Origin of the sequence: Clostridium sp. L2-50, from assembly GCF_000154245.1 — a bacterium.
Lineage (GTDB): Bacteria > Bacillota > Clostridia > Lachnospirales > Lachnospiraceae > Coprococcus.
Map to the genome: position 1 here is coordinate 1 of NZ_DS480328.1, position 57,671 is coordinate 57,671.

Genomic DNA, 57,671 nt, shown 5'->3' on the forward strand with positions numbered 1-57,671 from the left:
GTAAGTTGTGATCTTTGTTCGTTCGGTGTTCCGTACCGCGAACAGTTGATATAATACTAAATCAGACGTCAGATGTCAACACTTTTTTTGACATTTTTTGTGTTTTTTCATAATAAGTAATTTTGAGTTCTCTTATTCTCTTCTATCTGCCCGGCAAATTCTTTATCAAAGGCTGAATTCTCTTATATATAACATGTACAGTTTCATTTGGATATAATTTCATCAGATTATTATTCACAGCTTGCTTTGTTTTCGATTCCACTATAACCTGTATTATTTTCTCTTTCTGTTCAACATACTTTTTTTCTTTAAAATGTTGTCCAAAGAAGGAGCGCACCTGTGCTTCCCTTTTCTCATTATCAACAGTCTGTTTCAACTTTGTTTGTCCAGTATTGTTCTTCACCTGTTTTTCAACAGGATCCTCATTTCTTTTCGCTATATCTGCAATCTTTTTTATTTTAATTTTTCTGTTTTTCAATCCTTCTATCGCTTTATCAAAATCACTATCTTTTGAAACAATATAATATTCCGCATTTTTATTCTCACGTATAAAATTTCCTATATCAAATAATATCTGACAATCCACAGCATTTTTTATTGGTATCTGGATCTTTATATATTCAAATTCAGCCTGTGATACTTGTATCCGCCTATGCAATCCAAATGTAAGAGTTTCAGCCGCATCACTATAATATACACGGACACAGTCTTTGTCTGATAATTTTACAATTCCGTTCATCCCATCTCTGTTAACATTTTCATAATCTACAAAAAAATATCTTTTATAAATTTCTTTCTTATCTGAATCATCTCCCATATATGATTTCTCCTTCTTAAATATTTACTTCTTTACCTTTTCATATATTTTAATCCGAAATCAGTACCCGTTATTTTTTAGTTTAGCACAGTTCATTTTATCATGTAAATATTCTCCTGCTTATCGACCCACTCTTGCTAACTAATGGTTTCCTATCATAAAAAATAGTTCAGATAAAGTGCATTTATTTGTTCAATTACTGCACTTTATCTGAACTTATTACCTCTTAATTATCCATCCTGTAATTAGTTATTCTGGGTCAGATCTTCTGTCTTTGCTTCCAGCGTTGCTTTTACAGTCTTCTTAACATATTCACCTTTTTCATTTCTGTAGAATTCGATCTCGATCTCATCGCCAACCTTTCCACTTGCTATTTGGCTTTGAAGATCTGTACTGTCTGAAATATCATTTCCATCAATACCTACAATGATATCACCTGTAAGGAGTCCGCATTTCTCTGCCGGAGATCCTTCACTTACCGAATATACATATACTCCTTCCGGCATATTCAGTCCTTCTGCATATTCAGATGTGATATTTTTAACGGTTACACCAAGATATGTTGATCCTGATTTGGTTGTACTCTTGCCTGCAAGAATATCGTTGATGATATCCTGTATATCGGATATAGGAAGTGCGTAGCCCATTCCTTCTACTGTGCTGTCTACATATTTCGCTGTGTTCATACCGATCAGTTCGCCCTTCATATTTACAAGAGCACCACCACTGTTACCAGGGTTGATAGCTGCATCAGTCTGAAGAACCTTTACAGTTCCGTCATCTACACTAACTTCACGGTCAAGAGCACTGATATATCCTACTGTTACCGACTGTCCATATCCAAGTGCGTTACCAATGGCGATACATGGATCTCCGACTCTTAAGTTCTCGGATGAACCGATCGTGATCTCTTTGATCTGACTTAATGTGTCGTCCTTGATCTTCTTTAACGGAACGGTTACAACCGCTACATCATTTGATTCGTCATAGCCTTTTACTTCTGCACCGGCTGATTCACCATCTATAAATCCTGCTGATAATTCTTTTGCGTTCTTTACTACATGATAGTTCGTCAGGATATAAAGGTTTGTTTCATCTTTTCCGATTATGATACCTGAGCCTGCTCCTGACTGCTCCTGCTCATAGGTATCAAACCAGTACTGATATGTTGTTACATATGTTCCTGTTATGGATACAATGGATGGCATTACAGTTGCACTTACATCTGCTACATTGCCGTCACCGGTGCTTCCGGAGGCATTTGCATCGAGCAAAGCGGAGCTTGTAGTTGTATCTGATCCGATCTGAACCGTCTGCTTTTCTTTCTTTAAGAACTTATCGCTGCCATACCGGACACCCTGGAAGACACAGCCTGCAACCAGTCCGAAGACAACTGCCGCAGCTATAGTCGTTGCCACCTTCTTTCCTGTACTTCTTCCACCGTTTGTTTTCTTCATTTCTTTCTTAGCTTTTTTATCTGCTTTCTTCTTTGCTGAGCGTACCATTTTTTCTGATTTTTTCTTTTCCTTCTCAGCAGCTTTCTGCATCGCTTTATTAACATTTTCGGAATAACCTGTCACATTCTGCGTGGAAGCACCTGTACCCTGTGCTGTATTTCCTGAAGGATTCGTATAAGCTGATGTATAGCCGGTCTGGCTGTTATATCCTGCATGCTGATTACTGGAGTAAAATGCACCGCCAAAATACATATTCTGTCCCGGAGTTCCATGATACATGCTGTTCTGTGAGTTCTGCCGGTTATATGCATTTGTATTCTGTCCTGAACCGGTCTGTCCATATGCATTGCTGCTTCCATAGGTCTGTCTATAGGAGCTGTTCTCATTCTGCATATTCATCTGTTCAGTCGTCTGTTCGGAAGCTGTCTGTGTCTGTTCCTGTGTCTGACCTTCTGAGTCGAACTGACAATCCTGTTCTTCTCTAAAATTCTCATCCATAATCAATCATCCTTTCTTTCTATGTAACAGCAGCTTTCTTTTGTTTACTGCTCTCTTTCTTATTTACAGGTTATACTATAATCTGTAATTGTGTAAGAAGTGTGTTTTCCATGTAGAAGAAATGTGTTTTTCGTGTATAAAAAATTTGAACAACTTACATCTATTTATGCTTGACTTCATATGGAAATTGAAATACAGTTTTTAATGACAGATTACAGAATGATTTTTATGGTATACAATATTTTTACATATATTATATAGAAATTGAGGTTTTAACTTATGTTCCGAGTATGGGGTAAAATAATGAAGGATAACCACCTGGTAAAGGATACGGTTGTCTGTATAGATGATGCATCTTTGACACGAACAAAAAAGGTATATAAAGCATTAGAGGAAATGTGCTATGAATTTGATCTGGCAAAGCCGATCTGGCTGAAGAAAAATCAAAATGATTTTATTCTCCACGCAAGAACACGTTTCGATCATGATAATTTCGTAGAAGCGATCGAATTCGACTATCTGGATTTTCAGATTATTGAAGAGGATTATTAATATGTTTACTGTAAATGATATCGGGAAAAATTATAAAAAGAAAATGGTACTAAATCATATCTCCCTGCAAGTTGCACCCGGTGAATGTATCGGACTTCTGGGAATCAACGGTTCCGGAAAATCAACGCTGCTTGGTATTCTGTCCGGCGGACTCCGACAGGATCATGGCACTTATTCTTTTGACGAACCGGATAAAACGGTCAGCTTTCTTCCACAGGAAAATCCACTGATTCCGGAGCTGTCCGGTCTGGATAATCTGAAGCTCTGGTACTCCGGCAGATCTACCGAGCTAAACAGCACCTACAGCCTCTCTATCTTAAAAAGACTCGGTGTAGATGTTTTTCTCCATCAGAAGGTAAGTACAATGTCCGGTGGTATGAAGAAACGTCTGAGCCTTGCTATCTGTATGCTGGAGCAGCCGGATCTTTTATTACTGGACGAACCACTTGCTGCGTTAGATCTCCTCTGTAAAAAAGGAATTCTGGACTATCTGAAGGAATATACCGGAAATGGTGGCAGCATTATCGTTGCAACACATGAAGAAGATGCGCTCTCCATCTGTAATCGCATCTATATCTTAAAGGATGGTTTACTACAGGAAGCAAAAGGTACCGATTATGCGACCATGCTTCGTGCCTGATTCAGATTGGATGTGAATGTTCTTATGTTTTTTCGATTATTTCTAACAGACCTTAAAAGAATAAAACAGCGTTTTCTTCCGCTTGTCCTGATCACTCTCATTCTGGCAGTCGGACTCTCTGTCGTCGTTCTGCTGTCAAACCGGTTATTATATAATGAACAGACCATCGAACCGGTCAATGTCGGGTTGGTTGCCGATGCTTCTTCTCCTTATGTCAAGATGGCATATTCTATGGTAAGTGAAATGGACAGCTACCGGACTACCTGCCGTTTCATCGAGATAGCTTCCGAAGATCACGGCAGACAGATGCTTGAAAACGACGAAATCAAGGCGTTGATCATCATTCCCGATAATATCATCAACAGCATTATATACGGAGAGGACAATCCGATCACGGTCATTTATAATCAGGATGGTACTTTAGATACTTACACTCTAAATGAGGTATTCAAATCCACCTCATCAATGCTTGCTACTGCACAGGCTGCAACTACGATCATTTATCAGGGGGCATATCAAATGAGGCTTCCGGATACCGCACTAGAACAAATCGCAACGGATGCCGATAATCTCTACATGGATTATGTCTTATCCAGAACAGAGCTTTATATCAGAGAAGACTTACAGCTTACCGGAGCTTATACCCCTTATCAGTATTATATAGTATCCGGGCTGCTGCTTCTGCTGTTCTTCAGCGGAATCGTCTTTTTATCTTTTATAAAAGGGAATTCTGATACATTACGTCTTCGTCTGAAGCTTCACGGAATCACCGGAGCGCATATTATAATCAGTCAATATCTGACACTTACGATCACATTATTTATGATCTATACGATACTGTTCTTTAGCTGTATGACCGGAGGTACGATCGGTCATTTTACCCCTTTGCAGTTTCATATATCGGGATTCTTTGCCGGAATACCCGCGATCCTGTTTATCGGATTCGTTATCCTGCTGATCGGGTATCTGCCAACCGGATATTCCGGGGCATGCCTGCTGTTATTTTTGACAGCTTTCTTACTGGCTTATATCGGAGGCGGTATTGTTCCGGTCAGACTTCTGCCTGACTTCATCCAGAATTTTGCTGAACATACCCCGTATTATCAACTGTTAAACCACTTATGTAATGGTTTTTACCATTAATCGATGAAAGGACAACTGCTTATGCTGTTACGTCAATACAGAATCCTGTTAAAACGGACTTCAAAAAAATTCATCAATCTTCTGTTGCTGCTGATCATTCCGTTCACGGCATTCTATATAAAAAATCTGCCGGTGGAAGAAAAAAGCACGGTATTCATCTGTGGATATTATATGGAAGAATCAAACAGTTACCTGGCACAGGTGGAGCAGGAGCTCTCCGGACATCAGGACTGCTTTACTTTCGAGAAATGCAGTTCTATGGAGGAATTAAAGGATCAGGTTGCATCCGGGCGATATGACTGTGGATTTGCGTTTGACAATGGGTTTTCTGACGCATTTATACATGATATCAAGAACTGCCACATCCGCTTATACACTTCCCCATCTTCGATGTTCCAGGCAATTTTTTCCGAAACATTATTTGACCGGCTGTTGGATGCTTTCTCGCCGGCTATTGCCGTCAACTATCTGGAATCGAATTCTGCCACAAAAGACTTTTATCGGAGTCCTTTCCAGTCATATCTGGAAGATCAATACAGAAATTATATGAACAGTGATTCTGTCTTCCGGTTATCTGTCAATAATACAGGAGCCTATCACGGAACAACCGACCGCGTAGATCTGTTCCCGGTTCATGAATTTACCGGTTTTCTTCTGTTCTTATCTTCTCTGGTCGGTTTGCTGGTCTATCTGAAGGATCAGGATGAACACATCTATGACAGAGTATCCAAACGGAAAAGACTGCGTTTCTGTCTGACCGGTATTCTTGCTAATATAACACCGGTATGGCTGGTCAGTGTAGTTACGCTCTACTTATATGAGCAGCCGGAAGCCATCCTGCCATTTCTGTTAAAGATGTTCGGATATATACTGCTGTGTCTGCTGTTCACTTTTATCTGTCTGCTTATCTTCCGACATTATAAGCCGTTTGTATCGGCTCTTCCGGTTCTTGTAATCTGCACTTTGATCTTCTCGCCGATCTTCCTGCATCTGGAGGATTATGCGCCGATCCTGCGGTATCTGTCCTACCTCTTTCCGCCGACCTTTTTTTAGGGGAAACAAAAATAAGCTTGCCTGTAACGTTATATGATTAACTATGATGTTGTATCGTTTCTATTCGTCTCGCACAGCATATTTGTCAGCAGTCGCCCAAACTCACCCTTTCGGGTTCAAACATGGGCTTGGTGCTGACAGCCAGTGCAAGGCTCATAACGAAACTTATACAAATGTCATAGTTAATCATATAGCGTCACAGGCAAGCTTATTTTATATTTGCTTTAAATTAATTGGCGCAAAAAGAATGAGCTCTGTTTATACGAATTTCTCGCCTTTTTCGTCTATGACAGCGCGGGCTGCTGTTGCTTCCGTAATCTTTTTTTCGATCATTGTTACATCGGCGACAGGAACTGCTGTATGGAAAGTTACATCTGCACCATATTCTGTATTCTCTATACTAATCTCATTTGTTGATAAGAGATACTGTACTTTGCCGGAATCATTATAGGAGCAGGTGATATCCATAAGCTTCATGCGCTGCACCTGGTGAATGCCGGCGTCTGCAAGGGCAAGCTTAGCAGCTTCTGTATATGCCCGGACAAGTCCTCCGGTTCCAAGCAGAGTACCACCGAAATATCTTGTAACCACAATGCAGATATCTGTTACCTGATTTCCCGATATCACTTCTAATATCGGCTTTCCTGCGGTTCCCTGCGGTTCTCCATCATCTGAAAAACGATAGAGGGTATTCTCTTTTCCAATCGCAAATGCATGACAGTTGTGTCGTGCATCATAATGTTTCTTCTTGACACTTTCGACAAATGCATACGCTTCTTCTTCCGAAGAAACCGGCTGTGCATAACCGATAAATCTGGATTTCTTCTCAACGATCTCATCGGTGCCCGGTGTCAGTATTGTATTATAAGAATCTACCATGATTGTTCCTGTCTATTTCCTGTCAGTATTTGTCGATAATAATTTGCTCAGCTCATTCATAAATGTATTCACATCTTTGAATTCTCTGTATACAGAAGCAAATCTTACATAAGCTACCTGATCCAGATCCTTGATCTTATCCATAACGATCTCACCGATCGTCGTACTCTCTACTTCTTTTGCTTCCAGATTAAAGATCTCGTTCTCGATATCATCGATGCATTTGGATATCTGTTCCGCTGATACCGGTCTTTTATGGCAGGATCTTATGATACCGGATTCAATCTTCTTCCTGTCATAGGTTTCTCTGTTCTTATCCTTTTTGATTACGATAAGCGGGATCGTCTCAACCTTTTCATACGTTGTGAAACGTCTGCCACAGGCATCGCACTGTCTTCTTCTTCGGATCGAACAGCCGTCATCCGCCGGTCTGGAATCTATAACTCTTGTATCATCAACATAACAAAATGGACATCTCATGTTTTTGCCTCCGTAAATCAGGGAACATCATTTTATCCCCTCTATTCTTTCTGCTACTAACTTTTACATATTCGGGGAGGAATGTCAACTAAAATAATATCCGGCCCGATCTTTACTACATTACAGAAATCAATGCGATACTCCTCGCAAGATCCAAAGCACCAGAAAATTTTTCCCTGCTCAGGAACAATTATCGTCTCAATTCTTCCGGAGCAGGGATCAAATTCAATATCTGCAACAAAGCCAAGTCGCTGGCAGTCCTTGCAGTTTATTACTTCTTTTTCTTTTAATTCACAAAACCTCATCTATATTCCCTTTTCAACAAAATCCACCTTCCGTATCATAATATGAAACAGAGAATATATTTAGACATATAAATTATCGGTTGCACCGATCTGCCTATGAATCAGTCACAGCAGTCAGGCTCTGAATCCGCTCACATTGATCAGCTTATGATCTTGACCGGACACTTTCTGGCACATGCGCCACAATGGGTACACTTATCATAATCAATATGTGCGAGGTTCTGATCTACCGATACCGCATCAAATTCACAGGATCTGACGCAGAGTGAACAGCCAATACAACCCGCTGAACAAACTGCCTTTACTTCTTTTCCTTTTTCCTTTGAATTACATCTGACACGATGAGGGGCATCATACGGAACCAGCTCGATCAGATGTCTTGGACAGACATCTACACACTTTCCGCACGCTTTACATTTTTCCTCATTTACAACTGCAATGCCATCTATAATATCAATCGCACCGAATTCACAAACAGCCTTGCAGGAACCATATCCTGTACAGCCATATGTACAGCCCTTTGGTCCGTTATTCGGACTGTTCTGTGCAAGAACACAGGTCTTTGGTCCAACGTAATCATAAACATCCTTTGCCTTCTCACAGTCACCTGCGCATTTGACAAAGGCTACATACTTGGTGCTTGCTGTATTCTCTACGCCGAGTGCTGCACTGATTGCCTCTGCAACGGCGGTTCCTCCAACCGGACATGCAGATGGCGGCATCTCACCCTTTGCAATGGCTGCTGCAAGACCATCACAGCCGGGATATCCGCATCCACCACAGTTATTTCCGGGAAGAAGTTCCCGCACCATAACTGCCTTCTCATCTACCGGAACTTTAAACTTTTCACCAGCTACACCAAGCAGAACACCAATGATAATACCAACGCCTGCTACAACTGCAACTGCGATCAGAATTGTTGTAATATCCATAACGATCCCTCCTTATATCAATCCGGCAAAGCCAAAGAACGCTATTGCCATCAGACCTGATGTGATCAGAACGATCGGAGTACCCTTAAACGCTTCCGGAATATCACTGTATTCCAGTTTCTCACGGATACCTGCAAGGATCGTAATTGAGATCGCAAAACCTACTGCTGAACCAAAGCCATTTACAATACTCTCAAAAATCGTATATTCATTCTGCACATTCGAAAGTGCGATACCAAGAACTGCACAGTTTGTTGTGATCAATGGAAGGTATACTCCGAGTGACTCGTATAAAGACTTCATATTCTTCTTTAAGAACATCTCTACAAACTGTACCAATGCCGCTATTACAAGAATGAACACAATCGTATTCAGATAATCCAATCCCAACGGAGAAAGGATTCCATAATAAACAATACTCGTTACTGCTGAAGCGATCGTCATAACAAATATAACGGCTCCGCCCATACCGGTCGCTGTGTTTACACTCTTTGATACACCAAGGAAAGGACACAGTCCAAGGAACTGGCTTAATATTACATTATTTACGAGGGCTGCTCCAACTGCCAATAATAAAATATGCATTATTTTCTACCTCCCCTTTTCTTATTCTTTTTATCTGCAGATTTTTCATCAAATTCCTGATATTTGTTTACCTGATCTGCACTTGCAACATCCGGTCTTACAAGCTTTGATGTGTCCACCGTATCGGATTCTTCCGATACGGCTTCCGCCTTCTCTGACTCTGAAACCGGATTGTCTGTCTCTGAGAGTACAACTGCATGTGGTACTCTGTTCAGATTTACCGGGATGTGGATTCTCGGTCTGTCAGACATCTCTTTCGCCACCTGAACCGGAGTCTGCTGTACAGTTGACGCTGTTTTCTCCTGAACCGGCTGCTGCGCTGGTTGTGCTGCCTGTATCTGTGGCTCCTGTGATACCGGAACTGTCATCTCAGGCTCTGATGAAGCTGCCATCTGCGGCTGCATTGTACTCTGAGTAGCAGTCTGCTGTACGACCGGTGCCGACTGCATCTCCTGAACCGGTTGCTGCGCTGATGGTACCGACTGCACTGGTTGTGCCTGCTGTGCCTGCTGTCCTTCTTCCCGCTCTACCGGCTTCTTTGCTATCTTATCCGGGATCACAACCTTTTTCGACTGTGGTACCGGTGCTGTCGGCGTCTGTGCGACGGATGCCTTGCCGGCATTTGTCTGTGCATTAGCCTGAGTATCCTGCATTGCAGCCTTTCTTCCGGCACACATGATGTTTGCACATCCCATGCAGGCTTCCGGCTTACAGCTTACAGGGATCTCATCTCCATTTGCAAGTGCCTTTGCTGCCTTCTTCGCATTTCTCTTGTTGATCGTTGCGATGATAAAAGCAAGTACAAAGAATGCTCCCGGTGCAAGTACAAAGATTGTGATCGGCGTATATGCTGCAAGCACATCTCCGATTGCTTTTCCTGCTCCTGATGTCTTCTGAAGGAGATTGCCTTCTCCGATAATCTGAAATCCAAATACACAACCTTTTCCGATCAGCTCACGGAACATGCCGATCAGAGTAAGACCGATCGTAAATCCAAGTCCCATTCCAAGTCCATCAAAAATTGACGGAAGGACTTTATTCTTAGAAGCATAACTCTCTGCACGTCCAAGAATAATACAGTTTACTACGATCAGTGGAATATAGATTCCAAGACTGTCATTTAAGGACGGCAGATATGCCTGCATTAAAAACTGAATAACCGTTACAAAGGAAGCAATGATAACAATATAAGATGGTATTCTGACCTTTTCCGGTATCACCTTACGAAGTAGTGAGATAAACGCATTGCTTAATACCAGAATACAGGTCGTAGAAAGTCCCATACCTGCCCCGTTGATCGCTGATGATGTAACCGCAAGTGTCGGACACATACCAAGCATCTGTACAAAGGTTGGATTTTCTTTCACGATACCATTGTATAAACGTTCTGTACATTTACCCATTAGTTTGCTCCTCCTTTCAGATAATCTGCATAGGAAAGTCCTGCATTTACTGCATTTGTAACTGCATTTGTCGTGATCGTCGCACCACTTAATGCATCGATCTCCTCATCCGATGCTGCACCGGATTTTGTATATTTAAACTGTGCTACATTTTTTCCTGCAAACTGTGATTTAAACTCATCTGTATCTGCCTGCATACCAAGGCCTGCTGTCTCACTTAATGACAGGAAGGAGATACCGTTTGTAGTTCCATCCTCTGCCACACCAAGGGCAAGCTGAAGATCTCCGCCATATGCCTCATGGGATGTAATAACAAATACATAACCAAGTGCATTTCCGTCTTTATCACAGGCAATTACTGCCTCATCTATATCTGCCTTATAGCCTTTATCCGAAAGCCATGTAGCTGCAGTCTCACTGTCGAAGCCATCTACCGTCCGGAAGTTATCCGCCTCTGTAAATACTTCCCGGTATGCGTCCTCCTTTGCCTGCTGTTCTGCCTGCTCGATCGGCTTCTTTGTGATCTGCTGTACATATGCGAGCACACCGCCGGCAACAAGTGTAATGACAAGGATCGCTACCGTTGCGATCACGATAGACTTCTTATCCATCTTCTTACCGTCTGCTACCGAGCCGCCTTCTTCCTTCTGAAGCTCAGCACCCTTACCAAATGACTTCGGTTGTGTAAACCGTTCGATCAACGGAACAAGAAGGTTCGAAATAATGATCGCATAGGATACACCTTCTGCCGATCCGCCATAGATTCGGAACAGGAAGGTCAGGAGTCCAAGGATAATACCAAATACAACCTTGCCCTTCTTCGTAATAGGTGAGGTCACATAATCGGTCGCCATAAAGAAAGCACCTAACATCAGACCACCACCGCAAAGGTGCGCTGCCAGATATAATGGCTCAAAGCCCATACCGGAAGCAAGGGAATACAGGAATATAAATACAGAAAATGTTCCGATATAAACGAATGGGATGATCGGGCTGATCACCTTACGAATAATCAGATATAAACCACCGACCAACAGACAGATTGCAGATGTCTCACCGATCGTACCTGCGATTCTTCCGATAAACATATCTAATACATCTACTGTTCCGCCACTCTTTAATATCGCAAGTGGGGTCGCTGTTGTGACTCCATCATATGTAAATGTAGTCATCTTTCCCGCAAATGATATTAACAGGAAACATCTGGCTCCAAGTGCCGGATTCATAAAGTTCTGACCCAGACCACCAAATAACTGCTTCACTATAATAATAGCAAATGCGCTTCCGAGTATCGCCATCCATACCGGAACCTCCGGTGAAAGATTCAATGCCAGAAGCAGGCCTGTTACGACTGCACTGAAATCTTTTACAGTACTATTCCTGTGCAGGAGCATTTCCACACCCCATTCAAAAAAGATACAGGATGCTATACAGGTTAAGATCAGCACAAATGCTTTTGTTCCAAAATTATATACACCAAACACACTCGCCGGCAGTAACGCAATGATTACGTCCAGCATCAGGGATGATGTCGTTTTCCGATCTCTGACGTGCGGAGATGCGGAAATCTTCAATGTTGTTTCTTCCATGTCTCCACCTCCTACCTCTTCTTACTTGCCAGAATGTTCTTTCTAGTTCCTGCTATTGTCTGTGTCAGATGTCTCTTGGCAGGACATACATAAGAACAACAGCCACACTCACAGCATTCCATACCATCATGTTTTAAGAATGCATCTATATTGCCATGCTCTGCATATTTTGCAAGATCTGACGGAATAATTCTTCCCGGACAGACATCCACGCATCTTCCGCAACGGATACATGCAGATGGCTCCCAGTCCTGAACCTCATCATGTGTCATACAAAGAAGTGCCGACAGTCCTTTTACTGCCGGAACATCGAGTGAGAACATCGCTTTACCCATCATAGGTCCACCCGCAATGATCTTCTCCGGCAGCTTGCCATCCTTAAAACCGCCTGCTGCTTCTATGATCTCCCGACAGCTTGTACCATTATGAACCAGCAGATTACATGGATTAACGATAGCATCACCTGTAACCGTTACGATTCTGGTGTACAGTGGCTTACCCTCGATCACCGCTTCATAGATGGAAACGATCGTATCTGTATTATGTACGATACAGCCCGCATCTGCCGGAAGCATCTTGGAATTCACATATCTTCCTGTCGTTGCATAAATCAACTGACGTTCCGCGCCCTGTGGATATTTGGTTTTTAAGACCTTTACCTCGATCTTATCGTTATCAGCCAGATGCTCGGAGATCTTTGCGATCGCTTCCGGCTTATTGTCTTCGATCGCGATAATTCCCTTTGCTTTATCAAACAGATTTACACAGATCTGAAGTCCAAGGATCAGCTTTTCTGTCTCCTCTAACATTCTTCTGTAATCAGATGTCAGATACGGTTCACACTCCGCACCGTTTACAATGATATATTCGATATCATCTTCATTTTTCGGCGACAACTTTACATGAGATGGGAAACCTGCACCACCCATTCCGACGATACCTGCCTCCTTGATCATATCCTTGATGTCTTCTCTGTAGAGTGTAGAGAGATCTCTCACATTCTCAGAGAAATCAATCGTTTCAAATAAACCGTCATTCTCTATTACGATTGAATTTACTTTATTACCGCCATTTGTCATCCTCGGTTCGATCATTTTTACCGTTCCTGAGATTGAAGAATGGATATTTGCCGAAACAAATCCTCCCGCCTCTGCAATCTTCTGTCCTACCAGTACACGGTCGCCACGCTTTACGATCGGAACAGCCGGTGCACCTATATGCTGACTGAGCGGATAAACACACTCTCCCTTTGGAAGATATTCTCTGACAGGCTTGTCTTTTGTTAGATCTTTGCCTTCATATGGATGAATACCACCCGAAAAAGTTAATAAACCCATCTGCATACCTCTTTCTCTCGTTATTCTTATCAATTCATTCTCTGTTATCGAGAAAAACTAATCATATAATAATACTTCACAGGGTCAAAAACAACCCTAAAACTTGCCAATCTGACCGCCAACCGCCCGTATGACAAATGCTGCCGCAAGACCGATCAGAACTCCCGCGATCGTTCCGGAGACCAGTAAAAACGGAGCATATATCAGGATATTTTGATTCTTTATCACCAGATATGCAACGATAAGCTGACCGACATTATGTCCGACACCTCCAAGAATACTCGTTCCCGTTGTTGAAAAGAATCCGAGTTTAACGGAGATCCACATAAACAGCATACTGACTGCTGCTCCGGCAAGACTGTATATCATAACGGTAAAATTGCCAAATAATAAAGACGACAGGAAGATACGGAGCGCGGATACCAAAACCGCATCCGCAAGTCCAAGCTTGCACAGCACTACAATAGTTACAATATTGGCAAGTCCGATCTTGATTCCCGGTACCGCGATATCGATTCGGATAAAGGATTCGATATATGAAAACACCATTGCAACCGCAATAAACATTCCAAGCTGTGCTATCATTCCTGCGCTGTTGTGCGTCTTTTTCTGTCTCTTTCTATTTGTAGATTTTTTTTGGGAAGTTTTTTGTTTCTGGCCCATCTTTTCTTTCTATTATCCCTTTCCTGCTATACTATGAACGGATCTTATCGATTATCATATTCTGATTCCTGTCCAACATCACCTTCCACCTGAATCACCAGCTTATGCGGCAGGCAGACAATATTCTCTCCGGTCTTCGATATCTTCCCCATACGAATACATACCTGATCCGGACAGTCTGCATCTGTTACATACGCCATGCCATTCTCTATCACCAGCGTATTCGTTCCTTTTGCGGTCTGAATCTCTTTCGTGGTATCTGTATCCAGATCATATCTGCCGATTTCTTTCTGATCTACATATATAACAACCTGACTGCCTTTTTTCTGACCCAGCCGGATAACTCCATAACCAACAATTCCTAAAAGGATCATCATAAGTGCCAGAATGATATCTCTTTTTTTTATCATTTTACTTTATAGTCTCCATTTGTTATCGTGAACTGTTTTCCTGCCTGCTCTGTCATATGTATATTCTTATCCTCATCAATCAGAATCGCATCTGCGTCAAAGCTTTTTACAAGCTTAAGTGCCTGATCCACAGGAAGCAGAATACACATCGTTGATAAGGCATCACTTAATGCTCCGCTTTCACAGATCACTGTCGCTGATATCGTTCCGGTGTCTGCCGGGTATCCGGTCTTTGGATTTAAGATATGATGATACCGTTTTCCATCCTGAATAAAATACTTCTCATAATCTCCGGATGTTGATATATAGACCGGATGCTTGTCTGACCGGACTTCTATGGTTCCCATCATATCATTTTCAGTTCCTCTCGGATCTCGAATACCGATCCGGAAACCGGAACCATCCGGCTTTGTGCCGTAGCATAAGACGCTGCCGCCGACTGCCACACAAGCGCCTTCCACCTGATTTTCTTCAAGGTTTTCTGCCACCCGGTCACAGGCAATACCTTTTCCCATCGCACCGAAATCAAGGCTTAAGCCTGCTTCATCAAACAGCACATACCATGTTCCATTCTCTGAAAGATCACTTACCTGTGTCAGCTCTTTCCCCTGTTCATCTACGATATGCACTTTCGAATCGTCAACTGCCGAACAGGCTTCTTCTATCTTCTGAGTCTCCGGTACTTGCTTCTTTCCGTCTTCGATACCCCAGCAGGATGCTAACGGTCGGATCGTGAGTGCCAGCAGATCATCCCCCGCTTCGCTTACCTTCCTTTCCTGTAAGACCGCATATGCAAGGTCATAGCTTATCTCATAAGGCTCTCCTGCCTTATATTCATGATTCACACGGTATACCTCTGAGCCTTCTATCCGCCATGAGATCTGTTCACGCTCCAGTCTGCTTACACAGTCAATCACTGCATCCGCATCCTGTCTGCCCTGATCCGAATAGACCGATACCGTAACTGCGGTTCCCATGGCAAATCCGGTCGTCGTATACCCTTCTTTTTTCTGATTATCCTTTCCGGTATAAAAGATAAACGCAATTACCAGCCCGATACACAATATGCCTGATAATAATGCAAGTTTATTCTTCAAAGCATTTATTCCTCCATATATAACAGCCACTACAGGCTTAAACGCACTTTGCAAACTTATTCACAGGAACATCACCCGTGTAAATAAAAAGAGCTGTTGCCGACCACGGTTCCAGCTCTCTTTTTGTCTCTGTCCGCAAAGCTCCTCGCTCCGCAGCTTTTTCTATCCTCTGTAATATTTCAGGATCGCAGCTACATCAAAATATCTGCTTCCAAAATCTTTATAAATGGCATTCTTCGTCATCACATAGACAAATACATCACCCTGACCCTTAATTCCGTCTAAAGCAGATGGCTCGATTGCAACTGCAAAATCATCAAAGTGAAGTGCAAGTGTAAAGCCCTCTGTATAATATGTATTATACAGATTCATCACTGTGAGCTCTGTCTCCGGTGTGATCGTCATATCTGAGATCGTAAGGCTGTTACCTCTTGGAATATTCATATATACCTCAGCTTTCATTTCTTTACCGAAGGAAAGCTTTACGGATACAGGATCTTCCGTCGCACGAATGCTTTTCAGAACCTCTGCTGCTTCGGCCGGTATTGCTCCCGGTGTCTTCGTGCAGTCTACAACTTCACGTCCTGCCATATATTTCTTATCCAGAATGTTGACACATTTTACAATCTTGTTGTCATTTCCCGGATTCGGTAATATGCTGGCAACCTTGTAATAGTCTTCGTTCTCTAAGATCTCCTTGAACAATAAGCTCTTAATATCATAAAACTTTGCCAGCATTACAGGCTTGTAGTCCATGTACTTAATCGCTGACCGTATTTCATTTATATCTCTGATTTCCATTTGTATATTGTCTCCACTTCATTCAAATTTGTTCCGCTCAAATCATACATCCATTTTCTGATCTTTGCAACCCGGTTTTTAATGGAATTCCTGACAGACCAGTTCTCGCAGTCGATATCGGAAAGCTTTCTCGTATTCCTCGTCTTCATCGACGCTGTGATTTACCTCCTCAAAACAGGCTCTGCGGATAGCTTCCTGTGTAAATATCGTAGGGCTTTCGTCGTCTCTGCCCCAGTAGAACACTGCACCATCAATACTTTCATTTCCATAGATCTCCTGCATCCGGCTGATGCAGCTCTCATCTCCCAGGAACACATGACAGATACCGGCTAATGATTTACAGAGAACCTCTGCATTGATCGTATATCCGTCAAAATCCTGCGCCCAATCCGGAATCTGCTCCGGCTTATCTACAAGGATCACCGGAAGGCTTCTACCATCATGCGAAAGAAGATTTTTAAGTTGGCCCGCGGATATCGGAACCGCTTCGGTGTCTTCATCCATAAATACACCCGCATCCAGGAATCCGACCTGATTAAATATATCCCGCATAAACTTCGGTCGATTATACCGACGCTCTCTGGAATAGATATTCTCACAGATATGACGGCAGGTCAGATACAATCCATCGCTTTCTTTTCGGAGTTCTGCAACCACATGCCAGATCATACCGGCTTCTTCATTGCTGATCGTCTGCATATCCATTAGAAAATATTCCTTCTCTGCAACAACCTTTAACTTATACCCCATCACTTCATAAGAAACAGACTCCATTTTTTTTGGCATCTGTCCAAATATCAGGGAGATATGCTGGTACGCCCATTCGTATATGATCTCACTTGCCCGGTCAAATCCGTCATCCCGTATCCGTATCGTCTGGTCAAATACCAGATCCGATACCAGCGGCCGGATCTCCTGCTTGATCTCCTTGTTCAACACCCTGCCGAACTGTTCTCTGTCAAGCTGTGCTGATATGAATTCGTCATTTACCACTTCTTTATTAATGAGGTAGATTACCCTATTCGGCGACAATACCTTCTGATATTTTTTATTCAGCAGAATATTTACAAGCTGCTGCTTGGATACCGCCCAGAACTTCTCTACCACCTCGGGATGTTCATCAAAATATGCACGGACCTCAGGCTTGATCTTATCCTGTGTAATCTTTAACCGGTATTTGCTTCGGATCGCATTTTCCCAGTTTTTCTTGATATACTGGTCTCTGGCCAGATTATCGAAGATCTGCACGATTGACCAGTCGCACAGCTCTAGGTTTGCGATAATACTGTTCATCATGCGGGCATCCTTCTCCTGTCCGTCCCACAGACTGCTTCTGTTATCATCGAAGCCTTCATCCATTTTATACTTATACCGCATCTCATGCTCGATCTCATGCCAACCCTCAAACAGAACCGTTCTGAGCTGAACCTCAAAGGTCCGGTCAAACGGCTGCTCCCACAACTGATCGGATATATTGATCAGATATTTGCTTGGGATCTTAAATACACCATTGCACTTCTGGGCTTCAAACCGGTTCTCTTCCCATGCTGTCTTTGACCAATTATCTACCATAAAGGTGTCTTCGAGCAGTGCTTCACTGATCCTGATATCTTCTGTATAAAATAAATTAATACGGATACCGATCAGATCCTGTATCTTCTTATCATCTTTTCCCGTGCCATATTTTCCTGTATCTAACTTACGCTGTAATGACGTCAGTGTCTTTACTCTCGACATGCTGTGAAAATAGATTCCGGCATTTCTGAGCTTCGTCATCAATGTCTGTTCCAGCTTCGTTCTTACATCATTCAATTCCTGAATATCTTTGTCACTGATCAGTGCAAAAGACTCATTATTACGTTCCATGTAACCACCTGCTTTTCAAATAACTTCACCCGTAAAAAACGCACAAAAATACACTATTATGATACCATTTTATTCCCTTGTCAGTCAATTTTTATGGCATAACCTTTTTCTAAATTTTATGTGAAAATCGGACCCGTTTATTAAAAATCTATTTCATTGGATATTGCTTATTTCCTGACACACCGATATAATGTTATGAGATCTGACAAGATACAAGAAAATAAGTAGGAGGAATCTTATGATTCTCGATTGTCAAAATATAAGTAAAGCATTCGGAACCAACGTAATTCTCGATAATGTATCCTTTCATCTTGAAGATAAGGAGAAAATGGCGATTGTTGGTATCAATGGTGCAGGCAAAACAACATTATTAAAGATCATTATGCAGGAAGAAGAAGCAGACTCCGGGCAGATTGTGTTATCTAAAGACCGTACGATCGGCTACCTCTCCCAGCATCAGGATATTTTCTATGACGATACGGTATACGGCGTGATGGAGGATGCCATGAAGCCCGTGATCGAGCTTCAGGATAAGATCCGCAAACTGGAACAGGATATGACAACACTGACCGGTAATGAACTGAACGCTGCTCTCTCGACCTATAATCGTTATACCCATGAATTTGAATATAAAAACGGATACGCCTATGAAAGCGAGATCACCGGAGTATTAAGGGGACTTGGCTTCTCCAAAGAAGATTTCGATCGTCATACCGATACCTTATCGGGCGGACAGAAAACCCGTCTCTCTCTCGGCAGACTTCTGCTTACAAAACCGGACATCATCATCTTGGACGAGCCGACCAACCATCTGGATATGGATTCGATCAGCTGGCTTGAAACCTTTCTGACAGGCTATCAGGGAAGTGTGATCCTCGTCTCCCACGACCGTTATTTTCTGGATAAGATCGTATCAAAGGTCGTAGAACTCGATCGTGGTCATAGCACCGTATATAACGGAAACTATACCTACTTCTCTCAAAAACGTGCTGAGATCCGGGCAAATATGATGAAAGCCTACTTAAACCAGCAGGCAGATATCAGACATCAGGAAGAAGTTATTACAAAGCTCAAGCAGTTCAACCGTGAAAAATCGATCAAGCGGGCAGAAAGCCGTGAAAAGATGTTAGACCGTGTGGAACGTCTGGACAAGCCAACCGAATTAAACAGCGAGATGCGGCTGACACTGGAACCATCCGTTATCAGCGGTGAAGATGTACTTACGATCGAAGGACTGTCCAAAGCATTTGAACAGTATAATCTGTTCTCCGATCTGAATATGGAGATCAAACGAGGTGAGCATGTCGCCCTGATCGGCGGAAACGGAACCGGTAAGACTACGATCTTAAAGATCATCAACAAGCTTGTTCCAAAGGATGCCGGAACCGTAATCTTAGGCTCCCGTGTCAAGATCGGTTACTACGATCAGGAGCATCAGGTCCTGAATATGAACAATACTGTATTTGACGAGATCAGCAACGCCTACCCTGACCTGACCAATACCAGGATCAGAAATGTTCTTGCCGCCTTTCTGTTTACCGGAGAGGATGTATTCAAGCGGATCGCTGACTTGAGCGGTGGCGAAAAAGGTCGTGTATCCCTTGCTAAAATGATGCTCTCATCTGCAAACTTCCTGATTCTCGATGAGCCGACCAACCATCTGGATATCACATCCAAGGAGATCCTTGAAGAAGCGATACGAAGCTATACGGGAACAGTCCTTTATGTATCTCATGATCGATATTTTATCAATCAGACAGCAACAAGGATCATCGAATTAAAGGACAAGAAGTTGACGAATTATATCGGAAACTATGATTACTACGAAAGTCACAGAGTCCAGCCGGCTTCCACCGGAAAGCAGGCATTTGCACCGGTTTCTGATACTGTCTCTCAAGAAAAGCAGCCGGAATCTCAGGCAAAGCTCTCCTGGAAGGAAAACAAAGCCGAACAGGCAAGACTTCGTAAAAAAGCAAATGATCTGAAAAAACTGGAAGACAAGATCGAACAGCTTGAAAATCATCTGGCTGAAATTGATGAAGAATTTCTGGTTCCTGAAAATGCAACAAATGTTGCACTGTTAAATGATCTGACGAAAGAACGAAACTCCGTAGAAGAAGAGCTGAACACATTGTATGAACAATGGGAAGAATTATCTTCCGAGGAGTAAATGTCCCTCCCCTTTTGTCTGTACTTTATAATTCCAATCTAATAAAAAGCATTAGATACAGACTTCCGATGTTGTCTGTTATACACAACATCAACAAATCTGTCATCTAATGCTTTTTCTAAAATATAACATAAAACTACATATATTCTTTAATCAATAACATTTACAATCTTTCTTGCATATGTATTTGTATTGTTAGAAGCTGGTATGCAATAGACGCTGTTACTGATATACACCTGACTCGTCTTTCCCATGCCGCCATGGATACACCAGTAGGTTCCGTCATTTCCATAATAAGTACCCCAGTCTTTTACACAAGCTTCTGCTTTCTTCTTGGATATTCCTATCTTCACAAGATAATCCTTTACTGCCTGTGCATTTTCAAATTTACCAAGATATAACGATACATGGCTGGCTTCTTTATTCTTACCCTTATAATATATGATCATATCTCCCGGAGTAAGTGCATCATATGAAAATGGTGTTACATTCGAATTCAGTACAACCGAATCAGGTTCTAACCAATTCGTACCATCTGAAAGTGTCAGCTTAGCTGAAATCGTCGCAGTACCGCCCCATTCCGTTCCTGTATACATACGATCCAGAATAATACCACCTGTCACCTCATCTGTATATTTCACAGCCAACTTAAAAATAGGATTATCTCCGCCGGCAAGTGCATATGCCTGATCGGCAAATACATTACATGGGATATTTGTCTTACCGAGATATGTATTGATCACTCGTGCCATCCATTCATCGGTATTCCAATAGAGTGTGCCCTCAAGCCGTCTTGTATATGCTCTTCCATAACGATCAAAATCATAGATATAATTACCGATCTCCTGACTACCGGTCGTTGCGGTTCCGCTTTCACCGATCAGATAGTATACATCTTTACCATTTATCTGTACTGTTACAAGCCCGGTCACAGGTTCATTCAGATATATTCCCTGCTTATAGACAGAACAATCCTGCTCCGCATCATAATATATATACTTGGACACTTTGCCTGCAGCATCTGTATACACTGCTGACCAGTCATCTATCGTATGCCAGCCTTCCCCTGTTAACAGCCTGCCGTCCAAACCGGCATAGTAATAATCTGTTTTGTATGACACGAGCATATTCTTCATTTTCTGCCATCTGTTTGTATCTGTGTTATGACACCACATTGTTTTCTGATAAGCACCGGTCTTATATTTTTCGGTAAAATACTTGTACTGCAGCACTCCATCTTCATTATAATAATGAATCTCGCCTTTCTTTGCAGGAGTCCAGATATTCTTTGCTTTCTTCCATTTGTTATTTATCAGTTGATAAAATCTATATGTATTATCTTTGTAAACACGTTTGTAAAGAACCGTGCCTTTCTTCATATAATAAGAGGTTGTGTCATTCTTATCATACCAACAGGACGTTGTTCCAAGCTTCGACTTCTTAAAGTAATAATATACCCCATTGATCTTATGGATTCCATCTGCCGCATATGACCATTTCTTGTTCTTATAAAGCATATATCTTCCGGCTTTATCTGCCTTTGTATAATCAGCCGCATAGAAGATTCTGGTATTATGACCACTTGCCGCAAAATAGCGATCTATCTTCTTATGCTTCACCCATGTATTTCTTACCGCTTTTCCGTCCGCTCCAAAATAATAGCCGTATTTTCCAACTTTTTTATAATAGTTGGTTCTTGCGCGTCCATCCTGAAAATAATAATACTCTCCGGCTATTTCCTGAAAGCCCTGTTCCAGATTCCCGGCTTTATCAAATCGATACTCTACATCATTGATCGTAAGAAACTTGTTTGTAACACGCTTCTTACCACTTGCCTTGTACTGATAACAAACGAGACCGTTAAAACGATATTTCACCTGCTTCTTTGATACATAGACATATGTCTTGCCAGATTGGTACCAACCGGTCTTTGTCACCTGTTTTCCCTTCTGGAAGAAGTAATAAACACCGTCGATCTCTTTTACGCCCTTTGCCTTTGCCCCATTGATATAATAAGTATCCATGGAAAATCCGGTTGTCAGGATCGAATAATCATCTGCATAATAAAAGCCATTTTCCAGATATTTATTTCCCGTCTTATTCTTCTTGATCTGAAGTACCGTCTTCGTTGTAGATGGCTTAAAGCTTATGGACATATTGGCAAGATAAGAAGAAGTATCATAGGAACCGGTCCACTCACTGTCTCCATCTGCTACAACTGCCCATAATCTGTCACCGTAATCGATCAGCATATAACGGATCTTTGTACTCTCATCGACCGCCACGCCTCTGTAATAATCAGACTTTACAGCATAATCATACCGGAATGATCCATCCTTTGCATTTGAAAATGTATGTGTTTCCTCGTCCTGCGTCAGTTTCGTTTTCTTTGGTGTTGCTGCTTCTGCGGTAAATGACACACCGGATGCCATCAATACAAATATAAGGCAACACAGCAATAGTCTCATTTGTTTTTTCATCTGTTTCATCTCCATATAATCATGTAAAATCTCCGTGTAATCTCCATCTGCCCGAAAAGCAATACGAAAATCACAAAATATAACAATGTCTTTAGCTGTGGAGATATTATTTGTTTTCTTTCTTCTCTGTCCACAGATATGGGGTTATCTGGTAGACATAATAATTCAGCCAATTTGCATATAAAGTATTGGCATGGCAACGCCAGGATTTGATCGGTGTCTTGCTCGGATCGTTGTCCGGATAATAATTTACCGGAATATCGGGATTCAGCCCCTTTGCAAGGTCACGCTTATATTCTTTATCCAGCGTCAGAATATCATATTCCGGATGTCCTGTTACGAAAATATTCTTTCCTTCATCGCCAATGATCAGATAAGGTCCTGCCTCATCGGACTCCGCTACGATCTCCAGATGCGGATTTTTTACGATCTCATCTTTATCGACACCTGTATATCTGGAATGCGGTACATAGAAGATATCATCAAACCCACGAACAAGCGGTGTCTTTCTGTGGAAGGTATGATGCATATAGATTCCTGATAATTTCTTATCCAGCTCATGCTTCTGCACCCCGTACCGATAGTACAGACCTGCCTGCGCGCCCCAGCAGATATGGATCGTGGATGTTACGTTTTTCTCTGACCAGTCCATGATCTCTTTTAATTCATCCCAATATTCCACATCTTCAAATTCCATCTTCTCGATTGGTGCTCCCGTGATGATGAATCCATCCCATTTTCTGTCTTTGATGCTGGAAAAATCAGTGTAGAACCGTTCCAAATGTCCCTTCGGCGCATGCTTTGATTCGTATGTCATCGTACGGATCAGGGAAATATTCACCTGGAGCGGTGTATTTGACAGGCTTCTCATAAGCTGTAATTCTGCATCCTGCTTCAAAGGCATCAGATTTAATATCAATATATCAAGCGGACGGATATCCTGACGGATGGCTCTGTCTGAACCCATCACGAAGATATTCTCATCCTCCAGTATTTTCTTTACGGGTAAATCATCGTCTACTCTAATTGGCATTTTCTATCAAGTCCTTTCTGTTTCAACTGCCATTTATCTGTTTCTATATTCTCAGGAAAACTGTTCCAGAAACTGTGTCTCTGAAATAATCGGTATTCCCAGACTCTGTGCTTTTTTATTCTTTGAAGACGTAGAGGTCACATCGTTATTGACCAGATATCCGGTCTTTGATGATACGGAACCTGCTACCTTTCCACCCCGGTCTTCGATATACTGCTTCATCTCATCCCGGTTTGCAAACTGCTCCAGACTTCCGGTTATTACAAAGGTAATACCTGCAAGTGTCTGCGGTACAGTCTCGGTCTCTGCTTCAAACTCTAATTCATGAAGTAACTTATCTATAATAGCACAATTCGACGGATTTTTAAAATATCTTACAATTTCCTCCGCGATCACTGTTCCGATTCCATCAATCTCTGTATATGCTTCTACATCCGCATGCATGATCTGATCCAGGTTATTTTTAAAATGTTTGCAGATCAGCTTCGCTGTTGCATCTCCGACACCCGGAATTCCAAGGCCATAGACAAAGCGATTCATCGTTGTATGTCTGGATGTATCAACAGCCTGGATCAGCTTCGCATAAGACTTCTCTCCAAAGCCTTCCAACTCAACGATCTCTTCTTCATGACGATTCATGTGATAGAGATCATCCAAATGATCCAGATATCCCTGTTCGATAAATTTATCAATCGTGGCTTCTGAGAGGCCGTCAATATTCATTGCATTTCTGGATACAAAATGCGCAAATGATTTTAACTTCTTTGCAGGGCAGAATTCATTGGTACAATAAAGGGTCTCTACCTGATCTACACCCTCTCCCTCCGTCACGATCTTTGTCAGGCCACCACAGGCAGGACAGGATTCCGGGATCGGTACATTTCCACTTCTGGTATGATTTTCGGCAATCTGCGGAATGATCATATTTGCCTTATAGACCGAGATCTCATCTCCAATCCCAAGCTGCAACGACCGAAGGATACTGACATTATGGATACTTGCACGGCCGACTGTTGTTCCTTCAAGGGACACCGGATCAAATACCGCAACCGGATTGATAAGTCCCGTTCTGGAAGGGCTCCACTCCACATACTGCAGATGGGTCACTGCCTGTTCATCCGCCCATTTGAATGCCATACTGTCCCTTGGGAACTTCGCTGTTCTACCGAGACTCTTTCCATATGCAAGATCTTCTAACACCAGTACCAGACCATCCGATGGAAAATCGTTCTTCTCGATCTGTTCTGCAAACTGGGCAACACGCTCCGGAAGCTTATCAGCATCGATCAGATAATGCTCTACGACATCAAAGCCTTGCTGCTCCAGCCAGTCTAATTCATAGGAAAAGGAATTCTTAAAGTCCACATCTTCTCCATCCACCAGATTAAAGGCAAAGAAATGCACGTTTCTCTCTTTTGTGATTCGGTTATTCAGCTGTCTGACAGAGCCGCTGCATAAGTTTCTCGGGTTTTTATATTTTGCATCTGCATCTGCGATCTGCTCATTTATCTTCTCAAAATCTGAATACTTGATAACTGCCTCTCCACGGATCGTCAACTTACCCTTATATGGAATCTCTTTCGGAATATTTGCAAATACTCTTGCGTTGTTCGTTATAACCTCGCCCTCTAAACCATTTCCTCTGGTTACTGCTTTTACAAGCGTACCATTCTCATAGGTAAGGACAACGGTAAGACCATCTAACTTCCATGAGATCACACCCTGATGTGTGCCAAGCCATGCTGCCAGTGCTTCCACACTCTTGGTCTTATCCAGAGAAAGCATTGGATGCTCATGAACCTCTTTCGGAAGCTCGCTTACAATCTCATATCCGACATGAACCGTCGGACTGTTCGACATTACGATTCCTGTCTCTTTCTCAAGTTCTACCAGTTCATCATACAAGGCATCATATTCCAGATTGCTCATGATCTCGGTATCTTCCTGATAATATTTCTTTGATGCCTCATTCAGTTTTTCAACTAATTCTTTGATCCTGTCTCTCTTTTCCAACTGACATACCTCTTGTTTCCAACAACATTCTGTTCATTTTTATTATCCGGCTGTGCTTCTTCCCGCTTTGTTTTTACTTCTTCTTTTCGTTCCACTAAACGTCTGAGTTCTGTTTCTTCTTCCTTTGTCAAATGGCGGTACTCACCCGGTCTCAGATTCCCCAGACGAATATTGATCACTCGAAGCCGTTTCAGATTTACGACCTTGTATCCAAAGTATTCGCACATTCGACGGATCTGGCGATTCAGCCCCTGTGTAATTATGATCTTAAAGGAATAATTATCGATCTTATACAGACGACATTTTTTTGTCACCGTATCAAGAATCGGAACACCTGCCGCCATCTGTGTTAAAAATTCATCCGTGATCGGCTTATTCACGCGGACACGGTATTCCTTCTCATGATTATTGACTGACTTCTGGATACTGTTTGACAGATCTCCATCGTTTGTCAGAAGCAGCAATCCCTGTGAATCCTTATCTAATCTTCCTACATACTGCAATCGGATCGGATACTTTATATGATCGAAGATGTTATCCGGATCATCATGACTTGCCGTACAGGTCAGTCCCAATGGTTTATTGTATGCAAGAATAACTGTCTCTTCACGCTTTCTTACAGGCTTTCCATCAACCATTACCCTGTCATTTGCCTCTATCTTCTGTCCCATCTCCGCAGGCTTCCCATTTATTGTGATCCTGCCCTTTAATATATATTCATCTGCAGCACGTCTGGAACAAATACCAGCTTCGCTCAGATATTTATTGATTCGAATACCTTCTGCCATATCATGACCCTTCCTGTTCTGTCTCTCTGTTACAGCTTTCTCGCCGCTCTTTTTTATCTGTTTTCTTTATAACCATATCTTTTTAATCATACCATTCTGGCCATTAAAAGTAAACAATTACAACTTTTCAATTTCGGGGCTTGTTTTTTCTCTTTTCCCGACGTATAATAAAGCAAACGCAAAGGTGTGTTTCTACGGAAACGCACCTTTTTTTGTATTTAAATTTAGAAGCTTAAGTTATAACATTTTATAAAGGACGTGAATATATGGATAATATCGATAAGAAAATATTACATTTATTACAGCACAATGCCAGAACCCCTTTAAAGTATCTGGCAAATAAAGTATTTCTCTCCTCTCCTGCGGTATCCGCAAGAATCGACCGGCTGGAAAAGGCAGGTGTGATCACCGGATACCATGCAGGCATCAATCCGGAAGCTCTGGGGTATCACATTACCGCATTTATACACATGGCACTCGATCCGAAACAGAAACCGACTTTTTATCCTTTTATCGATGCTTGTCCGAATGTGCTGGAATGTAATTGCGTGACCGGTGCTTACTCCATGTTGATAAAGGTCTGCTTCCCAAGTACGATGGAGCTGGATTCTTTTATCGGACAGCTACAGCGATTCGGAAATACAGAAACACAGATCGTATTCTCCACTCCGGTACAGACCCGTGGAATCGACATCGGTATTGTATCTCCTGAAAATGAAGAAAATGCCATTTAAGCAGATAACGGCACTTCCACCTATAACTTCTATATAAATAACAACGCAGAAAAGTTCCGTACCGGAATCCTGTCATACCATAAGGATTCTTTTACGGAACTTTTACATTACTTCATATCTACCAAATTACACCGAACCCGTTTCTCTTATTTATAAAACCGGATAACACCTTCCATTTACTGTGCATCTTCCGGTGTAGCTGCAGTATTCTCTGTTGTAGCCGGCTTGCTGATCAGATCATAAAATGCCCGGAATGTCTTATCGGTATCCAACAGATATTCTGTATTTTCCTTTACATGAACATAGATATCCTGAATATCCTTTGATGCCTTAAAGCTATTCAGATAAGAAAGCTGCGCATTTGACAGTTCCCCATTATCAATCTTATAGGAACCATCCTTATCCTTTATAATATAGAAGGTCACAATATCAAGCGGTTTTGATTCTACATCTGCAATATCCATATAGGACAATTCGACCACTACATACTCGCCTTCCGCATAGCCATCTGCAAGATAGCAGGTCGTATCTTCAAAGCCTTTCAGATATTTGGCAGAACTTTCCAGCACTGACATATCATCAAATTCTGTCGGATCTGTAACTAACGACTGAAGTGTTGCCTGATCACAGGCTACTTTTGCTGTAAGATACTTACTCACCAGATCATTGATCTCTGAAACATCGCTTTTCTTATATGATGCATTTTCCGGAATCGCAAGCTCGACAGTATTATCTGCGCCCGGCTCAGCCTTTGGTTCTCTGATAAAAAATGCATATACATAACCGACACACAATAATGCAAATACTATCCATCCGATTACGACTTTCATTCCTGCCCGGATCACGATTTCTCCGTTTTGGGTTTTTATATATGTATCACCAAGAAAACTGCTTTTTTTATTTCTCAATTTTCCTATGCTCCTTTTCATATTTTATATCGACAAAATTCTACCATTCCAAAACTGATTTTGCAAGGACATACCAAAACTATTAAGAAATACAAGAAACTATTTGATTATTTCAGGGAAATATTGTATTATATATAAGTCATGCACCAGTAGCTCAGTGGATAGAGCAACGGCCTCCGGAGCCGTGTGCGGTGGTTCGATTCCACTCTGGTGCATATTTTTTATGGTTAAACGGACGAAAACGTCTGCCCTGAAAACTATGTTCTATCGCAAAACACTTGCGTTCTATTCTCACGTAACGGTACTAAACTCCTCACCTGTGGTGACTCGTTAAGGACCGACGTTCGAACAGGTTTGCTTATAGAACATAGTTTTCAGGGCAGACGTTTTCTGTCTTTGGCAGCACAACAACAAAAAAATTATTGCCTGTTTCAAAAATAAAATACCTTATTTCTTTATGAAATGATTACTTATATTATCATGTACAAAGATGTTCATGCAGTTTTCGTTGTGAGGCTTTGCACTAGCTGCCAGCATCAAGCCCATGTCTGAGTCCGAAGGACGAGTCTGGGCGACTGCTGGCTAATGAGCGTGCAAACCGAACAGAAAACGAAATGTATCTTTTACATGATAATATAAGAATCCATTTCATTAGAAATAAGATACCTTCCTACATTGTAACAAAGATAAACTTCACAACGAATAACGCAGCGATGATCGTTACAACGATATCTTTCTTCTTGTAGTTACCTGTGAATAAGGTGATCAAAACATATGAGATTGATCCTACACCGATACCATTTGAGATAGAGTAAGTTAATGGGATCATAAGGAAGGTAAGGAACGCAGGAACTGCTGAACGCATATCATCCATATCGATCTTAGCGAAATTCTTAGCCATTAATACACCTACAAAGATCAGTGCCGGAGCTGTTGCACATGTTGGAATCACACCTGCGATCGGGCTTAAGAACAGACATACTGCGAAGCAGGCTGCCGTAACTAAACTTGCAAGACCTGTTCTTCCACCTGCTGCGATACCGGATGCTGACTCAACGAAGGTTGTACATGTCGATGTACCAAGAATAGCACCTGCTGCTGTACCGATAGAGTCGCACATCATACTCTTATCTAAGTTGATCGGGTCACCATTCTCATCTAACATATTTGCCTGTGATGCGGTTCCGTATAAGGTTCCGATCGTATCAAACATATCTACCAGACAGAATGCTACGATCAGCATGATACCTGAGAATACGCCACCAACATATGGGCTTTCAAATGCATTTCTCCATGCATCCGCCTTGAAGCATCCAAGGAAACCGATCTCGCCAAAGTCTTTGAAAGACTGACCGATGCTGGATACATCAAAAGATGGTGTCTCCAGATTAAATACATAATAAAGAACTGTGGAAACAATGATACCGATTACGATATTTCCCTTTACATTTAACTTTGCAAGAACTGCGATCAGGATAATACCGATGATAGTTACAACCGGTGGAATAACTGCTTTCCATGCAGCTTCCGGTGTCTCTGCGCCTGAAATTGCTCCATGGAAATCAAAGATCTGTACCAGTGTATACTTATTCGCCTGTACAAGACCTGAACCCTTTAAACCAACCAATGCGATGAACAAACCGATACCGGCCGGTATTGATTTCTTCAGGCATTCCGGCATGGCTGTCGCAATGTACTTACGAAGTCCGGTTACAGACAGGATCAGGAATACGATACCTGATAACAGGATGATAACAAGACCTGACTGATAACCTTCAATCACGCTGCAGCCTGCAAAGAATGCACCGGATACAAATGAGGTACAGAAGAATGAATTCAGTCCCATACCACATGCCTGTGCATACGGCATTCTGGCAAGGAATGCCATAAGAAGTGTACCGATAACAGCCACAAGAACGGATGCGATAAATACTGCATTCCAAACCTTGCCTACTTCTGCTGCGCTTGCGCCTTCTGCAACAAGCCATCCAGCCTTACCATCTGCTGCTACCTGATTTGGGTTTACCAGGACAATGTATGCCATGGCAAAAAATGTTGTGAGTCCGGCCATAATCTCTGTACGAACATTAGAACCGCGCTCTGAAATGTGGAAAAATTTATCCATATTTCCCTTCCTTTCTTTTGTTTATTCTTATTAAAAGCATTGGTTGTCTACCTGCCCCTCATTACAGATATCCGCCATGCTTTATAATCAAAACTCTGTGTGCCGTTACAGCACTGTTTCTTTCAGAAAACGTACCTGCTGTCAAAACACTTTTTATGAATGTACCTCACAGCACCGTTTTCTCTAAGAAATCGGCTACACTGTCATCCAGATAATCACCGATCACAAGATCTGCCGCTTCCTTGCAACGCTCTGTCGCATTTAAAACCGCAACTCCAAGTCCGGCTTCTGCTAACATCTCACTGTCATTATCTCCATCGCCGAAAGCAATTGTTTCTTCCATTGATATTCCAAGGAATCGTAAAACTTCCTTTAACCCATTATGTTTGCCGGAATGACGATCAGATATCTCGATCAGCCGCGGCGCTCCGGATGTTACATAAACAGTATGGATATTTTGCGTTAATTCATGCATAATACGGTATTTTTTCTCTGTCGGTCCTACAATTGAGATCGAATCCAACTCCGTATTATGCTGTAAAATAAACTGCCTTATATCAGGCACCGGCGTTCTGGTGCTTCTTACATAAGCACTGATATCCTCTGACTCTCCAAAATTCATTGGATTCTCATAATATATCTCAGATGTATATCCTCTACCGTCTATAAAACATTCAAAGAATACATCTTTATCCGTAACCAGATCAAATATCTGCTCCGGTACTTCCGGTCGTAATTTTAAATTATATACTGAATGATCATCTGATAAATCATAGATTGCTGCCCCATTGGATGTGATCGCATACCGGATACCCCGAATCTCCCGGATGCATTCTGGAATGGAATAAACAGATCTTCCACTTGCCGGAATAAAAATAACGTGGCTATCTGCCAGTTTTTCAAGAACTTCCTTTGTTCTATGGGAAATCCCATCCCGTCTTAAAATCGTTCTGTCCAAATCTGAAACCACGCATCTGTACTTCATCTGCTTTTCCTCTATTTTCGAATTTACTTTTATATGTTACCATATTTCGTAAGGGAAATAAAGATATTATAAACTTTTTTACATAAATACATAAAAAGGCACTATTTTCATTACATTTTTACCCGGTTATATAAAAACTGTGATAAAATAAATATACATCAGAAAGGAGACCACTATGTTGCATGAAATATCCGATGAACGCTACTGCTTTATTGAAGATACCATTTGTGATGCATTTTTATTGGTATTAAAAGAAAAAGAAATAGATAAAATAACCGTGACAGACATCATAAAAAGAGCCGGAATTGTTCGCAGTACATTCTATAACCACTACGAAAATATTCCAGCTCTTATAACTGCTGTTGAAGATAAAACTATCCAGGATATTTTCACCCTCATGGAAGACTTTCATCCTGAAAATAATCAGGATATATGCAAATCTTTCTTTCTGACAATTTGTAACTATACCAAAACGAATCCATTTCTGGCAAATATTCTCCGGAGTCCGAGAGGTGATGAATTCTTTGAAAAGGCTTTAACTATGTTCCACCGCTATGTAACAGATACCATCCGGAAAACAACGCCTTCCATGCACTCCAAAGAAGAGGTCTCCTATATGATCGCATGCAGTATTGGCAGTACCTTGGGTGTTCTCCATAAATGGACAAGAGAAAATTTTGAGAGTTCCGAAGAAATCATTGCCGGGATACTGACACAGTCATTTCTCACAGGTATACTTCCTTATCTGTCTTAAGGTGCTTCATCAATCAGAACTTCCTGCCTTTTTATCTTCTTAGTTGCACTCTTGATAAATGGATATTTACGAATAACCAACCCCGTAATCCGACGATAGGTCGGCTGCGTATTATTATAACTGTCGATAAATGCCTGAAGCTCTGATCTGATTGCTTCCTCGTTCATCCGTTTTGCCGAGACAGCATCCTGATCGGGATAGATTCTTGCAATAAGACCATTGTTCTCTCCTGTCACAATCACCTCTCCCACCAGTTTTCCAAGAGCCAGCTTATTTTCTATTTCCTCCGGTGATATATTTTCTCCGTTTGAAAGAATGATCAGATTCTTTATCCTTCCATTGATAAATAAGAATCCGTCTTTATCCAGATATCCTTTATCTCCCGTATGCAGCCATCCACCTCTTAAGGCTTCAGCAGTCTCTTCCGGCATCTGATAATAACCCTTCATAACGCTGCTGCCCCGTACCAGAATCTCGCCATCCTCAAAAGAAATTTCAACATTGGAAAGCGGTCGTCCTATAGAACCGGTCTTATGATCTTCCGGTACATTGCTGCTGATAACAGGCGAACATTCCGACATTCCATATCCCTCATAAATATTTACACCATATTCTGCAAATTTCTCAATATAAAACGGATCCAGATGTGCTCCACCTGTAAATATTGTTTTCAGCTTTCCCCCAAATGCCTTGGCTGCAACTATTTTCTTTGGGATCAAAGGGTTCATTGCCGAAAGACGTTTGTAGATTGTTTCTACCATCAAAGGTACCATCAGCATAATATCAGGATGAAAGACGCCCATATTTTTTACCATATGCAACAGAGAATCATTGATACATACCGTTGCTCCAAAGGAAAAACCCTTGAGCCAATCCATAACAAGGCAAAATGCATGATGAATCGGTAAAACGCTTAATACTATGGTTCCGGGCTCTGCAGTATAATTAACGGATTTTACATTTTCTGCCAGATTTCTCTGTGTCAGCATAACACCTTTACTTTTTCCTGTAGTTCCGGAGGTAAAAATAATCGTAGCAATATCTTCCGGATCCGGTGCTGCAAAATCATCTGTACCGTTTATACCTGACATCATTAATTCCGCTACAGATGCAACTTTTTTCTGATTTGTTTCGATGTTTTCTTCCTGTAATATCCAGATTTTTTTCAGTTTTGGACATTCCTCCAGTATCCGTTCCGACAAGGTCTGAATTTTAGGACTTAAAAAGAGTGCTTCTGCATCTGAACGATTCAGAAGATCTATCAGATCCTCTGCCGGAAGTCCTGCGTCAAGAGGAACGGCTACTGCCTGACCTGTTATAATTCCCAGATAAGCTTCTATCCATTCCACAGAACTACTACCGATCAATGCTATATGCTTTCCCTGAAAGCTTTCCTCACACAATCCTTTTCTGACAGACTTGGCATTCTCCATCAGCTCCCGGTAGCTTCTATCACGGATCTCCTTTTTCTTCAACCATTTTACTGCCTTTATTTCTGAAAACTTTTTTTCGCTTTCTTCCAAAATATCACGAATCAACATATCTTATTATACCTCCGCACATACTTACTGCGATCATATACTTATATTCTCTGATTATACAGTTTCCTGCTGTAATCGCTCTAACAGATCAAGTGCTTCTACAATTGTGAATACATGCAGTGCGTCATCTTCCTCCAGTTCAATGTCAAATGTGTCTTCGATTTCTCCCAAGAAAGACATAAAATCAAGCGAACTAAAGCCCAGATCTTCTCTGAACTTCATATCGTTTGTCATCTCCTCCGGCTTAACATCACAATACTGTGCTATGATTTTCTTAAATTGCATTTCCTGTGTCATAATAATTTCTCCTTTATATGTTTTATTTTATACCTGTTCCATGATTTCTCCGATACTCATATCAGGTTCCGCGATTCCTTTAAACAATATCCGCATCATATAATAATATAACAATTCCATATCATGTTCTGCCAAATGTGCGGTCTGGTAATGATATGAAAAATTCATACCTCCATTATCTGTATGAGATACTGTCAGATACATTTTCTTTGTAGCTGCACCATTTGCAAACCATTTTGCATGCTGTGGAATTTGTACCAGATGAGGATTATCCAATTTTACCGGCATCGGCTGATAAGTAAGGTAACAGCTTTCATAGGCTGTATTCTTCGGTGTATGATATCGTTTCTGCATTTCCTCTCTGATCAACGCCGGATCATAGTTACTGTGCATATAGATCCGATTCTGCATATTCTGAATCTCATATGCTGCCGACAGGAAATCAGTATCTGCCGAAATCACAGTTCTACATGGAAACATAATAGTCCGACTACCACCAGAGGTCCATTCATCATGGGTAGACCGTCTTGAAATGAAGTTTTCTATCGTAATATCTTCCTGTCCATGATTCATCTTTGACAGATATGTACGAATACCAAGTAACAACAGATTTGTCATTGAAAGCTGATGGTTCATACAAAAATCTATCAGGTTTTTCGTTGGCTCCGGCTCCAGTTGATAATCCTTTACTGCCACAAACAACTGATCTAATTCTATATCGGCAGCCCTGAGTGTTTTATTCCTATGTAACTTTCTTGATGCTTCCAGTACATCTAAACCCTGGATATCAGAATAAAGGGGTTCCCCCCATGCATCCAGCTGATCATCCCAAAACTTTTTATCTTTGGCAAAACGTTTTTCATTATTTGCACGATTCAGATCTTTAACCAGCACTTCCTCAAAATCAGCTAACTTCTGCGGATATGGTGTATTGAATTTATAATGCGTATATAACTGCATCAGATCATTGATCATCACAACCAGTCCACAGGAATCAATCAATCTATGATCCATATGGATGAAGAAACCATTATATCCATCCGGCAGTTTTACCATCACTATATCGCAAAGCGGAATATCATCTCCGTCAAATGTCTCATATGCCCACTGCTGCATTAGATTGTCTGCTTCTTCCATATGCATTCCTGATAAGTCTTTTAAAGGAATATCACGGGTTTCTTTTTCAGTAAGATATTGTTTCACATCACCATTTTTATCACGTTTCGTAAAACGAATACGCATACATCCATATCTCTCATATTCCAACTGAATACATTTTTTTAAAAGTCCGAAATCCAGTTCTGCTTTTAAAGATGCCACCACACTGACACCGGACACCTGCTGTGTTTTATATTTTTTTATCCAGTCATCATGCATTTTTTGTGCTGCTGTTAAGGGATACTGTTTCATCATCATGGATAACCTCCTGTATTCTTTATTCTTTTGTGAACTTATCACATTTCATTTTTGAATTCCACCCCTTGTACAACTTAACAAACACTTTACATGAAATTGACCGAAACTTTAAAAGTAATCTATAGATCAGAATTATCCTGATATAAAAATCCCCCTTAAACAGATTCGGCATTTACCTTATCTGCTTAAGAGGGATCCTGTTACTTCCGGTGATTCTATTTTAATTATCATATTTTTCAAAAAAATCAAGCAGCTTTTGTCGATAAAGCTCCGGAGCTGCATATGGCGCGCAAAGATGCCGTGCTTCCGGTATAATGACCAGTTCTTTGGGAGCACCGCATAATGCATAATTATATAAAGAATTCTCCGGAACTACATAGGTATCTGCTTCCCCATGAAAAAACAAAACCGGACGTTTATTTTTCTTCATTGCTTCTATCGTGTCAGCATCACTCATACGAAATCGGCCAAACATCCTGCAAAACAGATCTACACGGAACAAAAGCAGCTCTACCCAGCCCAAATGGAACCAGTTAGCTGCGATATCCTGAAGCTGACGCTTCATCGAGCAAAATCCACAATCTGCAATCAAGCCTTTCACTTCTTCCGGCAGTTTATGTCCTGAAGCCATAAGCACCGCCGCAGCCCCCATGGATTCTCCATAAAGATAGATTGGGAGCTTCTCTCTGTTTCTTGCAGCAATATAATAACTCCATTGCTGTACATCCCATTGCTCTTTTGCACCAAATGTAATATATTCACCCTCGCTCAAACCGCAGCATCTCTGATCAATAAACAATAAATTACACGCATTCTCATGAAGGAAACGTGCTGTATATGCAAAATCGCCAAAGCCACTACCTTTATATCCATGACTTAACACAACAAAACGTTTCGCTTCTTTTGTCGGAAGATAATAAGCATGCAGATACAGTCCATCTCTGCTTCTGATAAAGCAATCCTTCATCTGCTGCTCAGCACACCACAGTTTTCCTTCTTCATATTCCTTTTCGTATTTGTCTCTTGGATGATTTTTCTTTATATGAGACAGTTGAAACCATTTCTTTTTCTTCTGTCGTTTTTTTCCTTTGCAACGAACAAGCATATCAAAGAAAGACCAGCCCAAAGCAACAAACAGACCAAATGCACCGGCTACAATTTCCAGTAATCTTAATATTTTCTGCTTATTCCCTGTATCATTCATAATCGTTATCTTCTCCGCTTCTTTTTTGCGTATTTGTAAAACAGCCCTTGAAAACATAATGTTTTCAAGGGCTTGAAATTCTTTATTATAATTCAACAAATAAAATTATACATTCATCTGCTTAGCAACTTCTGCTGCGAAGTCTTCGTTCTTCTTCTCCATACCTTCACCAACTTCAAAGCGAACGAACTTAGCGATCTTAAGAGCAGGATTTACAGACTTCAGGTATGCTGCAACTGTCTGCTTGCCATCTTCAGCCTTAACATATCCCTGATCAAGAAGACAGATTTCCTTCATCTGCTTAGAGATACGTCCTTCAACAAGTCCTGAGAAGATCTTGTTGCCTGAGATCTCTTCCTTATCAGCACAAGCGATCTCTGCTAACTGAGCCTTAGCTTCCTTTGAAAGGAAGTTAGGTAAGAAGTTCATGTTTGACTTCTTCTCTTCGTAGATAGCTACATCTTCTGCGCTCCATACACCGGCTACAGCCTTCTCGATCAACTTGGAAAGAACCGGCTTTGGAAGTGAGAATGGATCATTTAATGCACTGTCAATTGTGATCTCTTTCATCTTAGCAAGCTCATCTGCTGAGATCTCGTCTCTTGAGATATACTGTGGGTTCATAGCTGCGATCTGCATTGCGATGTTTGTAAGTGCTTCCTTAGCTGCATCATCTGAAGCACCGTTACCGGCTACAAGAACACCGATTCTTCCGCCACCATGGATATAAGAAGCAACAACATCTGCTGTAACCTTCTCAAATCTTCTGATGGAGATCTTCTCACCGATCTTGAGGATCTTATCATCAAGATCAGCCTTCATATCAAGGATTGAAACAACGTCTTCGCCATCTCCGGCCTTTTCTGTATCTACTGTAAGTGCCTTATCTGCAACTGCCTGTACAAACTCCTGGAAAATTGCATTCTTTGCAACGAAGTCTGTCTCTGAGTTAACTTCAACAACTACTGCTGTATTACCATCAATTGCAACCTTAGCGATACCTTCTGCTGCAATTCTTGCTGCTTTCTTCTCAGCCTTAGCTGCACCACTCTTTTTGAGTACTTCCACAGCGGCATCCATATCACCGTTTGTCTCTGTAAGTGCTTTCTTACAATCCATCATACCAGCACCTGTGAGTTCTCTTAACTCTTTTACCATGCTTGCTGTAATAGCCATCGTAATAACCTCCAAAATTCTAGTATTTATATTCTAAAATATTACTCTTCTACTGCTGCTTCCTCATCTGCAACTTCTTCAGCATCTGTTGCATCAGCACCCTGCTGAGCTTCGATAACTGCATCTGCCATCTTTGAAACGATAAGCTTTACAGCTCTGATAGCATCATCGTTACCAGGAATAACATAATCTAATTCTTCCGGATCACAGTTCGTATCAGCAATACCTACAAGCTTGATTCCAAGTGAATGAGCTTCCTGGATACAGATTCTTTCCTTCTTAGGATCTACAACGAAGATCATGTCAGGAATTTCCTTCATTTCCTTGATACCGCCAAGGTTCTTCTGAAGCTTCTCCATCTCCTTCTTGATCTGGATTACTTCCTTCTTAGGAAGAACATCAAATGTTCCGTCAGCTTCCATAGCTTCGTACTTCTTAAGAGTAGCGATTCTTGTCTGGATTGTGCTGAAGTTTGTAAGCATACCGCCTAACCATCTCTCGTTTACATAGTACATACCGCAACGCTCTGCTTCACTCTTGATTGAGTCCTGAGCCTGCTTCTTTGTACCAACGAAAAGAATCTTTCCACCATTTGCTACGCAGTCACCGATTGCATTGTAAGCATCGTCAACCATTCCTACTGACTTCTGAAGGTCGATGATGTAGATACCATTACGCTCTGTGTAGATGTATGGCTTCATCTTAGGGTTCCATCTTCTTGTCTGGTGTCCGAAATGTACACCTGCTTCTAATAACTGTTTCATTGAAATAACGCTCATTTTTTCTACCTCCATGGTTATATTCTTCTGCTGATCTCTCTTTCACCGAGTCACCCGAGCTATAGGCACCACTTCAGGAATCAACCAGCATGTATATTATTTTTATGAGCCTGCTATATACAAGCCCACACACAAAACGATAATAACACAAAAAGAAAGTGCATGCAAGCACTTTCTTTTTATAATCTCATGTCACTTAACAGTTCCATGTCTTTTTCGCATTATGCTGGTATGTGCGAGCACATTCCAGCGCAATGCTCATTATCTCATATTTTGTTTTAATTCATGCTATAACTATCGTCCATCTCTCATAATAGTGATCATCTCATCGTAGGTTTCATCACCCTTGAATGTGAAAGTTCCACACATCAGTTTCATGGAATTACCGGAGCTTACAAGATAATCATAAAAATCCTGTACACTGTCTACCATTCCGATATCATATAATGCCTGAGAGATTGCCTCTGCATACATACCCGGCCTGATCGTGATCGAACCACCCTTTTTCTTTTCTTCTGTAGTTGTCTCTGTCGTAGCCTCCGTAGTTGCTTCTGTCGTAGCCTCTGTTGTAGCTTCTGTCGTTGCCTTGGTTGTACTTTCGGTTGTGGCTTCCGTGGTTGCCTTGGTTGTATTTTCCGTTGTGGTTTCCTTTGTCGCCTCTGTTGTAGCTTCTGTCGTCACTTCCGTCGTTGCCTTAGCTGCATCCTCTTTTGTCGTTTCCGTTGCAGTCTCTGTCGTTTTCGCTGATTCAGTAGCCTCTTCCGATGCAACAACTCCTACCGCATCTTCTTTTGACGGATCATTCTTCTTTGTATCTGCAAAGCTTCCGGACTTGATACCAACCATCATGACAAGCGCACCGATGATAAGTCCAAAGCCTAATCCTCTGAAAAAATATTTTTTCTTCATACTGCCGTTTCTCCTATCGTATAAAACAATTTCATTTACTGCTTCTGATTCTCAATATTTTTAATGATCACCTTGGTTTCACCAACACCGATTCCAAGCTGATTTGCAATCTCCATGATCCCAAATCCCTGCTTGTAAAGCTCTGCCACCTCTTCATCGATATTCTTCTCATCATCCCAGATCTCTTCCGGCGCAGGAGCTTCTTTCTTTGCCTCCTGTACACGATTCTGATTTCTGTTTGTTCTGCTCTTCTTGCGGTTCTTCTTTCTTGAGCGGTTGCCTCCTGCAGGCTGTTCTGGCTTCTGTACAGGCTCGGTTCCGGTTGCTTCTACGACTGTCGTTTCTTCTGCGGTCTCGGTTGTCTCTGACTCAACAGCAGATTCTTCTGCTTTCTTAAAAGCAACAACATTGGATTTCTCCTCTGCCACTTCTTCCTCGGCTTTCTCAGCAACAGCTTCTTCTGCAACAGCTTCCTCTACTTCTTCCTTTGGTTCCTCCGCATCATCTTCTGCCGCGTTCTCTTCAACATCCTGTTCCGGTACAGTCTCGGTTATATCACCATTTGCAACCGCATCTCCGGAAATAACTGTCTCCGTCTCGCTTGCCTCTAATGCTCCAAGAGAATTCTCATCCGGCTCTTCTTCGATATCTTCCGGCTTCTCATTTTTCTCAGGATGTTCTGTTTCCGTTTTTTCTTCAGAAATCGTTTTCTCTATCTGTTTCTCTTTTTCTCTTGCAATCTCTTCTTCGGTTTCTTTTACTTCCATTTCAAGGAGTTCTTCATAAGTGACCGTTTCAGGCTTCTCTTCTGCATCAGGATTGTATTCTTCATAGGCTTCCGCAAGGCTCTGATTGATATAATCGATCATTTCTTTCTTTGCCTTTTCAGACAACTTGGATGCCCATTTTTCAAGCTGTTCCTTCAGTTCCTTTTCTGTCTTCTTGCGGACATCTTCGCTGTATTCGTCTAATGATGTCTTGCTCTGCTCAAGAAGGGAATCACATAATTCCGTAATCTTTCGTTTTAACTCTTCTGAGCTTTCATTATATATCTCATCTTCCTCTTTAAAATCATGACTATCCAGAATAAAAAAGCTTACACCTACAACTGCTACGCCAACTAATAATGTTATGATTGGTAATATCATTTCTTTACTCTCCTTTGCAAAATTTTATACGGCTTTTAATTCGTCAAATACAACATCATTCAGAACCTTAATGTAAGTTCCCTTCATGCCCGAGGATCTTGCTTCAATAACACCCGCACTCTCAAACTTTCGAAGTGCATTTACGATTACGGAACGGGTAATTCCGACCCGGTCTGCGACCTTACTTGCAACAAGAATTCCTTCTTTTCCATCCAGTTCCGAAAAAATGTGCTTGATCGCCTGTAATTCTGAAAATGATAAAGTACTGATTGCCGAACGCACGATTGCGATCTTACGATCTTCTTCTGCATTTTCTTCATTTAAAGCCCGCATCATCTCAAGTCCTACAACCGTTGTTCCGTATTCCCCGAGAATAATATCATCAATATCATACTGTGCATCCAGCTTATACAGAAATAACGTTCCAAGCCGTTCTCCTGCTATATCGATTGGAAGTAGAAGTCCCTGATATTTCTCTATGTTATCACTGTCAAATCCGAGCGTAGTCAGATTTACATTTTCCTTTGTTGACAATACAAGGAGAAGTCTCTCATTCAGCATACTGTCGATCAGCAGACCAACCTTATCCTCGATCAGCTCATGGATCTCAGGTATATCTTCACGGTTCTTAATTCCCAGAACCTTACCTTTTTTACTGATAACCAGTACATTTGATTTTAAAATATCACTTAAAACATCACAAATATCATTAAAAACAACCTTATGCGAGTTGTTATTGTGCAATAATTTGTTAATTTTTCGTGTTTTATCTAATAATTGAACACTCATTTCTGTTCCTCCGTATGTAAAATACAAAAAAGTTGTTTTTGCATAAAAAATCTACACTATTTGACATTCTATCACAATGGTCATGAGATAACAATAGCCTTTCCTGTCAAACGAGAGATTTAATATTTAAAAACAACTTTTTTTATATGGCAGGCCGGACAACTTCATCCGATCACTTATGCCTATTTTCCCTTTTCGGTATTATCTCTGGAATATCCACAGTTTTCTGCTGAACAAAGTAACTTATTACCCTTTTCAACCATATAACTGCCACATACCGGACATTTTTCCCTTGATGGTTTCGCCCATGACATAAAATCACATTCAGGAGCATTGATACATCCATAGTATCTTCTGCCCTTTCTGGTCTTCTTTATTACTATGTCACCACCACATTTCGGACAAGGAACTCCTGTCTTTTCAAAGAACGGCTTCGTAAATTTACAGTCAGGAAAGCCCGGACATGCAAGGAATTTACCGTGTGGACCATACTTAACGACCATATTGCGTCCGCACTCGTCACATACCTCATCCGTTACTTCATCCTCAATCTTAATGGACTGCAACTCACTCTCGGCTTTCTTAACCGCCGCATCGAGATCTGGATAGAAGTTTCTTACTACAACTTTCCATTCGATAGCACCCTCACCGATCTTATCGAGAAGAGACTCCAGATTCGCTGTAAAATTCACGTCGATAATAACCGGAAATGCCTGTTCCATAATCTGATTAACGGCTTCTCCCAGTTCTGTTACATATAATTTCTTATTCTCTTTTGTGATATAACGACGATTCAATATCGTTGAGATCGTCGGTGCATAAGTACTTGGTCTTCCAATGCCAAGCTCCTCTAAGGTTCTTACCAGAAGTGCTTCTGTATATCTTGCCGGCGGCTGTGTAAAATGCTGCTTCTCGTCAAAATCTTCTAATTTTAACAGATCTCCTTCATTCAGATCCTTAATGCCGGCAATATGCTCACTCTTCTCATTGTCCACATTATAAACCGTTGTAAATCCTGCAAATGCAATCTTTGATACTGAGGTCTGGAACCGATAGCCTGCTACTTCTGCCTTTACGGTCTTAATGCTGTATACTGCCTCTGCCATCTGGCTTGCAAGGAAGCGGTTATAGATCAGCTGATACAGACGGAACTGTTCTCTGCTTAACTGATCCTTGATAGCTGCCGGTGACAGTGTGATATCCGTCGGACGGATTGCTTCATGCGCATCCTGGATCTTCTTACCCGGTTTGTCTGCCCGAGGTATTCCCGCTGTATAATCTTCTCCAAAATTCTTTATGATATAATCTTTGGCTGCTGCTGCCGCTTCATCTGATATTCTGGTAGAATCCGTTCTCAGATAAGAGATCAGACCGATGGAACCTCTGCCCTTGATCTCCACACCTTCATATAACTGTTGTGCGATACGCATCGTTTTGGATGTTGCAAAGTTCAACTTGGAGGAAGCTTCCTGCTGCAACGTACTGGTTGTAAATGGAAGTGGCGCTTTCTTATGACGCTCACTGTCCTTGATCGATGCGATCTTAAAAGACTGCTTTCCGATCGTTTCTATGATATGATCCAGTTCCGCTCTGGAAGATATTTCTTCCTTATCGCTCCCATTTCCCATGTATTTGAATTCAATGCTTTTCTTGGCCTTTTCCGGTGCCAGCATAGCAGAAAGTGTCCAGTATTCCTTTGGAATAAATTCATTGATCTCTTTTTCTCTGTCACAGATCAGCTTTAATGCTACAGACTGTACACGTCCGGCACTTAAACCTCTCTTAATCTTTGCCCAGAGAAGCGGACTGATCTTATAACCAACCAGTCTGTCCAATACACGTCTCGCTTGCTGTGCATCCACAAGTGCCATATCGATATCGCGTGCCTGCTTAATTGAATTCTTTACTGCATTTTTCGTAATTTCATTGAAGGTAATCCGCTTGTACTTCTTATCATCCAGTTTCAGTGCTTTTGATAAATGATAGGAGATTGCTTCTCCCTCACGATCGGGGTCAGTTGCGAGGTACACTTTGTCAGCTTTCTTTACTTCTTTTCGAAGCTGTGCAAGTATATCTCCTTTTCCTCTGATTGTTATATATTTCGGTTCAAAATCATTATCAACATCAATGCCCATCTGGCTTTTAGGCAGATCACGCACATGACCATTCGACGCAATCACTTCATAATTACTGCCCAAAAACTTTTTAATCGTCTTGGCTTTCGCCGGAGACTCTACAATAACAAGATATTTAGCCATGTACTCTTTCCTTTCCTGTTCGTTTAAACGACACAAACTATACACCATTTTTTCCTGCCATGCAAGTGAATATTTTATTACCTTCTTTATCAAAATGCATCAAGCTTCCTGTTCTATGAAAAAACAGCAGTAAAATAATAACGCATCGGCTGCCTGATATATCCCTTTTTCTCCATGTCAAACAGAGTGCTCAGAACAAGTGCCGGAGGCTGATCAACCCGCGAACAGATGTCTTCTATATATACAACATCCCTACCCAAACAGGCAAAGATCTCCTGCTCCGGTAAATCAAGCTGTTCCCTGCATACCATGTCTTTCTTTTGTGCAATTTCTTCTTTTTTACAGAGTCCCAGTTCGTCTATTATATCCGCTGCATCTGTTACAAGCATTGCCCCCTGCCGAATCAGTTGATTACAGCCTTCACTGTTCCTGTCTCCGATCCGTCCGGGAACCGCATATACTTCCCGTCCCTGTTCAAGTGCCTGATCTGCCGTTATCAGTGAACCGCTTTTTTTCTGCGCTTCCACAACCAGAACCCCTTTTGCCAAGCCACTGATGATCCTGTTTCTAAGTGGGAACCGCCATTTTGCCGGTTCCACATCCAGCCCATATTCCGACAAGATCACACCGCTTCTTTCAATGCATTCATACAAATCATAATTCTCTCTCGGATAACAGATATTGATCCCGCATCCAAGTACCGCAATGGTAAATCCATTTTCTATTTCTACCGCCGCCCGCTGTGCCGTTCCATCAATACCGGCAGCCAACCCGCTGATGATATTGGTCTGATATGACGCAAGCTTAGAAACAAATGACCTCGCGATCTCCTTTCCATATGCGGAAGCCTTTCTGGCTCCTACAACAGCAATACCCGGACGATTTAATGCAAGCTCTTCCACCCTGCCTCTGGCATATAACAGCCTTGGGCAATCCGGAATGTTAAGTAATTCTTCCGGAAAATAAGGGTGTCCGGGATATATATATGTAATATTTCTCTCTTTTAGTCTGTTTTTATATGCTATTATCTTCTTCTCATCCCGAAGTTCCAAAATCTTGCTTCCCTGTATCTCTGTCAAAGCTCCCTGAATCTCCCGGTCAGGTGCTTCCCACAGCTCCTGCAGCCCGCCAAAATACGCAAGGATCTTTCCCATGGTCATATTCGTTATATCAGGGAACATCCCAAGCCATAAATGGAGTAAGTCAAGATCCATATCCGAAAGCCCCCTTTCCGTAAGATCTGTTTCTTCCCGTCTCACCATCCTCAAGAAGATTCTGATATCGGAAAAACAAGGCCTCTTTCAGATGTATCTCCCTGATCTCGGGACTTCCATCAAGATCCGCGATAGTTCTCGCTATCTTAAGCACTCTGTTATATCCTCTCGCCGACAGATCTGTCTCCTCAAATACATCACGGATCATCGCCTCTTCCGTCGATCCCAACTTGATATACTTCTGTGTGCGTCTGCCGTCTAACTGTGAATTAAAATGAAAGCTCTCTGATCTATAGCGTTCCCTTTGTATCTTCTGTGCAGCCAGCACACGCTTTCGAATTTGTGCTGATGTCTCTGCTTTTTTCGTTCCGAGAAGGTCTTCGTAAGCAACTTTTTGTACGTTTACATTGATATCGATTCGATCTAATAACGGTCTGCTGATCTTTGCATTATATTGCCGGATCTGTCTGTACGAACAGGTGCATTTATTCAGATCCGGATACATACCACAGGGACATGGATTTCTGGCTGCTACCAGCATAAAGCCCGCAGGATATACATATTTGCCATGAATCCTTGCAATCGTAACCTCCCGATCCTCTAACGGCTGCCGCATAACCTCGAGAGCATTCCGGTTAAATTCCGGCAATTCATCCAAGAACAACACCCCATTATGACTGAGACTGATCTCACCCGGTTTTGGGATCGTTCCACCCCCGGCAAGAGCAATGGCCGATACCGTATGATGCGGAGAACGAAATGGGCGTCCGGTAATGATCGACTGATTCTTTTTCAAAAGACCTGCCACACTGTAAATCTTTGTTATCTCGATACTTTCCTCAAACGAAAGTCTGGGAAGAATGGTCGGCAGACATTTGGCGATCATGGATTTCCCTGAACCGGCAGGGCCTGTCATCAGTATATTATGCATACCGGCAGCCGCAATCTCCATTCCTCGTTTTAATATCTCCTGCCCTTTAATATCCGCAAAATCTCCTGTCTCATCATTTTCTTCCTGATCAAGCAGGGCTTCAACATCCACATACGCCGGTTCGATCGCAATCCTGTCATTCAGATATGCTTCCGCTTCACATAGAGTATGAATCGGTATAACCTCCATATTGCGGATCAATGCTGCTTCTTCAGCATTATCGGCAGGAACCAGACAGCGTGTGATACCTTGTTTTACTGCATGATGAACAACCGGGAGTATTCCTGACACAGCATTTACTCTGCCGTCAAGCCCCAGTTCGCCTAAGATTAAAATATTTTCTGTTCTTTCAGACGGAATAATCCCCATAGATACCATAATTCCTATGGCAATAGGAAGATCATAGGCAGTTCCTTCCTTACGGATATCTGCCGGTGATAGATTGATCGTAATCCTTTTAGGAGGTATCTGAAAGCCGGAATTCTTAAGGGCTGTTCTCACTCGTTCTCCGGCCTCTTTTACGCACGCAGACAAAAAGCCTACCATATTAAACATTGGTAAACCATCATTAATGTCTGTTTCTACCTGGATCAGAAGTCCTTCTACGCCAAGGACTCCACCACTTGTTACTTTACTGTACATCTGCATCTGCTCCTTTCGACATCCCTGCCGTCTCTCCACGGGAGCAAGTCAGACCTGAATATAAAAAGCTGCCTGACGGCAGCTTTTTATACGCCTGCATTTATACTACTTGTATCTACTCAAAAAGTCAAATGCATTTTATTCTTTTTACTTTATTCCTTTAACTGAAGTATACAACCTCTTCTTCCGGCGGACCGGTCAGCACAACCTTCTCTGCATAGAGAACCGGACCATCTCCCTCAAAATCAGGATAGTATTCTTTCTTGATCGTTGCTGTTACATCTACCCACTGTCTGTCAACCAGATTCTTAGAGCCATCGTAATAGCATTTGAAGCCTACAAATGTAATATCCTCTACACAGCAAGTCATAGCAAAACGTCCCGGTACAAATGCATTCTTACCATACTGTTTCGGCTTGAATACCATGCCACGGAAGTGGATCTTCTTACCAACATAACGATCCGGCTGATCGGAGGCATCCACATACCAGATACCGAAATCCTCATCGTTCAGCTCGATCACGTCAGCCTTTACATCATATGGCAGATCTTCTTCGTCATTCACATCCGGTGCGATCGAACCATCCTTCATCTCAAAGATGATCTGTGCCCGTCTGTTGACTGCCTTGATCCCTCTGCGCCATTCTGCACGTTTGGAATTCTCATCACAACGGTTAAATACTACCATATCCGCACTGTTAACCTGATCCATCATAGTTGCTTTCATATTCTGCTGATATACATCATATGTCTCAGCATTTACAAAGGATAATACCTGGACAACGGTCCATCCCTTCGGCACACGGATATCAAAGATCTTATCCAGCTTCCACATACCATTGTATTCGATCATAACCTGCTCCGGCTGATATTTGTCCTGCAGATCTAACAGGTGCTCTGTGTTCAACTGATCTTCTTCTATGAATTCCAGAAAAATATTTTTCTTTTTCAGGTCTTTCTCATCGTATTCTTCTTCACCGTCTTCGCATACAAGAAGCAGGGTCTTGGCGCCTCCGGTGAATTCCCGGTCTAATAATGTCTCCTTCACAAATGTAGTTTTACCACTATCAAGGAAGCCCATAAATACATAAACCGGAATCTCTGTTTCCTGTTGTCTTGCCATCATTTTCTCCTATACCTCAAACAGCTCTGCAAGCTTGTCTTCTGCCAGTTTGCTTCCGATCACACATAACTTACCTGTGATATCCGGATTTCCCTTACGGATCTCATACTCACCCGGTACAAGATCAAAGTATAACCAGTCTGTACCATCACTTGGAACGATACCCTTTGCACGAAGGATAATACCATATTCCTCTGTGTTAGCAAGCTCGTCCAGAGTCTCTCTTAATTTATCTTCATTAAACTTATGCGGAGTCTCCTTGCCCCAGCTCGTAAACACTTCATCCGCATGGTGGTGATGGTGATGATCGTGGTCATGACAGCCACAACCGCATTCATCATCATGGTCGTGATGATGTTCATGCTCGTGATCATGACAGCCACAGCCGCATTCATCGTCATGGTCGTGATGATGATGTTCGTGATCGTGGTCATGATCGTCACAGCCACATTCATCGTCATGGTCGTGATGATGATGTTCATGATCATGGTCATGACAGCCACAACCACATTCGTCATCATGGGCGTGATGATGGTGATGATGCTCATGCTCATCTTCATCCTCAAATAAAGCATCCTTAACAGATTTATGATTCTGCATAGCTTCTTTGATCTTGGAACCATCAATATCATCCCATGGAGTTGTGATGATCGTAGCTTCTGCATTGTGCTCGCGAATCATGGCAACTGCCTTCTCGATCTTATCCTGAGAAGCTGTCTGTGTCCTGCTCAATACGATCGTATTTGCACTCTCGATCTGATTATTGAAGAATTCACCAAAGTTCTTCATGTATATCTTACACTTCGATACATCTGCAACTGTTGTATAGCTGTCAAGCTGTACTTCTACTTCTTCTGCGACATCTTTCACAGCCTTGATGACATCTGAAAGCTTACCGACACCTGATGGCTCGATGATGATTCTGTCCGGTGCATATTCTGTAATAACCTTCTTTAAAGCTGTACCAAAATCCCCGACTAAAGAGCAGCAGATACAACCGGAATTCATCTCAGTGATCTGTACTCCTGCATCCTTTAAAAATCCGCCATCGATACCGATCTCACCAAATTCATTCTCAATCAACACAAGCTTCTCGCCCTTAAAGCCTTCTTCGATCAGCTTTTTGATCAGAGTTGTTTTTCCGGCACCTAAGAAACCGGAAATAATATCAATCTTTGTCATTTCTAAATCACTCCTAATCTATTAAATGTACGGATAATTGTGTGATATTTTACTATATTCGCGTTCAATAGACATTACCAATCAGAGGACGCTTATATGCGCCATCTACACCACAAGGGTGCACTTTCGTACTAATTTCGTGCAAGCACTCACTAAGTACGAAATGTGACGACCGGCGACCTCAAATGCCTCTGTATTGGTAAGTCATTAAACACGAATAAGATAAAATATCACACAATTATCTAGTTTTCATATCACAACCGATTATTATACTCGATTATCTGTTTTTTTGCAAGAATCGAGGTTGACATCCAGTTTATTGTATGGAATAACGATATCATTTTCATCAAATGCTTTTTTGATATTCCATCTGGCTGCCCAGACGGAATCCCAGTACCGGTCGATCTTCGCATAGAATCGAACACATATCATAATGCTGCTGTCGGCAAATTCATCAATGAAGAAATCCACAGCTTCGTCCGCCAGATATCCCGGAACTGTCTTTACCGCATCCAGTACCACACGCTTTACCTTGTCCAGATCTTCATCGTAACCGACTCCTATCTTGATCTCTGCCCGCCTCTTATCATGTAAAGTGACATTCACAAGTGATGTATTCGATATACTTCCATTTGGTATGACTACGGAACGATTATCGATCGTCTTAAGCTTTGTATAGAATATATCGATCGATACAACCTCACCTTCACATTTGGTATTATTCTCGATGATATAGTCGCCTACATGAAATGGTTTCAATATCAGGATCAACACACCACCGGCAAGATTGGACAGGCTGCCCTGCAGCGCAAGACCGATCGTCACACCCGCCGTTCCAAGCAATGTAACAAATGAAGTAACCTGAAAACCGACAATGGATGCCGCTGTTATCAATATTATAAAGTTCATCAGAATACGGATGGCAGACAGTAAAAATCCGGCAACGCTGACATCCATATTGGAACGCTCAAAGGTTCTCTTTATCAGCTTGATGATCCATTTCACAACCCGAAATCCGATCACCATAAAAATGACTGCCACTACCAGACTACCAACCTTTGACATGCACCAGTCAAGCAGATCTGTCATATACTGTCTGAGCAATCCCGCTTTTTGTTCTGCATCCTGTACGATCTCCGATGCCGCTTCTGATGCTGACTCAGTCGTATCTGCCAGATTCTCTGTCAATGCTATACCTATCACTTAATCATTTCACCTTCTTCAATACTGTGATTGAAAGTGCCGGAAGAACGATCTCGATATCACCATCCTTCGTCACCTTCTGCTGTTTGTTGTTATTTCCCTCTCCACCATACTTTGCAGCATCACTGGAGAATATCTCTTTATAAGTTCCCGGAGCTCCTGTCTGTAATACATAGTTCTTCTGATCTGAGGTTCCAAAGTTAGCAACTACATAACAGGCAGAACCCCTGCTGTCTGTTCTTGTGAAGCATACAGTATGCGGCTCCTGTTCTCCCGCAAATACAAACGGAAGCTTGTCCGCTTCATAAAATGCCGGCTCTGTAAGATATAAGGCATTCAGATCCTTTACATACTTCTGAAGATATTTATTTGCTTCAAACTCCAGAACACTCCAGTCAATAACATGATAGCCATCAAAGCCGCCAAACATTCCAAGCTCCTGTCCCATAAACATCAGTTTTTTACCTGGGAGGAACATATTCAAGCCATAAAATGTACGAAGATCCGCATATTTGTCTTCATAGCCGCCCGGCATCTTCTCTATGAAGCTGCCCTGACCATATGCCACCTGATCATGTGATAATGCATTCACTTCTTCATCTTCTGAAATAAACCCGGTCACAGCAGATACATAGTCTACAAAATTCTCTCTGCGATCCGGTGCAGTCTTCATATACTCCGTAAGCTTTGCAACCCCTGTGGTATTCCATGTAAGATCTACCATAACATCTGCGTATCTGTCTCCTGTCACCTTACGGAAGGAACGGATCAACTCTTTATTATCCAGACGGATACCATCCAGATGATACATCTCCAACCAATAAGTCATGCAATCAATATCCATAACCGATACCATATCAAGGATCACACCGATGCCTTTTGCATGAAGATAATCAACCATTTCCATAAAATCCACAGGCGTTCCAAATCTGGATGTCGGCGCATAGATACCCGTTGTATCATATCCCCATGTATCATCCTCCGCGTATTCCATGATCGGCATAAGCTCGACATAATTATATTTCATACTCTTTGCATAGGCCGCAATCTCTTTTGCAAATGTCCGGTAAGAAATCCGTTCTCCATCTTTACCTGTCTTAAATGTCTGCATATGGACCTCATAAATATTCACAGGTTCCATGCTGATATCCTTCTTCTTTCGGTCAGCCATATACGCGGCATCCGTCCAGTCATAGGTTAACTCTGTAAATAAGGACGCATTACCCGGAACCGGTTCAAATGCCGTTGCATATGGATCTGAGAAAATGTCTGTTGCACCATTTTCATATAATACTTCAAATTTGTATCTGGTCCGGTCAATATCATAAGGAATAAAGAGCTCAAATAAATCCGTGTAGTCAATCTTCCGCATCGGATTCACTCTGCCGTCCCAGTTATTGAAATCACCAACCACACTGGCTCTGACGCAGCCCGGAACCTGAATACAGAACGCCACGCCCTCTGTGCCATCAAAGTTCATCTTTCTTGCACCAAATAACTCTTTGATACGGAAGCCTGATTCGATGTCATCCTCTCCGTTTACCACCTGCATTACTTTTTCAAGATCCGCAGAATAAGAAAAGCTGTATGCATCCTTTATCAGGATCGCTTCATCTGCTTCTTCTCCGTCTGCATCCCATACCTTCCGAACAATCTTCAACTGATATGCAAACGGCTTTTTATTCTCAAGCTTTACAGTAAAAAATCCATCGGCGTATTCCACGTGCATCGGATATTCTGTCTGATCCTTTTCATCCACTACATAAACCTCTGCCGCATCCGGCAGAAATGCATTTACATATACATCAGCCAGGCAGGCATGCATCCCCAGTATATGATGTGGATCCCCATGTCTCGCCCCCGTAATCGCCATAACCTCATCCTGATTCAGAACGAAAATCTCTGTGTTCTTTGTCATAACCCATTCTCCTCTTGTGTACTCTGTTTATACTATCTTGTGGATAAAGATTCCGCTTCGAAGCTTTGGTTCAAACCATGTTGACTTCGGTGGCATCAGTTTGCCTGCATCTGCGATATCGAATAACTCCGTGATCGATGTCGGATACATGGAAAATGCTACCTTCTTTCCGCCGTCTACCAATCGTTCCAGCTCGGACAGTCCGCGAATACCACCGACAAACTGAATCCGTTTGTCCGTTCTCGGATCGCCGATTCCAAGCATCGGTGCCAGAACATTTTCCTGAAGCACAGATACATCCAGACAACCGACGACATCCTCCGGAACCACGCCGTCCTTCACCGTTAATTTATACCAGCTGCCATCCATATACATACCAAAGCTGCCCTTCTTCTCCGGTGATACAGCTTTGCTGCAGGCTTCTATTTCAAATTTATCTTCAAGCTTCTTTAAAAATTCTTCATCCGTCATGCCGTTCAGATCATTTACAACACGATTATACGGAAGGATCATCAACTGATCATGCGGGAACAGAACCGACAGGAAATAATTGAATTCTTCCTCTCCGGTATAATCCGGATGCTTCTCTCTCATATGCAGTCCTGCTTTTACAGCGGAAGCAGAACGATGATGTCCGTCTGCTATGTAGATCTCATTGATACCGGCAAACGCATCCTGAATTGTCCGGATATCATTTGCATCATTAATGATCCATACATTATGTGTAATACCATCAGGGGAAGTAAAGCCATACAGCTTCTCTCCTGACTTTACCCGGTCAATGATCTGATTTACGATATCAATCGAACGATAGGCAAGGAAGATCGGTCCGGTCTGCGCACCGCAGGCTTCTACATGGCGGATACGATCCTGTTCTTTGTCTTCTCTGGTGTTCTCATGTTTCTTGATCACGTTATTCATATAGTCATCGATCGATGCACAGGCAACTAAACCTGTCTGATGACGTCCGTCCATAATCAATTCATATATGTAGTAAACCGGCTTTTCTTCTTCGATATAAGTGCCATCCTCCATCATCTCATGCAGAAGATCCCCAGCCTTCTTATATACTTCCGGTGCATAGGTATCTACACTGTCATCAAATGATGTCTCTGCGCGATCTACCTTTAAGAATGACATCGGCTCCCGACGCACTTCCTCGCAGGCTTCTTTTCTGTTATATACATCATATGGCAATGCTGCCACTCTGTCGCAGATATCCGGTCTTGGTCTGAATGCTTTAAAGCTTCTGATAACCGCCATGTCCTGTTCCTCCTGATTTCTGTTTATCTGTCTTCAATATGAATTTTATACAAATGTAATCAATCTGAAGATCTCGTAATCAACTGCTCTTCTATATAAATATTGCAACAGAAAACATCGCTGATTCCTGTTGCAATACTCAAAATCCCTATCAACCTCTGATTGCCTTAACAACCTTTTCTATAGATGCTTTAAACTCTTCATCGGAAGAATTCTCAAATATAAAGAGTTCTTTGATATTTGTCGGTGGATTGAAGTTCTGGCTGTTGATATACTCATCCCAGTGCTCCAACTTCCATGTATCTCTGTCTGATGCACGCTTGATCATTCTTTCGTGACAGACATCTTTTCTGGTATTTACCCAGATTACAAAGAGCTCTGCACCTTTTTCTGCAAGCTTTGCGCGGAGATTGTCAAGATATTCATCATCTCTGATCTCATCCGTGAATGGTGCATTTATAAGAACTGTATCATTGTATTCCAGTGCTTCAAATGCAAGATCCAGTACACAATAATATTCGTAGTCGCGGATATTCTTCTGGAAGAAATCGGATGAACGGTTATATTCCTCACCAGCTACTACAAAGATCTGCTTTGAAAGAACAATTAATGTGTCCTTATCAAGATATACACAATTAGGCAGTGCCTTTGCCACCTGTTTGGAAATAAATGTCTTTCCACAGGCTGGTGGTGATGTAACTAAAATTAATTTCTTCATGTGTGTGCCTCCATTTTCTCATTATCTCAATCCTGTTTGATTTTAGCACAATTGTATGATGGTAGCAAGAATTATATTGCTATTCTTGTCTTTTCTGCTAAAATAAATTGTAACAATACATATAATCAAGGAAATAATTATGATTAAAGCTTCAGATAAAAAAAATGTTATTGCAGTTGTTCTTACAAACATTTCTACAATTTTAGTTAATGTATTAACCTGCCTTTTTCTTCCAAAAATAATGAATATAGATGATTATTCCCTTTATCGTACATTTTTACTGTATTCATCTTATTCTGGGCTGTTATCTTTTGGATTAATTCATGGAATTTACATCAAATATGGTAGTCTGAATTTTGATGCCTTACCTGAGGAACATTTCCGATATTACAATCGTTTACTCATTATAATTACAATTTTATCCTATATATTTTTGTCTGCCATTTTATTTATATCAAAAAGTCACTTATCATATAAACAATATATTACATTTGTATTTATAGCATTCAATATTCCTATAATCAATATTAGATGCTATTTTTCTAGTATAAATCAATTTACAAAAAATTTTACCAAAGATGCGGTATTATTAATATCGCACTATTGTCTGACTCTTTTAATGATAATATCAATGGCTGTTTTCTCTAAAACAACATATATTTATACTTTAATTATATCAACAGCCATTATTATGTTTAGTTCAACTCTTTCGTTATGTCAAAATCGCACCTTAGTATTTGGCAAATACACAATACCTTCAAAAGCAAATATATTTGTTCTTTTAAAAAAAGGAATAGCATTTATGGTATCCGAGCATATCGGACTACTAATACTAAACGTTGATTGTATCTTCGTTAATATTTTTTATTCAAGTACAGATTTTGCAATGTACTCTTTTTCTGCTACACTAATTTCCGGCATATATATGATTGTTTCTATAATATCAAATTTAATTTATCCGTATCTTTCCCGTATCGACTCAAAAAAGTATTTAAAATATTATAATATATCCAGTAATATTCTGTGTATAGTAACTATTCTTCTTTTATCATCTTTTTATATTATGAAAATGTTTATTGAACATTTTCTGCCTTTATATAAAAATTGTATCTCTATACTTTCTATATTATATTGTACAATTATTTTCCGATCATTGCTTTTATTGGTAAGTTGCAACTTCTTTAAAGTATTAAAATGCAGCAGGGCATATACAACAATCAATTCTATTGCACTCATTTTATGTTCCTGCCTTGATTTATTTATATGTTTATCCTCATCCCATATAACCTATATTGCATTTTCCAGTTTATGTACATTTATAATTTGGTATGTAATTTCCGAAACTGTATTATGCTACAAACTGAAAAATTCTATTAAATATACCTGGAAACGTTATTTATTTATCATCCTTTCTATAGTCATCTTCCTATTTTATTTAAAATTTAAACCTATGTTTGCATTTATACTATATGTTTTATCAATAGCCCTCATTATTTTTATTTTATATAGAAAAATGTTAATACAAATATTAAATAAAACGAATACACACATATAGCATTCTCTTTTCAAATATGTTAAATTTATGTTATTCGTTTATCATAGGAGGATTACATGAAAAAGTTTTTTAACTCTAACAAAACAGTATATATCATATTATGTTTAGTTATTCTTGCTGGAATTTGTAGATTTAGTTATGGTTTTTTTGTAGAAAAACAGGGAACGCATTCTGACGAAGAATGGAGTTTTGGACTTGCAAATAGTTATTATGAACCATATATATATTCATCTGATGATGATAATTATGATAAAAACTGTAATGAATGGCTTTCCGGTGAAGTGCTTAAAAATTATTTAACTGTTCAGAAAGGAGAACGTTTTTCATTTGGTTCTGTATATTATAATATGGCTTGTGATATGCACCCACCTCTTTACTTCTTTGCATTACACTTTTTATCATCTTTTTTTGTTGACCAATACATTCCCGCATTAGGCTTTATTATTAATATTGTGTGCTATATTATTATGTCTATATTTCTTTATAGGCTTTTATTAATCATGTCCAAATCCAGATATGTTGGAATATTAGGTGTTATTTTTAACACATTTAATGTCGGAACTTTGTCTATGGTGATATTTATCCGTATGTATACTATGGTTACAATGTTTGCCGTTATTCTCGCTTATTATAACGCCAAATTATACTATGATACCGCTTCCAGAAAAAAAATCTCAACTTATATCAAGTTAGCAATATTTACGTGTCTGGGAGCCTTAACACATCATTTCTTCCTTCCATATGCATTTATGCTTACTGCCATTATGTGTATATGTTGGATGGTTAAAAAGGAATGGCATGTCTTGGCTAAATATGCAGGATTCATGATCCTTGGAGTTGCTCTTTCTATTGCTATCTTCCCCGCTACACTTGATCATATGCTCGGAGTTCAGACATTCAAATTCCGTGATGAGGGAAAATATACTACATCCACTGCTCAAGCTTTTACTAATAATAATGACGCATCAGATCTTGTAGATGATACTGACACATCCTATAAGGCATTTACAACTGATGATATTGAAAATTATGACCAGATTATTTTTAAATACTACTTTTTCACCTGTATATATATGGTTTTTGTAGATATATTTGGATTTTCCATCGTCTCTCCATACAGTAAAGGTATTATGCTCTATTTTCCTGTAGTTTTATTAGTATTAATCATTTTATTCTTTTCTTTTAGTTTTCTATTTAGAAAAGAAACGTTTTTCATAAAACTGAAGAAACGTTTCAAAACCTTTCTGAAAGAAAAAACAATCGTTTCTCTGTTTAAAAAAATTAATTGGTTTGTACTATCAATTATAATTACATTTATATTTATTGTTGTTATCTGCAGTTATCGCGTTGATATATCATTAATGTCCAATTTCACTACACGTTATCTTTTTATTGTTTATCCTATAATAAGCATTTTATTTGTTTACATTACTTTTTCATTATTTAACAAACTATTTCACAACGCAAAAATATACATGACCTTATTTTCAATTGTTATAGCTTTAATTTTATCAATAAATATCATACTTGCTACAAAACAATGTTCTTATTTCTTTCCAACAACTAAAAATATCGACTATATTGAAAATCTGTCAACAAACTCAAATATAATAATTGTTTCTCCAAGTCGTTGGCATATGACAATATACGCACCATTAATATATAAATGTGATAGTTTTATATATATGTCCAATTCATCTTTTTTTAATCAGTCAAATTTATTGTCGTCAATTGATCAGACGAAAAAAACATACTTATTTATTGATACTACACAATTCCTTGATAGTTCTGAAGATGCAAATGACAGTGCTAGTTATTCTGATATGTCTACATACAATTACAATGAAGTTAATACACGTTCAATCATACTTAATAAACGCTTGCATAACTTAAACTTAGGAAACAAAA

Annotated in this window: 49 protein-coding genes, 1 tRNA gene and 1 pseudogene (1 of these 51 running past the window's edge); 10 read left to right on the forward strand and 41 right to left on the reverse strand. The window is 40.9% G+C overall.

From position 1 onward, the window contains the following. Positions 1-142: 142 nt before the first annotated feature. Together CLOL250_RS12165 and CLOL250_RS12170 are read right to left on the reverse strand one after the other, a co-directional pair. A complete protein-coding gene (locus CLOL250_RS12165) occupies positions 143-817 on the reverse strand; it encodes a PIN domain-containing protein (protein ID WP_008402853.1) in 675 nt (224 codons plus the stop codon). 245 nt (positions 818-1,062) lie between these two features. Further along, positions 1,063-2,772 (reverse strand): S1C family serine protease, encoded by a 1,710-nt coding sequence (locus CLOL250_RS12170; protein WP_008402854.1) that lies wholly within the window; start codon positions 2,770-2,772, stop codon positions 1,063-1,065. 303 nt (positions 2,773-3,075) lie between these two features. On the opposite strand from CLOL250_RS12170, the gene CLOL250_RS12175 reads away from it, so the two are divergent. The 4 genes from CLOL250_RS12175 to CLOL250_RS12190 are packed head-to-tail and all read left to right on the forward strand — an operon-like array spanning position 3,076 to position 6,160. After that, positions 3,076-3,324, forward strand: a complete 249-nt coding sequence (locus CLOL250_RS12175) for a hypothetical protein (RefSeq protein WP_446714958.1) — start codon at positions 3,076-3,078, stop codon at positions 3,322-3,324. Between the two features lies 1 nt (position 3,325). Then, entirely contained in the window at positions 3,326-3,964 is a 639-nt protein-coding gene (locus tag CLOL250_RS12180; RefSeq protein WP_008402856.1) for an ATP-binding cassette domain-containing protein, read from the forward strand. Between the two features lie 24 nt (positions 3,965-3,988). Beyond that, positions 3,989-5,107: an ABC transporter permease gene (locus CLOL250_RS12185; protein WP_008402857.1), complete on the forward strand. Its 1,119-nt coding sequence runs from the start codon at positions 3,989-3,991 to the stop codon at positions 5,105-5,107. 21 nt (positions 5,108-5,128) lie between these two features. Beyond that, positions 5,129-6,160: an ABC transporter permease gene (locus CLOL250_RS12190; RefSeq protein ID WP_044946181.1), complete on the forward strand. Its 1,032-nt coding sequence runs from the start codon at positions 5,129-5,131 to the stop codon at positions 6,158-6,160. A 258-nt stretch (positions 6,161-6,418) separates the two neighbouring features. On the opposite strand, the gene CLOL250_RS12195 is transcribed toward CLOL250_RS12190, so the two are convergent. From CLOL250_RS12195 to CLOL250_RS12255, 14 genes and pseudogenes are all read right to left on the reverse strand, one after another. Continuing rightward, complete coding sequence (locus CLOL250_RS12195; protein ID WP_008402859.1) at positions 6,419-7,039, reverse strand: YigZ family protein; 621 nt, start codon at positions 7,037-7,039, stop codon at positions 6,419-6,421. A gap of 12 nt (positions 7,040-7,051) precedes the next feature. Further along, on the reverse strand, positions 7,052-7,519 hold the full coding sequence (nrdR, locus tag CLOL250_RS12200; RefSeq protein ID WP_008402860.1) for a transcriptional regulator NrdR: 468 nt from the start codon (positions 7,517-7,519) through the stop codon (positions 7,052-7,054). A gap of 56 nt (positions 7,520-7,575) precedes the next feature. Then, positions 7,576-7,824, reverse strand: a complete 249-nt coding sequence (locus CLOL250_RS12205) for a YlmC/YmxH family sporulation protein (RefSeq protein ID WP_008402861.1) — start codon at positions 7,822-7,824, stop codon at positions 7,576-7,578. Between the two features lie 140 nt (positions 7,825-7,964). Then, a complete protein-coding gene (locus tag CLOL250_RS12210) occupies positions 7,965-8,756 on the reverse strand; it encodes an RnfABCDGE type electron transport complex subunit B (protein WP_008402862.1) in 792 nt (263 codons plus the stop codon). 12 nt (positions 8,757-8,768) lie between these two features. Continuing rightward, positions 8,769-9,341, reverse strand: coding sequence for an electron transport complex protein RnfA (locus CLOL250_RS12215; protein WP_008402863.1), 573 nt, complete (start codon positions 9,339-9,341; stop codon positions 8,769-8,771). Beyond that, a complete protein-coding gene (gene rsxE, locus CLOL250_RS14430) occupies positions 9,341-10,744 on the reverse strand; it encodes an electron transport complex subunit RsxE (RefSeq protein WP_008402864.1) in 1,404 nt (467 codons plus the stop codon). The genes CLOL250_RS12215 and rsxE overlap by 1 nt, the downstream gene beginning before the upstream one ends. Next, the gene (locus CLOL250_RS14275) at positions 10,744-11,355 is read right to left on the reverse strand and encodes an RnfABCDGE type electron transport complex subunit G (protein WP_243104387.1); all 612 of its coding nucleotides are present in this window, start codon (positions 11,353-11,355) and stop codon (positions 10,744-10,746) included. The genes rsxE and CLOL250_RS14275 overlap by 1 nt, the downstream gene beginning before the upstream one ends. Positions 11,356-11,397: 42 nt before the next feature. After that, positions 11,398-12,333: pseudogene (locus CLOL250_RS14280) on the reverse strand (RnfABCDGE type electron transport complex subunit D); the annotation flags it as partial. A gap of 11 nt (positions 12,334-12,344) precedes the next feature. Further along, entirely contained in the window at positions 12,345-13,670 is a 1,326-nt protein-coding gene (rsxC, locus tag CLOL250_RS12230; RefSeq protein ID WP_044946183.1) for an electron transport complex subunit RsxC, read from the reverse strand. Between the two features lie 96 nt (positions 13,671-13,766). Further along, complete coding sequence (locus CLOL250_RS12235; protein WP_274922290.1) at positions 13,767-14,255, reverse strand: Gx transporter family protein; 489 nt, start codon at positions 14,253-14,255, stop codon at positions 13,767-13,769. 122 nt (positions 14,256-14,377) lie between these two features. Next, on the reverse strand, positions 14,378-14,743 hold the full coding sequence (locus CLOL250_RS12240) for a NusG domain II-containing protein (protein WP_008402868.1): 366 nt from the start codon (positions 14,741-14,743) through the stop codon (positions 14,378-14,380). After that, the gene (locus CLOL250_RS12245) at positions 14,740-15,840 is read right to left on the reverse strand and encodes an FAD:protein FMN transferase (RefSeq protein WP_044946185.1); all 1,101 of its coding nucleotides are present in this window, start codon (positions 15,838-15,840) and stop codon (positions 14,740-14,742) included. The genes CLOL250_RS12240 and CLOL250_RS12245 overlap by 4 nt, the downstream gene beginning before the upstream one ends. 162 nt (positions 15,841-16,002) lie before the next feature. Continuing rightward, positions 16,003-16,641, reverse strand: a complete 639-nt coding sequence (locus CLOL250_RS12250) for a hypothetical protein (RefSeq protein ID WP_008402870.1) — start codon at positions 16,639-16,641, stop codon at positions 16,003-16,005. A gap of 78 nt (positions 16,642-16,719) precedes the next feature. Beyond that, entirely contained in the window at positions 16,720-18,507 is a 1,788-nt protein-coding gene (locus tag CLOL250_RS12255; RefSeq protein ID WP_008402871.1) for a hypothetical protein, read from the reverse strand. Between the two features lie 238 nt (positions 18,508-18,745). Here CLOL250_RS12255 and CLOL250_RS12260 point away from each other — a divergent pair, with 238 nt between their 5' ends. Further along, complete coding sequence (locus tag CLOL250_RS12260) at positions 18,746-20,677, forward strand: ABC-F family ATP-binding cassette domain-containing protein (RefSeq protein WP_008402872.1); 1,932 nt, start codon at positions 18,746-18,748, stop codon at positions 20,675-20,677. 149 nt (positions 20,678-20,826) lie between these two features. Here the strand turns inward: CLOL250_RS12260 and CLOL250_RS12265 are convergent, their stop codons facing one another. The 4 genes from CLOL250_RS12265 to CLOL250_RS12280 form a co-directional block, all read right to left on the reverse strand. Further along, the gene (locus CLOL250_RS12265; RefSeq protein WP_008402873.1) at positions 20,827-23,172 is read right to left on the reverse strand and encodes a hypothetical protein; all 2,346 of its coding nucleotides are present in this window, start codon (positions 23,170-23,172) and stop codon (positions 20,827-20,829) included. Between the two features lie 91 nt (positions 23,173-23,263). After that, positions 23,264-24,190 (reverse strand): homoserine O-acetyltransferase MetA, encoded by a 927-nt coding sequence (metA, locus tag CLOL250_RS12270; RefSeq protein ID WP_008402874.1) that lies wholly within the window; start codon positions 24,188-24,190, stop codon positions 23,264-23,266. A gap of 51 nt (positions 24,191-24,241) precedes the next feature. After that, a complete protein-coding gene (gene ligA, locus CLOL250_RS12275) occupies positions 24,242-26,203 on the reverse strand; it encodes an NAD-dependent DNA ligase LigA (protein ID WP_008402875.1) in 1,962 nt (653 codons plus the stop codon). Then, positions 26,173-26,991, reverse strand: a complete 819-nt coding sequence (locus CLOL250_RS12280; RefSeq protein WP_008402876.1) for a pseudouridine synthase — start codon at positions 26,989-26,991, stop codon at positions 26,173-26,175. The genes ligA and CLOL250_RS12280 overlap by 31 nt, the downstream gene beginning before the upstream one ends. A gap of 266 nt (positions 26,992-27,257) precedes the next feature. Between CLOL250_RS12280 and CLOL250_RS12285 the strand changes: the two genes are divergently transcribed. Beyond that, a complete protein-coding gene (locus tag CLOL250_RS12285; protein WP_008402877.1) occupies positions 27,258-27,725 on the forward strand; it encodes an Lrp/AsnC family transcriptional regulator in 468 nt (155 codons plus the stop codon). A 176-nt stretch (positions 27,726-27,901) separates the two neighbouring features. On the opposite strand, the gene CLOL250_RS12290 is transcribed toward CLOL250_RS12285, so the two are convergent. After that, positions 27,902-28,633, reverse strand: coding sequence for a hypothetical protein (locus CLOL250_RS12290; RefSeq protein WP_049941109.1), 732 nt, complete (start codon positions 28,631-28,633; stop codon positions 27,902-27,904). 143 nt (positions 28,634-28,776) lie between these two features. On the opposite strand from CLOL250_RS12290, the gene CLOL250_RS12295 reads away from it, so the two are divergent. Further along, positions 28,777-28,848 (forward strand) — tRNA-Arg (locus CLOL250_RS12295). 455 nt (positions 28,849-29,303) lie between these two features. Here CLOL250_RS12295 and CLOL250_RS12300 read toward each other — a convergent pair. Further along, a complete protein-coding gene (locus tag CLOL250_RS12300) occupies positions 29,304-30,758 on the reverse strand; it encodes an NCS2 family permease (protein WP_008402879.1) in 1,455 nt (484 codons plus the stop codon). 166 nt (positions 30,759-30,924) lie between these two features. Then, the gene (locus tag CLOL250_RS12305) at positions 30,925-31,716 is read right to left on the reverse strand and encodes an HAD family hydrolase (RefSeq protein WP_274922291.1); all 792 of its coding nucleotides are present in this window, start codon (positions 31,714-31,716) and stop codon (positions 30,925-30,927) included. Positions 31,717-31,918: 202 nt separating this feature from the next. On the opposite strand from CLOL250_RS12305, the gene CLOL250_RS12310 reads away from it, so the two are divergent. After that, the gene (locus CLOL250_RS12310; protein WP_008402881.1) at positions 31,919-32,497 is read left to right on the forward strand and encodes a TetR/AcrR family transcriptional regulator; all 579 of its coding nucleotides are present in this window, start codon (positions 31,919-31,921) and stop codon (positions 32,495-32,497) included. Here CLOL250_RS12310 and CLOL250_RS12315 read toward each other — a convergent pair. From CLOL250_RS12315 to CLOL250_RS12400, 18 genes are all read right to left on the reverse strand, one after another. Continuing rightward, a complete protein-coding gene (locus CLOL250_RS12315) occupies positions 32,494-34,038 on the reverse strand; it encodes an AMP-dependent synthetase/ligase (RefSeq protein WP_008402882.1) in 1,545 nt (514 codons plus the stop codon). The two genes, CLOL250_RS12310 and CLOL250_RS12315, sit on opposite strands and share 4 nt — an antisense overlap. A gap of 54 nt (positions 34,039-34,092) precedes the next feature. Beyond that, positions 34,093-34,335: an acyl carrier protein gene (locus tag CLOL250_RS12320; RefSeq protein ID WP_008402883.1), complete on the reverse strand. Its 243-nt coding sequence runs from the start codon at positions 34,333-34,335 to the stop codon at positions 34,093-34,095. Between the two features lie 27 nt (positions 34,336-34,362). Beyond that, positions 34,363-35,751, reverse strand: a complete 1,389-nt coding sequence (locus tag CLOL250_RS12325) for a condensation domain-containing protein (RefSeq protein WP_008402884.1) — start codon at positions 35,749-35,751, stop codon at positions 34,363-34,365. Positions 35,752-35,971: 220 nt separating this feature from the next. Further along, complete coding sequence (locus tag CLOL250_RS12330; RefSeq protein WP_243104382.1) at positions 35,972-36,955, reverse strand: alpha/beta hydrolase; 984 nt, start codon at positions 36,953-36,955, stop codon at positions 35,972-35,974. 105 nt (positions 36,956-37,060) lie between these two features. Continuing rightward, on the reverse strand, positions 37,061-38,131 hold the full coding sequence (gene tsf / locus CLOL250_RS12335) for a translation elongation factor Ts (protein WP_008402886.1): 1,071 nt from the start codon (positions 38,129-38,131) through the stop codon (positions 37,061-37,063). Positions 38,132-38,172: 41 nt separating this feature from the next. After that, positions 38,173-38,910, reverse strand: a complete 738-nt coding sequence (rpsB, locus tag CLOL250_RS12340) for a 30S ribosomal protein S2 (protein WP_044946188.1) — start codon at positions 38,908-38,910, stop codon at positions 38,173-38,175. A gap of 294 nt (positions 38,911-39,204) precedes the next feature. Continuing rightward, complete coding sequence (locus CLOL250_RS12345) at positions 39,205-39,819, reverse strand: hypothetical protein (protein WP_008402889.1); 615 nt, start codon at positions 39,817-39,819, stop codon at positions 39,205-39,207. A gap of 35 nt (positions 39,820-39,854) precedes the next feature. Next, positions 39,855-40,967 carry a hypothetical protein gene (locus CLOL250_RS12350; protein WP_008402890.1) on the reverse strand — a complete coding sequence of 371 codons (1,113 nt, stop codon included), beginning with the start codon at positions 40,965-40,967 and terminating at the stop codon, positions 39,855-39,857. Between the two features lie 24 nt (positions 40,968-40,991). Beyond that, a complete protein-coding gene (codY, locus tag CLOL250_RS12355) occupies positions 40,992-41,756 on the reverse strand; it encodes a GTP-sensing pleiotropic transcriptional regulator CodY (RefSeq protein WP_008402891.1) in 765 nt (254 codons plus the stop codon). A 182-nt stretch (positions 41,757-41,938) separates the two neighbouring features. Next, positions 41,939-44,014 (reverse strand): type I DNA topoisomerase, encoded by a 2,076-nt coding sequence (gene topA, locus CLOL250_RS12360; RefSeq protein WP_044946190.1) that lies wholly within the window; start codon positions 44,012-44,014, stop codon positions 41,939-41,941. 113 nt (positions 44,015-44,127) lie between these two features. Further along, the gene (dprA, locus tag CLOL250_RS12365) at positions 44,128-45,228 is read right to left on the reverse strand and encodes a DNA-processing protein DprA (RefSeq protein ID WP_008402893.1); all 1,101 of its coding nucleotides are present in this window, start codon (positions 45,226-45,228) and stop codon (positions 44,128-44,130) included. Then, the gene (locus tag CLOL250_RS12370; RefSeq protein ID WP_044946191.1) at positions 45,218-46,801 is read right to left on the reverse strand and encodes a YifB family Mg chelatase-like AAA ATPase; all 1,584 of its coding nucleotides are present in this window, start codon (positions 46,799-46,801) and stop codon (positions 45,218-45,220) included. The genes dprA and CLOL250_RS12370 overlap by 11 nt, the downstream gene beginning before the upstream one ends. A gap of 160 nt (positions 46,802-46,961) precedes the next feature. Then, positions 46,962-47,924 (reverse strand): TIGR03943 family putative permease subunit, encoded by a 963-nt coding sequence (locus CLOL250_RS12375; protein WP_243104384.1) that lies wholly within the window; start codon positions 47,922-47,924, stop codon positions 46,962-46,964. A gap of 9 nt (positions 47,925-47,933) precedes the next feature. Beyond that, the gene (locus CLOL250_RS12380; RefSeq protein WP_008402898.1) at positions 47,934-49,106 is read right to left on the reverse strand and encodes a GTP-binding protein; all 1,173 of its coding nucleotides are present in this window, start codon (positions 49,104-49,106) and stop codon (positions 47,934-47,936) included. A 267-nt stretch (positions 49,107-49,373) separates the two neighbouring features. After that, positions 49,374-50,309 (reverse strand): mechanosensitive ion channel family protein, encoded by a 936-nt coding sequence (locus tag CLOL250_RS12385; RefSeq protein WP_008402899.1) that lies wholly within the window; start codon positions 50,307-50,309, stop codon positions 49,374-49,376. 4 nt (positions 50,310-50,313) lie between these two features. Then, positions 50,314-52,227 carry a GlgB N-terminal domain-containing protein gene (locus tag CLOL250_RS12390; RefSeq protein WP_008402900.1) on the reverse strand — a complete coding sequence of 638 codons (1,914 nt, stop codon included), beginning with the start codon at positions 52,225-52,227 and terminating at the stop codon, positions 50,314-50,316. 27 nt (positions 52,228-52,254) lie between these two features. Then, complete coding sequence (locus CLOL250_RS12395) at positions 52,255-53,490, reverse strand: DUF1015 domain-containing protein (RefSeq protein ID WP_008402901.1); 1,236 nt, start codon at positions 53,488-53,490, stop codon at positions 52,255-52,257. A 151-nt stretch (positions 53,491-53,641) separates the two neighbouring features. Next, a complete protein-coding gene (locus CLOL250_RS12400; protein WP_008402902.1) occupies positions 53,642-54,208 on the reverse strand; it encodes an AAA family ATPase in 567 nt (188 codons plus the stop codon). A gap of 139 nt (positions 54,209-54,347) precedes the next feature. Between CLOL250_RS12400 and CLOL250_RS14435 the strand changes: the two genes are divergently transcribed. Beyond that, positions 54,348-55,763 (forward strand): oligosaccharide flippase family protein, encoded by a 1,416-nt coding sequence (locus CLOL250_RS14435; protein ID WP_008402903.1) that lies wholly within the window; start codon positions 54,348-54,350, stop codon positions 55,761-55,763. 56 nt (positions 55,764-55,819) lie between these two features. Next, positions 55,820-57,671, forward strand: partial view of a hypothetical protein gene (locus CLOL250_RS12410; protein WP_008402904.1) — the 5' portion only. 134 nt of this gene lie beyond the right edge of the window; 1,852 of the gene's 1,986 nt are visible here — the first part of the coding sequence; its start codon is at positions 55,820-55,822; the stop codon falls past the right edge of the window.

Excerpts from the sequence above, each read along its gene's own strand:
- CLOL250_RS12165 (WP_008402853.1), bottom strand. The coding sequence starts at position 817 with ATGGGAGATGATTCAGATAAGAAAGAAATTTATAAAAGATATTTTTTT.
- CLOL250_RS12170 (WP_008402854.1), bottom strand. The coding sequence starts at position 2,772 with ATGGATGAGAATTTTAGAGAAGAACAGGATTGTCAGTTCGACTCAGAA.
- CLOL250_RS12175 (WP_446714958.1), top strand. The coding sequence starts at position 3,076 with ATGAAGGATAACCACCTGGTAAAGGATACGGTTGTCTGTATAGATGAT.
- CLOL250_RS12180 (WP_008402856.1), top strand. The coding sequence starts at position 3,326 with ATGTTTACTGTAAATGATATCGGGAAAAATTATAAAAAGAAAATGGTA.
- CLOL250_RS12185 (WP_008402857.1), top strand. The coding sequence starts at position 3,989 with ATGTTTTTTCGATTATTTCTAACAGACCTTAAAAGAATAAAACAGCGT.
- CLOL250_RS12190 (WP_044946181.1), top strand. The coding sequence starts at position 5,129 with ATGCTGTTACGTCAATACAGAATCCTGTTAAAACGGACTTCAAAAAAA.
- CLOL250_RS12195 (WP_008402859.1), bottom strand. The coding sequence starts at position 7,039 with ATGGTAGATTCTTATAATACAATACTGACACCGGGCACCGATGAGATC.
- nrdR (WP_008402860.1), bottom strand. The coding sequence starts at position 7,519 with ATGAGATGTCCATTTTGTTATGTTGATGATACAAGAGTTATAGATTCC.
- CLOL250_RS12205 (WP_008402861.1), bottom strand. The coding sequence starts at position 7,824 with ATGAGGTTTTGTGAATTAAAAGAAAAAGAAGTAATAAACTGCAAGGAC.
- CLOL250_RS12210 (WP_008402862.1), bottom strand. The coding sequence starts at position 8,756 with ATGGATATTACAACAATTCTGATCGCAGTTGCAGTTGTAGCAGGCGTT.
- CLOL250_RS12215 (WP_008402863.1), bottom strand. The coding sequence starts at position 9,341 with ATGCATATTTTATTATTGGCAGTTGGAGCAGCCCTCGTAAATAATGTA.
- rsxE (WP_008402864.1), bottom strand. The coding sequence starts at position 10,744 with ATGGGTAAATGTACAGAACGTTTATACAATGGTATCGTGAAAGAAAAT.
- CLOL250_RS14275 (WP_243104387.1), bottom strand. The coding sequence starts at position 11,355 with ATGGATAAGAAGTCTATCGTGATCGCAACGGTAGCGATCCTTGTCATT.
- rsxC (WP_044946183.1), bottom strand. The coding sequence starts at position 13,670 with ATGGGTTTATTAACTTTTTCGGGTGGTATTCATCCATATGAAGGCAAA.
- CLOL250_RS12235 (WP_274922290.1), bottom strand. The coding sequence starts at position 14,255 with ATGATAGCACAGCTTGGAATGTTTATTGCGGTTGCAATGGTGTTTTCA.
- CLOL250_RS12240 (WP_008402868.1), bottom strand. The coding sequence starts at position 14,743 with ATGATAAAAAAAAGAGATATCATTCTGGCACTTATGATGATCCTTTTA.
- CLOL250_RS12250 (WP_008402870.1), bottom strand. The coding sequence starts at position 16,641 with ATGGAAATCAGAGATATAAATGAAATACGGTCAGCGATTAAGTACATG.
- CLOL250_RS12255 (WP_008402871.1), bottom strand. The coding sequence starts at position 18,507 with ATGGAACGTAATAATGAGTCTTTTGCACTGATCAGTGACAAAGATATT.
- CLOL250_RS12260 (WP_008402872.1), top strand. The coding sequence starts at position 18,746 with ATGATTCTCGATTGTCAAAATATAAGTAAAGCATTCGGAACCAACGTA.
- CLOL250_RS12265 (WP_008402873.1), bottom strand. The coding sequence starts at position 23,172 with ATGGAGATGAAACAGATGAAAAAACAAATGAGACTATTGCTGTGTTGC.
- metA (WP_008402874.1), bottom strand. The coding sequence starts at position 24,190 with ATGCCAATTAGAGTAGACGATGATTTACCCGTAAAGAAAATACTGGAG.
- CLOL250_RS12280 (WP_008402876.1), bottom strand. The coding sequence starts at position 26,991 with ATGGCAGAAGGTATTCGAATCAATAAATATCTGAGCGAAGCTGGTATT.
- CLOL250_RS12285 (WP_008402877.1), top strand. The coding sequence starts at position 27,258 with ATGGATAATATCGATAAGAAAATATTACATTTATTACAGCACAATGCC.
- CLOL250_RS12300 (WP_008402879.1), bottom strand. The coding sequence starts at position 30,758 with ATGGATAAATTTTTCCACATTTCAGAGCGCGGTTCTAATGTTCGTACA.
- CLOL250_RS12310 (WP_008402881.1), top strand. The coding sequence starts at position 31,919 with ATGTTGCATGAAATATCCGATGAACGCTACTGCTTTATTGAAGATACC.
- CLOL250_RS12315 (WP_008402882.1), bottom strand. The coding sequence starts at position 34,038 with ATGTTGATTCGTGATATTTTGGAAGAAAGCGAAAAAAAGTTTTCAGAA.
- CLOL250_RS12320 (WP_008402883.1), bottom strand. The coding sequence starts at position 34,335 with ATGACACAGGAAATGCAATTTAAGAAAATCATAGCACAGTATTGTGAT.
- CLOL250_RS12325 (WP_008402884.1), bottom strand. The coding sequence starts at position 35,751 with ATGATGATGAAACAGTATCCCTTAACAGCAGCACAAAAAATGCATGAT.
- CLOL250_RS12330 (WP_243104382.1), bottom strand. The coding sequence starts at position 36,955 with ATGAATGATACAGGGAATAAGCAGAAAATATTAAGATTACTGGAAATT.
- tsf (WP_008402886.1), bottom strand. The coding sequence starts at position 38,131 with ATGGCTATTACAGCAAGCATGGTAAAAGAGTTAAGAGAACTCACAGGT.
- rpsB (WP_044946188.1), bottom strand. The coding sequence starts at position 38,910 with ATGAGCGTTATTTCAATGAAACAGTTATTAGAAGCAGGTGTACATTTC.
- CLOL250_RS12345 (WP_008402889.1), bottom strand. The coding sequence starts at position 39,819 with ATGAAGAAAAAATATTTTTTCAGAGGATTAGGCTTTGGACTTATCATC.
- CLOL250_RS12350 (WP_008402890.1), bottom strand. The coding sequence starts at position 40,967 with ATGATATTACCAATCATAACATTATTAGTTGGCGTAGCAGTTGTAGGT.
- codY (WP_008402891.1), bottom strand. The coding sequence starts at position 41,756 with ATGAGTGTTCAATTATTAGATAAAACACGAAAAATTAACAAATTATTG.
- topA (WP_044946190.1), bottom strand. The coding sequence starts at position 44,014 with ATGGCTAAATATCTTGTTATTGTAGAGTCTCCGGCGAAAGCCAAGACG.
- dprA (WP_008402893.1), bottom strand. The coding sequence starts at position 45,228 with ATGGATCTTGACTTACTCCATTTATGGCTTGGGATGTTCCCTGATATA.
- CLOL250_RS12370 (WP_044946191.1), bottom strand. The coding sequence starts at position 46,801 with ATGTACAGTAAAGTAACAAGTGGTGGAGTCCTTGGCGTAGAAGGACTT.
- CLOL250_RS12375 (WP_243104384.1), bottom strand. The coding sequence starts at position 47,924 with ATGGCAAGACAACAGGAAACAGAGATTCCGGTTTATGTATTTATGGGC.
- CLOL250_RS12380 (WP_008402898.1), bottom strand. The coding sequence starts at position 49,106 with ATGACAAAGATTGATATTATTTCCGGTTTCTTAGGTGCCGGAAAAACA.
- CLOL250_RS12390 (WP_008402900.1), bottom strand. The coding sequence starts at position 52,227 with ATGACAAAGAACACAGAGATTTTCGTTCTGAATCAGGATGAGGTTATG.
- CLOL250_RS12395 (WP_008402901.1), bottom strand. The coding sequence starts at position 53,490 with ATGGCGGTTATCAGAAGCTTTAAAGCATTCAGACCAAGACCGGATATC.
- CLOL250_RS12400 (WP_008402902.1), bottom strand. The coding sequence starts at position 54,208 with ATGAAGAAATTAATTTTAGTTACATCACCACCAGCCTGTGGAAAGACA.
- CLOL250_RS14435 (WP_008402903.1), top strand. The coding sequence starts at position 54,348 with ATGATTAAAGCTTCAGATAAAAAAAATGTTATTGCAGTTGTTCTTACA.